Source organism: Nitrospirota bacterium, from assembly GCA_016219645.1.
Taxonomy (GTDB): domain Bacteria; phylum Nitrospirota; class Nitrospiria; order Nitrospirales; family Nitrospiraceae; genus Palsa-1315.
Genome location: JACRLR010000067.1, coordinates 1 through 57,671 on the forward strand (window position 1 = coordinate 1; position 57,671 = coordinate 57,671).

The following is a 57,671-nucleotide window of genomic DNA, read 5'->3' on the forward strand; positions in this document are numbered from 1 at the left end:
GAAGTCAAACGGCTCGTGATGGAAAACTATGAACGGGCGAAGCGGCTGCTCACGGAAAATATGACCAGTCTGAAGAGATTGGCGGAAGCCCTGTTGGAGAAAGAAGTGCTCGATGGCTCCGATATTGATCAGATAATCACGGAGTCCTCGTACTGCATCTCTCGTTCAACCGCGCCTGGGTGTATATGAACCCTTTTGTTTATTCCGCAAGTATAGGCCATGACTCCACAGCATGCCTATCTGGGGGTGTACCGACTGAGGCAGGTGTGAATACGGTGTTAGCGGACGCGACAAAACGGGTTGAAGTGAGATGAATAGGGACAAGGTGAGACACACCCCTCAAGCTCAAGGTACGGGTTTTGGGGTGATCGAGGCGGTCGAACTCTGGTTGGTGCCCGTTCCGGTGAAAAGCTTGTGGTAAATTTCCGGGCGAATACGTTGGAGGATATTCGCGAGCTGCAGAATGTCATCGAGCGAGCCGTCGTGCTGTGCGAGAGCGAAACCATTTCCGTCGACGAGACCTGGTTGAAACAGGAAGAGCAGAAGGTGTCGGGGTCGGTGGTTCCTTTAGGCGCCACGCTTGCCGAGCATGAACGGGACATCATCGAAGCCGCATTGGCGGATTGCGGGGGCCAGGTCAGTGGTCCGACTGGCGCTGCTGCCAAACTCGGGCTACCGAGGCAGACGCTGGAGTCAAAAATCACGGCCCTGGGAATTAACAAACATCGTTTCAAGACTCGACAAACCGAATACACACGATAACGAGGCCGATAGCCGTTTGCACGCCAACCGTAAGATCCCGTCTCTTGCGAATCGTTCCTTCTGATTTCGACTGTTTTTCTGAGCGCTTCTCGCCATCACCCGCATAATCGGATCGACGAAGTGAATCCCCATCGGATACTCCTGCTGTTCTTGCCGATTATTCAGCAAATGCTGAAACTTCAGCGAAGTTCCACACGTTAAGCACAAGTCTATCAACGACTTACAACTGGTCTCCTCATTGCATTATTTGTGGCCATCCAGGTCGCAGAGATCGCACATGACAATACGGATTGAAAAAGAAACCCAGAAACTCAAGACGAAGATTCGCCTGAGCGGTCGGCTGCAATCGAAGCATCTGGATCAATTGAAGACACAACTAGAAGGGGCTCAGTCGCGAATTGTGCTGGACCTCAATGGGGTGACGCTCGTGGACGTCGAGACCGTTCGATTTTTGAACGATTGTGAGCAAGAAGGAGTCGAGTTCCTTCATTGCTGGCCCTACATACGGGAGTGGATGGTACGTGAAAAAGGCAAAGAGGGCTAAGGCCATGCTGTGGTCATAACCAACAACGGTACACAAGAAAGGAGAATTCCAATGGCAGCTACGACTCTTCCAAAAAAAGATCACTCGGTGAAGGGTCTCATTTTCATTATCCTTGGTGCCGTAACTGTGATGTGCCTGGTACTGGCTACTGGTTACTTCAAAGGCTAAGGCTGAAGGGAACAGGCCAGGCAGGGGGGGTAAGCGCAAGAGCCCCTAGGAAAGGGTCATGGAGGATCAGGCACAAGGTCCCGTCGAAGAAGGAGGCATCCGATGATGTGCCTACGCTGTGATGGATTAATGGTATTCGAGCTGTTTGAAGACTTTGAAGGTCTCTCGAGTGACTATGAGTTTACTGGATGGCGTTGCATCAACTGTGGAGCAATTGTCGATCCAGTGATTGCTGCTCACAGGCGTATCACGTCGTCAGTCGTCGCACCGACCCAGACATTGATGACCCTGCACGGAGCTCTGTCCTCATGGGCGGGTCGAATAGCGGATCATCTGACGGCCCCAAAGAGGAGGGTTTGCCATGATTAGACATATGATAGGCGCAGGATCGACGGTGCTCCTGCTCGTGGCAGCCCTGTCACACCCAGGCATCGCCATGGCACATGGCGGCGCCGATATGGAACAGGATCCCTGCATGCGCCTGGCCGGTGAGAACATGGTGCACTTCAGTGCCTATCAGCCCCAATACGAAATAAAAATTCAATACTGCACGGAAATTCCTCAGGAAGGTGAGACATTCCTGGTCGTGGACCTGGTAGACCTAGCGCTACGCAACGAGCCGATTGGGATGCGGGTCATACGGGGTAACGGCAAGAATGAGGCAGAGGGTGAGATAGTGGCGGACGTACGTCCGATCTTCCACCCGGATGGAGTCCTTCGGAGCGAAGTCCGGCTGACCGAGGGCCTGTACACGGTCACCATTGAGTCGGAGAAGCGGGATCTTCTACGACGACCGCAGTATCTCCTGCGGGTACACATGATCGATTATCAGAAGCTGGTGCTGTCCATAGCGGGACCGCTGGTGGGCCTGCTGGTATTTGGCTGGCTCGCCTACAAGCTCCTACGATCGAAGTGGGTGCGGAGCTGGTGGACTGCGGCTCCCAGTTCGTAGAAAGCCAGCCATCCAGTCATTCTGGGTGACCAGGTGCTTAGGAGGGACTCACATGACATCACACAGTGATATGGCGATAAACAACAAGGGGAAGATTCCTTGGTACCTCTACTTCATCGGAAGCATGGTCTACACCGTACTAGGCGGGTGGCTGTTCGCGGAATCGTCGCCTTTGGCATGGATCTGTCTCCTCAGTGCGCCGGTGGGGTTTTTCTATGCCTGGAGAGGATGGCAACGCGAGACACAGCACAGAGGTGAGCCCTAAGGGTGCGCGGCCATGCACTCGGCCATCGGCACAGACTTTGGCCGTACGGGGGGGCAGAAACCAGACTGAGAAAAACAGGCGGTCGATGTGACGCTGCAACTACGTACGGCGTCTCACGCTGAGGTAGGCAGGTCCCTCTCTTCACCCCGGAGGGACCTGCCTTCTCGGTGAGACAGGGAGGCGGGCGGCAAGCAAGAATCAACGGGATGGTCACAAGACGGCCAAACGACCAATGGGTGCGTGAGTGCAGTCGCGAATGACGAGGAGGAGGTCTGATGGAATCATTGATGGAAACTCTTGTCGGCGGACAGACAAATAAGGATAAAGGACTCATACCGTTCTCCGCTCCGACCTATGCACAAGTTCGCCAGACATTCTGTCACTGGGTGCGCGCCGTCTATCGACTCGAAGTGGTCGGCGCCGATCGCCTTCCCGTCGCCGGCCCTGCGGTCGTCGCGCCGAATCACGACTCAGTACTTGACGGGATCGTCTTAGGCACGGCAATTTCACGGGAACTGCGTTTCCTCGCGAAAGCAGAGCTCTGGCGATCCCGGTTGCTCGCGTGGATGCTCGACGGACTCGGTGCAATTCGAATTGAGAGGGGGCGTAGCGACCATCGCGCGCTCGTGCAGGTACGGCAGGCGCTCGATGCGGAACAGGCGGTGGTGATTTTCCCGCAGGGCGCGGTCCGTGGCGATCGAGTCTGGCACAGGGGTGCCGCACGCATGGCGCTCGTGACGGGCGCGCCACTTGTGCCGGTCCGCCTCATCGACACGGCGCGGGCCCTCGCATACGGTAGAATCGGCTTCCCAAAGTTGCGCGTGATCGTTGGGGAACCGATCAAAGTCGCGCGCGCCCCGGAAGATCCAGTTGCAGCGGCGGAACTGACGGAGCGGTTACGCGTTGCCGTTGAATCGCTGGCCTAGTTGGCTTCTATACCCTAGGACCGAGGAGAAGTACCAAGGGAGGGGATGCGATGTTTGCAAAAACTTTAGCTCAGACCAAAATGTGGGGGTTTTGGCAATATATGTTTGATCTCTGCAACGAGGATTTTTCCTGCGTGCTTGGCTCATTAACGGCTATCCTCCTGGTTTTTTTGGCTATCGTATTGGGCTTGGGTGCCATGATGACGCGCCTCAATAATAGAAGAGGGTAGCCGGATGCGTCACACTGGGTGCCAAGAGCGTTGACAAGGTCTGGGGATGGTGAGGGGAGCGGAAGAGGCTGCCCTTTACTGCGCGCATCGAACGATATTAATAATCCCTCCAAGCTTGCTCGTTCACTCTTGAGGGATGGGGGCTGATTGATCTTCCACTGCGCGCGTCCAACGAGGGCCTTCGGAGGCCGCGCGTTGCGCGAGCACAGAAGATCATCAGGCTCCATCCCCTCCTCTGCGAGCAAGAAGGACATCTGGCCACCCCCTAGCCTAACCTCACGATCGTCACTCCATCCCCGCCTTCTCCCCGATCTCCCGCTCGAAACTCCGCCACATAGGGCGAGTCTTTTAAGTGGTCTCGCAAAGACGCTTTGAGTTTTCCCGTTCCGTGGCCATGAATGATGCGAAGGAACGGCACGCCTGCCAGCGTCGCACGATCCAGCGCTGCCACCACCTCATCCAACGCCTCGTCCGACGCCTTCCCTCGAACATCTACAACCGTCTGTTCATCGAGTCCCAGCCCACCGCCTGAGGAGAACCGGCTGAGGTTCGATGACGATGGCACTGGCTTCGGCGGTGCAACAGGTGTTCGTGAGAGACCAACGAGATTCGCCACTGTGGCGAGCACTTCTCCATCCCCCACTTTCACCCTCACACGTTTCTTTCCCTGTGGCGTTTCGAGGAGCGTGCCGGTGATGCCAAGCCCGCTGATTTCGACCTGATCTCCCACTCCCAACTGTGCGAGCGGGATCGGCGTAACGGCCGGAGCCATTTCGGCTCTCGTCCGCGCCTCAAGCTCGAACAATCGTTGCTTTGCCGCTTTGGCCTTCATCAATTTCTGCTCGCCCTTGACCGCGTCGACCGTGGCTTGCACTTCTGCCCTTGCGCGGCTGAACTGTTCGCTGAGTTTTCGTTTGAGACCCCTCTGCGCTTCTCGTTCGGTCTCTTCCAGATGGGTCAGTTGTGCCTTCACTCGCTGTTCCGCCTGTTCCGCTTCACGCCTGGCCTCGACAGCCTTGGCCAAGTCGTCGGCCAACTTCCGCTGCGTCGCTTGCAAATCGTGCAGCATCGTTTCCATGGCACGTTCGTCTTTATGGAGCCTTTGCCTCGCCTGATCAAGCAAGGCACGATCCATCCCTAACCGGCCGGCAATCTCAAGGGCAGAGGACCCGCCTGGTATCCCCATGAAGAGGCGATAGGTGGGCGAGAGGGTCACAACGTCGAATTCGACGCTGGCGTTGGCGAAGCCCGGCATCGTGTGGGCCATGGTCTTCAGCGATCCATAGTGAGTCGTTGCAATGACCTTCATTTCCAGCGTGGCGAGCCGGCAGAGTAGTGCTTCGGCAAGGGCAGCTCCTTCTGTCGGATCGGTCGAGGTCACCGGTTCGTCGAGGAGGAGCAGCGGTTGCTGCGGAACAGTATGCACGTTGTCTCTGCGCCTCCGGTCCGTTTCCTCCAGCAACTGAACCATCTGGGTCATGTGCGCGGAGAAGCTGGAGAGGTCACGGGCCAGGTCTTGGGTGTCGCCGATATCGGCATAGATGTCAGAGAAGAACGCCATTTCGGACTCCATGTCACAAGGCAGATGCAATCCGGCCCGGACCATCAAGGCAAAGAGCCCGACGATTTTGAGGGTGACGGTCTTCCCGCCTGTATTGGGACCGGAGATGACGAGCACGCGGATCGACTCATCCAGGAGAATATCGTTGGCCACCACCTGTTCTTTCGACAACACCAGCAAAGGATGCCTGGCCTGCAGCAGGCGGATGCGCCCTTTGTCGTTGAGCCTGACCGGATGAGCCTCTAGCAGGCGGCCGAACGATGCCCGTGCCGAGATGCAGTCGAGCAGGGTCAGCGCATCGAGCCCAGCCAGCAGGACATCGGATTGTGTTGCGACGAGGGAGGACAACTCACGGAGAATGCGTCGCACTTCCCGCTCGATCTCAAGATCCGTCACTTTAATGGAATTATTCAGGTCGACCAGCTCGCGCGGCTCGAGAAACACTGTGGCTCCGCTTGCCGAGATGTCATGGACGATCCCCGACACCCGCCCCTTCATGTCGGCCTTCACCGGAATGACATAGCGTCCTTCTCGCTGGGCGAAATACTTCTCTTGTAAGATTTCTTCATAGCGACTTGAATGCAGAATGTGATCGACCTGATGCCGCATCTCCTGTTTGAGCGATTGGGTCTGGTGGGTCGAGCGTCGTAATTCCGGAGTCGCAGACTCCTTGATCGAGCCGTCGAGGTGGATCGCCGCATCTAGCGCTGTTTTGACGGGTCGCAATTCTCGGATCGATTGCAGCTCTTGCGCAGCGGCTACGAGCGTTGGAGCGTCATCTTGATGCCGCTCCACAAAACGGCCGCATTCCTCCAGTAACTCCAGCACCACCGCGCAATCTCGGAGTTCGTGGGCTTCCAACGAGGCTCCTTTTCTTGCCCGAGAGAGTGGGTCACGGATGTCCGGAAAGGCTAAGGTTGGTAGAGTCTCGCCGGATGCTTGTAGCTGTCCCATCTCCGTCGTTTCCCATTGGAGTCGCTGTGCATCGTGGAGGCTGGTTGCCAATTCGAGGGCACGACAGCGGGCCGCCCCCATGGTCGAACGGGCATGTCCGGCAAGGGCCTCGAGCAGCCTGGGCCACTCCAATACCATCGTTGTTTGATCGAAGAGATTCACCGCGACCCCAGAGGAGAACGTCTTAGGATGGGCTCAGGGAACTCTAACGAACTCAGCGACAAAGGCGCAAGATCGGAGTCGCGGCCCTTGCACTTACTCTGTTAACAGAGGGCTAGGTGGCAGTCAAACTTCTCTGATACGCCGCAGGGTTACCATCTTGGTATCGCTTGACAAGGCCCGGGAGCGTGGATACTATCGGCGTGATTCTGCCGGTATCTGTAGCCGGCTTTTCTCGTGAGGGATCACATGGCTATTCGGATTGGTATTAACGGATTCGGGCGGATCGGACGGAACGTCCTGCGGGCATCACTCGGCGATCCTGATCTGCACTTTGTCGCAATTAACGACCTGACAGACGCGAAGACCCTTGCATACCTCTTGAAATACGACTCGGTACACGGGACCTTGCAGGGAAGCGTCGAGGCCAAGGGAGACCAAATCCTCGTCGACGGCAAGCCCATCAAGGTACTTGCGGTGAAGGATCCCAAAGAACTTCCCTGGAAGGAATTAGGGGTGGACATCGTTATCGAATCGACCGGCCGCTTTACCGACCGCGAAGGGGCGGGAAAGCACCTCTCTGCCGGAGCCAAACATGTCATTATCTCTGCGCCAGCGAAGGACCCTGATGTCACGATCGTGTTGGGCGTCAATGATGAGGCCTACGATCCGAAGATGCACCACATCATCTCCAATGCGTCCTGCACGACCAATTGTTTGGCGCCGGTGGCAAAAGTTCTGTTGGATAATTTCGGTATCAAGCACGGCCTTATGACGACGATCCATTCCTACACCAACGACCAGCAGTTACTGGATCTGCCCCACAAAGACATGCGGCGCGGGCGTGCGGCTGGCATGTCGATGATCCCGACCAGCACCGGCGCGGCAAAGGCGTTGCATTTGGTCCTGCCACAGCTGAAGGGTAGGATCGACGGCCTGGCCATTCGCGTGCCGACGCCGAATGTGTCGCTGGTGGATCTGACCGTTGAAACCGAAAAGGACTGTGATCTCGCCTCGGTCAACGCCGCCTTCAAGAAAGCTGCAAATGGCTCGATGAAAGACATCCTGCTCTATTCCGAAGACCCGATTGTCTCGATTGACCAGAAGGGCGATCCCCATTCGGCCACGTTCGATTCTCCTCTCACGATGGTCATCGACAAGCGGCTTGTCAAGGTCACGGCCTGGTACGACAACGAGTGGGGCTATTCATGTCGGGTTCGAGACCTGATCAAGGTAGTTGCAGCCAGAGCGCCAGGGCACTGAGTATCGTGAGGCCATCCCGCTCTCTGCCTGACTTCCTTTCACGTTGACCCCTATCCCTGGAAGGACGGACCTGACAGAACTGCCATGAAATTGCGCAAACAAACGATCGACGATGTCGTGCTGCGGGACAAGCGCGTCATTATCCGCGCCGACTTCAATGTCCCATTGGACGATGAGCACCAAATCACCGACGACACCCGTATTCGCTCGACTCTGCCGACCATCAATCGAGCCGTCGATGACGGCGCCAAGGTAATCCTCTGTTCCCACCTGGGCCGACCGGACGGAAAGGTCAACCCCAAGTACAGTCTGGCCCCTGTGGCAAAACGTCTGGGACGGCTTATGGGCAAAAACATTCTGTTTGCACCGGATTGCATCGGCCCGGCAGCGGAAGGGCTTGTCGCCAGAATGCAGCCGGGCGACGTCCTGCTCCTTGAAAACCTCCGATTCCATCAGGGTGAAGAGGGCAACGACGACACCTTCTCGAAAGCGTTGGCGTCCCTTGGCGATGTCTACATCAATGACGCCTTCGGCACCGCACACCGGGCCCATGCCTCTACCGTCGGCATCACCAAATTCATTCCCGTCTCTGCCGCTGGCTTCCTCCTCAAGAAAGAAATCGAATACCTTGAGGGAGCAGTCGAAAACCCTGTTAGGCCTTTTGTTGCCGTTCTCGGCGGGGCGAAAGTGTCAGGAAAGATCGGCGTCATCGAAAATCTTGGCAAGCGCGTCGACAAAGTCATTATCGGCGGTGGCATGGCTTTTACCTTCTTAAAGGCTAAGGGAATGGAGATCGGCAACTCCCTGGTCGAAAACGACATGTTGGACTTCGCCAAAGGCATCGAAGACCATGCCCTTTCCCGCGGCGTGAAGTTTTATCTGCCGGTCGATTGTGTTGTCGCTGCTAGCCGAGAGCCTGGGGCGGAATCGAAGATCGTCCCGGTCCAGGAAATTCCCAACGGGTGGTATGCCCTCGATATCGGTCCGGCCTCCGTCAAACTCTTCAAAGAGGCAGTCCAGAACGCGAAGACGATTTTGTGGAATGGACCGATGGGTGTCTTCGAAATCGATGCCTATGCCCGCGGTACCCTTGCAATGGCCCACGCGATTGCCGATGCCTATGCGTTAACGATCGTCGGAGGAGGCGAAACTGCTCTGGCCGTGCATCGATCCGGCGAGTCTGAGAACATGTCGTTCATCTCGACCGGCGGCGGCGCCGCGCTGGAATTACTCGAAGGCAAACAACTTCCCGGCTTGACCGCCCTCCCGAATCGAATCACGTAATCGTCGCTTTGCTGAATAGTCCGGTGAGCTCACACCTTCCATTCCCTTATTATTGAGACCCCCATGCGTAGGCCACTCATCGTCGGCAACTGGAAGATGAATAAGACGGCCTCGGAGGCTGTAAGCTTTATTCGCGACTTCCTCGAACGAATGCCTGCCTCGCCCCACGCCGACGTGGTCATTGCGCCGCCTTTTACGGCCCTCGAATCGGCCCGCAATACCTTGGGTCCCTCCTCCTGGATCAGCCTCGGCGCGCAAGATGTACATTGGGAAACGCTAGGGGCCTTCACCGGAGAGGTGTCCGCTCCTATGCTGCGCGAATTGGACTGCCGTTATGTGATTGTCGGCCATTCTGAGCGTCGGACGTTCTTCGGCGAACGAGATGAGGATGTTCGAAAGAAACTCCTGGCGGCGCTGCGGCACGGGCTCTCTCCAATTCTGTGCGTGGGAGAATCGCTGGCAGAACGTGAGGCAGGCCGGACGGAATCGGTTGTGACAGCGCAACTGAGCGGCGGGTTGGCAGGCTTGACCATACGAGATCTGGCGACCGTCACAATCGCCTACGAACCGATCTGGGCTATCGGTACAGAACGGCCTGCTACAACGGAGCAGGCCGTGTCCGTGCATCGCTCGCTCCGTTTGTGCATGGAAACCGGCTGGGACAGCAAAACGGCGTCGGCCATGAGAATCCTGTATGGCGGAAGCGTGACGCCCAAGAACATCGAATCGCTTCTCGCCTCGGATGCGATCGATGGGGCATTGGTAGGTGGGGCTTGTCTCCTTCCCGATTCGTTTGCTAGAATTGTGGGTGCTGCTCAGACACAGCGGGTCTAACTGATCGGAGTGCCATGTATACGCTTCTCGTCGTGATTCATGTATTGATCTGTATTCTCATGGTCGGCGCCATTCTCTTGCAATCGGGAAAGGGTGCCGAGATCGGGGCGTCTTTCGGGGGCTCTAGCCAGACGGTCTTTGGTAGTCGAGGACCCGCCAATTTTTTGAGTAAATTCACGGTCGTCGTCGCTGCTGTGTTTATGATGACCTCGCTGGGATTGGCCATCCTGGCAAAAGAGCAGGCGTTTTCTTCCACGGTCATCGACCTCAAGAAGAAAGAGACTTCCCAGAGCGCTCCAGAAACCACGCCCGCTACGCCGGCAGCCCCGGCTGCTGAGAGCCACACTCCAGGCGATTCCTCTTCAGGCAAACACTAAATAGAACGCCACCAAGTTCGCCGGAACACGAAGACCGTTATTGGGTATGTGTCGTCCGTTTGGTTGAGCAAGACCAACCAAATGAATGAAAACCCAGATGAACCCATTCCGCTTTCCGAGCGAATAGGGATGCCACGAGCGGCGCGTAATTAGGGCAGGAAAGTAAGGACGAAAACAGCTCAGTGTTTGCCTAGATGCGTGTGAGCCATGCCTCGTGTGAAGGGTCTTCTCCACGCACGATGGAGAAGAATGTTTTCTGCAGGGATTGCGTAATCGGACCTGGCGTGCCGCTTCCAATGCGCCGGTTGTCGATCTCTCGCACCGGTGTCAGTTCAGCCGCAGTCCCGGTCAGGAACACTTCATCTGCGATATACATGTCATCGCGCGTGAAGCGCTCCTCCACCACGGGGACGCGTTGCTCCCGAGCCAACTCGATCACAGAACTTCTGGTGATGCCATCGAGGATCGAAGTCAGCGGCGTGGTCCTGATCTGTCCTTTACGAACAATGAAGATGTTCTCGCCGGTTCCCTCAGACACATATCCCTCGGTGTCGAGCAAAATAGCTTCATCGTACCCATCTGCTTTTGCCTCCCGTTTCGCGAGGATCGAGTTCACGTAGTAGCCGGAAATCTTCCCCCTCGTCATCGAGGCGTTGACGTGATGGCGAGTGTACGATGACACACGCGCTCGCATGCCATTCGCGAGCGCATCGTCTCCGAGGTACGCGCCCCAGGTCCAGGCTGCGATAGCCAGTTTGATGGGGTTGTCGCCGGGATAAACCCCCATCGCTCCATGCCCGATATAGAGAAGCGGGCGAATATAGCAGGCCTCCAGTTTGTTGACCTTCACGGTCTCCACGATCGCTTCCGCGACCTGCTTCTTGTCGAAGGGCATCTGCATCATGCCGATATGGGCAGAATCGAACAGCCGGTCGACATGCTCCTGCAGTCTAAAAATTGCCGAACCGGATTTTCCCTTGTAACAGCGAATCCCCTCGAACGCAGCCAATCCATAATGAAGCGAATGGGTCATCACATGGACATGCGCGTCCGCCCAATTGACGAACGACCCATCCATCCAAATTTTTCCTTGAGGCTCAAGCATTGGTGACGAAGACGAGCGGTAAACCATTGAGCGCTGAAGTCGGAATATAGCAGCGGGCTGGAAGAAGCGTCAAGCAATGGGGGTGGAGCGTCTCTCAGTTCGACAACGGAGAGCTGCGAATCTGCTGGTTCAAGAGAGAGGCAATGTGTTTCGCGGCTGCTGGATTGATGTGGACAAAGTCCAGGCCGAAGTCATACCCATCTACCCAGCGGACCGTTGCCCGTTCGATTTCCACGGTTGGGCCATCATCAGCAAGCGTGAGGCGCAAAGCAATATTGAGGCCAGGCTCAACCGCGTGTTCGCCTTGAACGCGCATACCGAATTGAGACAAATTGGTCACGACACCCTTTCCTACAAATTCACCGCTGAGATAATACAGGATACGCCATGTTGGTATACGACGATAGGGGCGAAACACGAATCGAGCATGTTTTGGTTTAGAGAGGGGAGATTTTGGTGCGATGGCCATCAGTCTCTCCAATCGATAAAATGGCTCTCCGAGAAAAAATAGCATACGCCAAAGACCTGGAGCGGGATAGCCAACGAAGAGGCTAACCCGAAGGAGGGGGAGCGAGGTGGCTTCCGTCGGGAGGAACGTTTCGTGGAAGGGTATGCCGAAACTGGGTGAACGGCGGCTTTTCGCAATATTGACAGATTTCTTATCCGTCTGTTAGCCTGACCGGTCTATTTTACGACCACTTACGTGTACCTTTCTCACTGATTCCAGGTGGGGAAAAAAGGAGCTGCGACTCCCGTGGGCCGAGGCCTGATCTCTGAAGACGTGATCAATCAAGTCAAAGATCGAGTCGATATTGCCGAGGTGGTAGGCCAGCATGTGAGCCTGGCCCGGGCCGGCCAGAACTTAAAAGGCCTCTGTCCTTTCCATCAGGAAAAATCGCCCTCCTTTACAGTCAGTCCGTCACGCCAGATCTTTCATTGTTTCGGATGTGGCGCGGGCGGCAACGTATTTACATTTCTCATGCGGATCACTGGGGCGAGTTTTCCTGATACGGTACGTGAGCTTGGACAGAAATTCGGGGTTGACGTGCCGGATAGTGGGTCAAGCGTGGGGCCTCAAGCGGCACAGGCGATTCGCTTTGAACAGCTCAATCGCGCGGTCGCAGCATGGTTTCGACAGAATTTGCGGGATGGGGTGACGGGAGCGACGGCGCGCGACTACTTGGCCAGCCGGGGCATTTACACTGAGACAATTGAGAGATTTGAAATCGGTTGTGCACCGGCTGAATGGGATGGGCTCATCAAGGCGCTGAGCAAGCAGGGCTTTCCACAGAGTGATTTGTCAGCTGTAGGGTTGACGGTCGCACGCGAACATGCGTCTGGGGCCTATGATCGTTTTCGCACCCGTGTGATGTTTCCTATCATGGACTTGCGTAAGCGGGTGATCGGTTTTGGAGGACGTATCCTTGGTGAGGGGACTCCAAAATACCTGAATTCTCCGGATACTCCCTTGTTTAAAAAGGGGCAGACTCTCTACGCATTGGATCTTGCACGGGAAGCGGTTGCCCGACTCAAGACCGTAATTGTCGTGGAAGGGTATTTTGACGCTGTCGCGCTTCACCAAGCCGGACTGACCCATACGGTGGCGACGTTAGGGACCGCGCTGACAGCGGAGCATATTCAGGTGTTGAGACGGTTTGCCTCGAAGGTCGTGTTGTTGTTCGATCCGGATCCGGCAGGGGTTCGCGCAGCATTGCGCGGGCTCGATCTGTTCGTAAACAGTGGAATTGGTGTGAAGGTCGTCACATTGCCGGCGGGAGAAGATCCCGATACCTATGTGCGGAAGGAAGGACCAGATGCTTTTGCTCGATTGGAAGAGCAGTCACCGAGCCTCTTGGATTTTTCCCTCGAACATTGTTTGAGTACGGCGGAGTCCGGTACGATTGAAGGGCGAATCCGCAGCGTGGACGATGTGCTGCGGATTTTACAAAAGAGCGAGCATCCGATCGAACGGGAGGAACGGATGCGGGTGGTGGCCGAACGACTGGGGATTAGTCAACATCGATTGATCGAACGGTATCCGTTGTTAGTCCAGTCGGAGGGACGTCGCCCGGTGACAGTTCAATCGCCTGGCGTTCCACCGGCGATGTTCAAGGGTGCGAGCGAAGAACGGGATCTGGTGTATTTTCTGTTGCAGGGGCAGTTGACAGCTGCCGATATGCAACAGCTGCGGCCCGAGGCCTTCTCCGTTCCGGCCTGTCGGATCCTGGTCGAGGCGGCGTTGAAACACTGTGATCGAAGCGGTCGGGTTCGGCTCAGGGCGTTGTTGGATGAAGTGGCCGATCATCCGGACTGCGGGACGCTGGCGACGGAATTGTCCGTTCGGGAAGACCATTTCGATGACGTGCCGGCCCACATTGCCGGCTGTTTAGAGACGCTGGATCGGAAGCGGGACGAGGCTGCACTTCGAGAGAAGATTGCGCAGCTCAAAGCGGCCGAACGGGACGGTCGTGCGGAAGATGCGCGAATGCTGAATGTACAAGTAAATGAATTGCGAATGCACAAAGCCGGTCGGCCTCCCGCCGGGATGTTGTCCTTCGTGAAGGAGTAGTCATGGCCAAACCAGAATTGCTCGGGGAAGTGAAGAGGCTGATCTCGATTGGAAAAGAGAAAGGCTTTTTGACGTACGACGAGCTGAACAGCACGTTGCCAGCTGAAGTGGTGTCCTCCGAGCAGTTCGGCAGCATCATGACGATGTTCGGTGAAATGGATATCGAGATTGTCGATGCACCGGAAGGGGAGCGGATCAGAAAAGCCCGGGATACTGAAGAGGCAACTGAAGATGCCGAGGAAGCCGAGGTTGAAGCCGGCACCGGCGCAGGGGAGGAGAGTGAAAAGGAAGAGAAAGAGATCGATCTCACTCCCGGTGCGCTCAGCCGGACCGATGATCCGGTCCGGCTCTACCTCAAAGAGATGGGCAGCGTGGCATTGTTGAGTCGCGAGGGCGAAATCGAGATCGCGAAACGCATCGAAGAGGGAAAGAAGGACATCGCTTCGGTAATTTATGGGATGCCGATGACGATTGAGTTTGTCCTTGCCCTGTACGATCAGCTCAAGAATGGGACCATCGATGTGCGTGAGATCGTTCCCATTGTCGAGACCGAAGAAGAGTTCGAGGAAGAGCAAATCCAGCGAGACTATGAAGAACTGCGGGTCAAGACCCTCGAAGGGCTGAACTCCGTCCGGAAAATCTCGACCTCACTCAAAAGCCTTTATGAAGTTGTTCGGCATGCCAACAGTGACCCCGTCAAGCAGAAGAAGATCAAAAAGCAGATCGATACGATTCGCGATCAGGTCGTGGAGAAGATGGAGTCCGTCAACCTGCACGGCGTATTGAAGGACCGGATGGTGCAGCGTGTGAGGGAGTTGGCCATTCAGATACGAACTGCGGAGCGAGAGATCGTCAGTTGTCAGAGGCGGCTTGGGATCAGCGGTGAAGCCGGCGCTGAGGCTCTTAAGAAGCTCGGCCTCGCGCGGAAAGATTTCCTCGCGGTCAAACGTAAGACGAGCTGTTCGGAGGAGGCACTCAACGAAATTAAGAAACTATACCAAGCGGCAAAGGGGAGGATCCTCAGACTGGAAACCGAAGAGGCCCTCGTGTCCGCTGCAGAGATTAAAGATGCGGTCAAACATCTAGATGTGGCGGAAGACAAGGTCAAGCGCGGGAAGGCCGAGCTGGTTGAGGCGAATCTTCGTCTCGTCGTGAGTATCGCCAAGAAATATACGAACCGGGGCCTTCAATTCCTTGACCTGATCCAGGAAGGCAATATTGGCCTGATGAAGGCCGTGGATAAGTTCGAGTACAAGCGCGGCTACAAGTTCAGTACCTATGCCACCTGGTGGATTCGCCAAGCGATTACCCGCGCGATTGCCGATCAAGCACGGACCATCCGTATCCCAGTCCATATGATAGAGACGATCAACAAACTGATTCGAACCTCCCGTCATCTGGTCCAGAAACTCGGGCGGGAACCGACGCCGGAGGAAATTGCCGAACGCATGGACCTGCCGCTCGATAAAGTGCGGAAGATTTTGAAAATCGCACGCGAGCCAATTTCTCTGGAGACTCCGATCGGTGAGGAGGAAGACAGCCATTTAGGCGATTTTATCGAGGACAAGAAGGCAGTTTCTCCTCTGGAGGCCGCAATCCGGTACGACCTCCAACGCCAGATCAACAGTGCGCTGGAAACATTGACGCCACGGGAAGAGAAGGTTCTACGGAAACGGTTCGGCATCGGCGAAGCCACCGACCATACCCTCGAAGAGGTTGGCCAGGATTTCGAAGTGACCCGCGAGCGTATCCGGCAGATCGAGGCCAAGGCCTTGCGCAAGCTGCGTCATCCAAGTCGGAGCAAGAAGCTACGCAGCTTCGTGGAAAGTCTGTGACGGGAATAGTGATGTTCCTTGGGATTTGACTCCGTTCCATGGGCGGCCTAAAATCGGACGTTCGTGTCTGGGGGCAGGCGCGAGAGAGTCATCCGCCTGATCGGGCCCATAGCTCAGGTGGTTAGAGCGGCTGACTCATAATCAGCTGGTCCTAGGTTCAAGTCCTAGTGGGCCCACCAGTGAGGCAGCGCAACTCATGGCCGAGAGCGTTGTGCAGACCAATAGGTAGAGGAATGTGTTGAACCAGAATCTTTCCCCCCTCATTGAGCTGCAGAAATTGGATTTCCGCATCATGGAAATCAAGGACCAGCGCCGAAAAATCCCAGAACGGCTCCAAGCGATTGAAGCTCCGCGTCGAGAAGCCCAGCAACTTCATCAACAAACCAGCGCTTCTGTGGATGTGCTGATCAAAGAGAGGCGATCGCACGAACAAGATCTTGAAGCCCATGAATCGCACACAGAAAAGATGAAGTCTCGATTGTCCGAGTTGAAGTCTAACAAGGAATACCAAGCGCATCTGTTCGAGATCGAGGTTGCCAACAAGAAGAAAGGGGATATTGAGGAGAAGATCTTGCTGTGTATGGAGAAGATCGAGCAAGTGCAATATAGGGCGAAAGAAGCGCAGGAGAAGCTCAGTGTAATCGACAAGACCTTTGCGCAGGAAAAACAGGCACTCGACGAACTGGAGCGCGCGCTGTCACGAGAGTTGGCCGATCTCGAATCGCAGTACCAAGCTCGCTCGTCTCATGTCGAGAAAGGGCTGCTCAACCGTTATAACACGATTAAGGCGGCACGGAAGGATCAGCCGCTCGCTGAGATCAAAGAGGGGATTTGTTCCGGATGCCGGCTTCAGCTTCCCCCCCAACTGATCACAGAGGTAAAGCGCTCCCAAGATCTCCATACCTGTCCCTATTGCAGGCGGATGTTGTACTGGGATGGAGAAGTTCCTGTCGAAGCAGTGCCAGGTCCCGATCTCGATAAAACGTCGGCCCTTGAGATTGGCGAGTCTGTCTAATCTCTTTCTCTCAAAACAGCCTGCGTCGTTTTGAAGTGGAGTTTGGCAACTGACCCCAGTCGCTCCTCTCCATGCTTCTTCACGATCATGCGTCCGGCCAGCTCAACGGCTGGTGATGCGCCTTTGGGCAACGTTGTGCCGATCTCATCCGAGAGACGTTTCAATCGCTGAAGGAATTCTGCACGGGCCAGGATCGACGCAGCGGCCACGGCCAGGTCGGACTCGGCCTTATGCCGTTGTTCCAGAGTGATGGTGCGCCCCTTTTCCTGTAGTGCGTTGAGAATCAACCGTTCGTCGCCGAACTGATCGGCAATTGCGCGCTCACATGAAACCCTGTCTAGGAGAGTCTCGAGGGCTTTGGCATGTCCCCAGGCCAGCAGGCGATTCAAGTTGTGGATCTTCGCGTACAGTTCGTTGTATCGCTGCGGGCCGATCGCGATAATGCTATGCGGGCAAATCATCCGGATGTCAGGCGCCATGTCGAGAATGCGGCCGTCGGAAATTTTCTTGCTGTCCCGCACCTGCATGAGAGTCAGTTCATCCTGTGTCGTCGCATCGACAAAGACGGCGGCGATGACCAGGGGACCAAAATAGTCCCCTTTGCCGGACTCATCAATACCGATTCGCTCAATGCGGGTTTTTTCAGTGGTTTTGGTCACAGGTCTGTGGCTTAGTAGAGATTCTCCGGGCGGCCCGGTAATCTAACAGAGCCTCAAGGGACGGTCAATTTCTCAAGTCGAAGACAGCGAGTCTTTATTGAGGAGGATGGGTGATGCAGGCATGGAGGTTGTTCTCGCCTGGAGCGGTGGTAATTGTCGTGGGAATCGGGATGATGGTGGTCAGTGGGTGCGAAACGAATCCCTACACAGGGCGATCACAGTTGTTGATGACTTCAGTATCAGAGGAGATGCAATTAGGCGCACAGGCCTATAGTCAAGTGAAGAACGATCCCAAGCTCCGGCAGTCGCAAGATCCGCGAGAGATCGAACCGGTCAAGCGGATCGCTGCCAGGATTATAGAGGCGGCGAAACGATCGAAATATGCTGAGATGGCACAGCAGTTTCAATGGGAAGTGACGGTGATCAAGGATGACAAGACGGCAAATGCCTTTGCGCTGCCCGGCGGCAAGATGGCGGTCTATACCGGTATTTTTCCCATGGCCAAGACTGAAGCAGGGTTAGCCGCCGTCATGGGACATGAAGTCGTCCATGCGCTGGCTCGGCATGGTGCGGAACGGATGAGCCAGGGCCAGCTGACGAATGTGGGACTTCAGGTCGTTGGCGCGGCAGCCGGCGCCACAGGCGGAGGGGGGACGTTGGGGCAAGCGGCGATGGCGGCGTTAGGTGTCGGGGCACAAGTCGGTGTACTATTGCCCTTCAGTCGAAAGCACGAATCGGAGGCGGATTATGTGGGGATACTGCTCGCAGCAGACGCGGGGTACGACCCGCGCGAGGCTGTAGCCCTGTGGGAAAGGATGGGGCAGATGTCCGGCGGTGCGCCGTCTGAATTTCTGTCTACGCATCCAAGCCACGAGACCCGCATCACTCAGCTGAAAAGATGGATGCCGGAAGCCATGGCTATTTACCAGACCAGGCCCCCAGCGCCCGCAGCGCTGTTGCCGTCTGTGCAGTAGGTCGAGGCATGCTGGATGAGCCCTTGAAAGGGCGGGCAGTCAGTCCTATAGTACTGTGGCGCGAGGGAGAAGACCGGGTGATCGCTTGGAGCGGTAACGCTGTAAGAGGAAAGTCCGGACTTCATGGGCAGGGCGCTGGGCAATTCCCAGGCGGAGTGATCCGACACCAGCACCACAGAGAATAGACCGCCGATGGGCGAAGCGATGGGATTCCAATCCCGTCAGCTTGGCTCAGGTAAGGGTGAAACGGTGGAGTAAGAGCCCACCGCGGTGGTGGCGACATCACCGGCAGGGTAAGCGTCGCCCGATGCAAGGCCAAATAGGAAGACATCTGTCGGCTTTCTTCGGAGGGTCGGCGACCGGCTGGCCCGGCCGAGGTCTTCGGGTAGGCCGCTTGAGGTTCGAGGTAACTCGAATCCCAGAGAAATGATCATCACCGTTTGGGAGCAAATCCTAGGCGGGACAGAATCCGGCTTATAGGTCTTCTCCACCGCGCTTTTTTTATCGCTCGACGCAGCTCCCCTTCTGTTACTGCCCCTGCAAAGTGTTCAACCTCGTCGAGCAAGACAACGGGAACCCTCGCCCCGTAACGTTCCATCAAGACGCTGTCACCTTCGATAGACACCTTCCGTATTTCGATAGACAGTTCTGACTGGAGATGCAACGCTATCCCATAGACGACTGTACAGAGATGGCAGTTATCACGAAAGAGGATGGTTACACGCACGGGTATGCTCATGGAGGCGTATCTCAGGACCGACGCAAGGGAGCGTGGAGGTTACCATGCGGGGGTCAAACTGTCAGAGAGGGAAGATCCATGACCTGCCTGAGTATTGACGTACTTAAACGCGTGGTGATAGGATGACGTCTCTTTCTCCCTGATTTTTCAGAATGTTCTGAATGCATGCGGACGCTGTTTCTGGCCCATGAAGGCCCCAAACAGTATGTTGCAGCACCGTAATTACCCTGCCTCGTTGCTACTGGATGGTATGGATGGAGGTTCTGTCATGAAGCTCACGGGTGCTGAGATCCTCATAGAATGCCTCAAACGGGAAGGCGTGAAGACGATTTTTGCGCTTCCTGGGGGTGTCGTTCTGAAGATTTTTGACATGCTTCATCAGCAGAAGGATATTGAGGTGGTTCTCACCCGTCATGAACAGGGTGCAGGCCATATGGCGGAAGGCTATGCCAAGGCGACCGGTAAGGCCGGGGTGTGTCTTGTGACTTCCGGACCCGGTATGACGAATGTCATCACCGCGTTGGCCGATGCCTACATGGATTCCGTGCCGCTGGTTTGTTTCAGCGGACAAGTGCCTACCAGTCTTATCGGAAACGATGCATTCCAAGAGGCGGACAATGTCGGTTTGAGCCGTCCCTGCACCAAGTACAACTTTCTTGTGAAAAATGTGGCCGAGTTGGCGACGACGATCAAAGAAGCTTTTTACATTGCGACGACCGGCCGTCCTGGCCCTGTGCTCGTGGATATTCCGAAAGACGTCTCTATGGATAAGGCTGAATTCATCTATCCGAGTTCCGTCTCCATCCGCAGCTACAATCCGGTGTATGAGGGGAATAAGTGGCAGATCAAGCAGGCGGCCGAGGCCATGACGAAGGCGAAGAAGCCGATACTCTACGTTGGCGGGGGCGTCGTCTTCTCGGGCGCGTCGCAGGAGTTATTGGAGTTGGCTGAACTGACTCATATGCCGGTCGACATGACCTTAATGGGTCTTGGGGCTTTCCCTGGCGAACATCCGCAGTCTTTGGGCATGTTGGGGATGCACGGGACCTATTGGGCGAATATGGCAATGCACTACTCCGACCTCGTCGTTGCCATCGGTGCGAGATTTGATGATCGTGTTACCGGAAAAGTCTCTGAGTTCTGCCCGCATGCCAAGGTCATCCACATCGATATCGATCCGACCTCGATCCGGAAGAATGTCAATGTCGATATCCCGATCGTCGGGGACTGTAAGTCCGTGCTCCGTGAGTTGATTCAGATTCTTCGTGCCACGGTGAATGGTGATCAGAAAGAGCTGCGTCGGGCCTGGTGGAATCAGATTCACGAATGGCAACTGGCAAATCCTCTGACCTACCAACAAGACACTGATGGGCCGATCAAGCCACAATATATCATCAGGCGGCTCTACGACCTGACAAAGGATCGGGACCCGATCGTGTCAACGGATGTCGGACAACACCAGATGTGGGCCGCCCAGTACTTTAAATTGGCGAAGCCGAATCGTTGGCTGACCTCGGGGGGACTTGGGACCATGGGCTTTGGGTTTCCCGCCGCTATGGGAGCTCAGGCTGCCTTTCCAGGTCGTCTGGTTCTCTGCATCGCTGGCGACGGCAGCATCCAGATGAATATGCAAGAAATGGCGACGGCAGTCGTGCATAAGCTGCCGGTCAAGATCATTATCCTCAATAACCGATTCCACGGGATGGTCCGGCAATGGCAGGACCTCTTCTATGAAAGCCGGTATGCGTCGAGTTATCTGGAGACGACGCCGGATTTTGTGAAGCTGGCAGAGGCATACGGAGCAGTCGGGCTCAGGGCCAACAAGCCGTCGGAGATCGATGCGGTCCTCAAAGAAGCGATTGCGGTGAACAAACCGGTCATTGTCGATGTGCCGACCTATCAGTATGAAAACGTCTATCCGATGATTCCTGCTGGCGGCTGCAACCATGAGATGATTTTGGAGGATCCGCCGGCCTTAAAAAATAAGCCGACAAGCGGGAGCCAAGCGGCCCCGAAAGACTCGGACACGATCCTCACGGCCTAACCGCTGGAGCCAGGAGTCCGTATTGGGTATGGAACACATTATTTCAGTGACGGTGGAAAATAAGTTCGGGTCGTTGTCTCGCGTCGCCGGCCTGTTCAGCGGTCGAGGATTCAACATCGAAAGCCTCTCAGTGGCGCCGACGCTTGACCCGTCTATGTCGCAGATGACCATTGTCACGTCTGGGGATGAACGGATCATCGAGCAGATCGTGAAGCAGCTCAATAAACTCATTGATGTCATTAAGGTCGTGGATCTGAACGAGAGCGATTTCGTCTCGCGGGAGACCGCCCTCATCAAAGTGCATACCCGGCCAGAAGATCGTGCTGAAGCCTTGCGGATTGCCGATATTTTTCGAGCCAACGTCATCGATTCCACGCCGGCGACATACACCATTGAGGTGACTGGAGATCCACGAAAGATCGAAGCGATCATCAATCTGTTGCAGCCTCTGGGAATCAAAGAGCTCACACGTACCGGGCGGGTTGCGGTTGCTCGCGAGTTGATTCGATCGACAGGTATGCAAGCGAAAAAGATTGCCCGCGAATAGTCTCTGCCGGGCTCGTCTTCCACATCAGGGCTCAATCGAACGAACAGAGTTGTTACCCAGGAGCAATCGATGAAGATTTACTACGACAAGGATGCCGATATTCAACAGATTCGGAGCAGAAAAGTGGCGGTGATCGGCTACGGCAGTCAGGGTCACGCCCATGCGCTCAATATGAAAGAGAGCGGTGTAAGCGTTGTCATTGGGTTGCGCGAAGGCGCTTCATGGAAGAAGGCGGAACAAAGCGGTTTGAAAGTCATGCCGGTAGCCGATGCCGTCAAGGCGTCCGACGTCGTCATGATCCTTGCGCCTGACGAAGCGCAAGCGGCCATCTATCGGCAAGATATCGCCCCGAATCTGAAGCCAGGATCCTATCTTGCCTTTGGCCACGGCTTTAATATTCACTTCGGACAGATCGTGCCGCCGCCGACGATCAATGTGTTCATGGTCGCTCCTAAAGGGCCCGGCCATCTCGTTCGATCGGAATATACGAAGGGCAGCGGGGTACCCTGCTTGCTCGCGATCCATCAGGACCCAAACGGAACAACCAAGCAGGTGGGCCTTGCCTATGCCAGTGCGATTGGGGGCGGGCGGGCCGGTGTGATCGAAACAAACTTTCGTGAAGAAACCGAAACTGATCTCTTCGGGGAACAGGTTGTGCTCTGTGGAGGACTCACGTCCCTTATTCAGGCCGGCTACGAGACGCTCGTGGAAGCCGGCTACTCTCCTGAGATGGCCTATTTCGAGTGCCTGCATGAGGTAAAATTGATCGTAGATTTGATTTACCAGGGTGGTATTGCCAACATGCGGTATTCTATCAGTACGACGGCCAAATATGGTGATATTACCCGTGGTCCTCGGATAGTGACGGAGCAGACGAAGCAGGAGATGAAGAAGATCTTGGGTGAAATCCAGCAGGGCCAGTTTGCCAAAGAGTGGGTGTTGGAGAACCAGGCGAATCGCCCAGTCTACAATGCGCTGCTGGCGAAAGGGGAAGCCCATCCTATCGAAGAAGTCGGGGGGCGGCTGCGGGCGATGATGCCCTGGCTGAAAAAGGACCAACTGGTCGACAAAAACAAGAACTGAGGGTTCTGTGGCAGACCGTGCCGTTGGGATCCCGTTTGCTAAAGAAGGAATTCCCTTCATAGGGGCCGCTGCCGGCGTTACACTGCTGGCAGGGTGGCTGGGCTGGATTATCGTGGCGATCGGGGCGGCGATCCTGACCCTCTTCGTCTCCTGGTTCTTTCGCAATCCGTCCCGGGTCATCCCTCAGGGGCCTCGCCTTGTCCTGGCGTCCGGTGACGGGAAAGTGATCGCCATCGAAGAAGAGTTCGAGCCGCGATTCATTAAGGATCGCAGTATCAGGATCAGTATATTTTTGAATGTGTTCGATGTGCATATTAACCGCGTACCCTGTGAAGGGATCATTGAAGATGTGCAGTATCAACCAGGTATGTTTCTGGTTGCCAGCAAGCCGGACGCGACGTTGAGAAATGAGCAAAATGCCCTGATGATTCGGACCGCGCAGGGTGCGAAGGTGTTGTGTGTGCAGGTAGCCGGATTGATTGCCAGACGGATTGTCTGTTGGGCTTCGCCAAGAGATCGGGCGGTGCTTGGTGAACGATTCGGTTTGATTCGATTTGGATCGCGGATGGATACGTTTCTTCCTATTGGGACGGCTGTTAAGGTTGCCGTTGGCGATCGAGTCAAAGGAGGGGAAACCATCCTGGGGGAATTGCCATGAAAACCACAGGGCTTCGTCAATCGTTCGGGAAAGGTGGGAAACAGCGCAAAGCCGCCATGCACCTGATTCCGAATCTTTTTACGACAGGGAATCTATTGTGCGGTGTATTTTCGATGTTGTCCGTGTTCAATGCGGACTACATGGTCGCAGCGGTCGCAATTCTGGTGGCGATGGTTTTCGACGTGCTCGATGGAAAGTCGGCACGGTTGACGAACAGCACCAGCCATTTCGGCTTTGAATATGACTCCTTATCCGACGTGGTGTCTTTCGGGGTTGCTCCAGGTCTTTTGATCTATTCCTGGGCATTGAGCGGACAGGGTATGTTCGGTATGGCGGTGATGTTCGCCTACGTGGCGATGGGTGCAGTTCGGTTGGCCCGATTTAATTCGTCTGCGGCCGTCGCAGATGGCAAGTATTTTACCGGGTTGGCAATTCCTGCAGCGGCAGGGGTTGTAGCGTCGTTGGTGATCTTCGACCACTATAGTGTCAGAATTGGTACGGAAGTGAAGCCCATCCTCGTCCTGATTATTACACTGACCCTTTCGTTCTTGATGGTAAGCACGATCAAGTATCGGAGCTTCAAAGATATGAAATTCCGCGGCGGCCAGCAGATCACCTATCTCGTGTGGGGGATTTTGGCCCTCATGCTCATAGCCGCCTGGCCCCAAGTTATGCTCTTTGTCGTTTTTGCCGGGTATGCCTTGCTCGGTCCGGCAGAACGGCTCGTCGCACTTCTGTCTAAGGTTGCGGGAAAACGTCCGGTGTCTAAGACCGAGCAATCTGTCAGTGAATCGAAGTTCTAGCGGCTTCGACGAGGAGTAGTAAGCGATTCGCACGGTACTGAGAGAGCTGGTGGATGGTGCAAACCAGCCTGTGCGGCGCTGAACTCGCCTCTGAGCCAGAGTCCGTGAAACCCGAGTAATGGATTCCGCCTCGCCCCCGTGACCGGGCGCAATCGAGGGCTACGGACAGCACACGTTGTTCATAGCTAAATCAGGGTGGTACCACGGAGCTTTTCAAGCCTCCGTCCCTGGGCTGAGGGATGGAGGCTTTTGTGTTTTTGCAGACTGCTGAAAACGACCGCGAGCTTCGTTCTCGGCTTGAAGACATCCTCAACGTACCCCAGAGGGTACGCCTGCGGTGTCTTCTGCACCTGCGGCCTTGCTGGACGATCGTTTTGAGCAGTCTGAATTGAAGAGAGGGTAAAAATATGACACGCATGATCAGAATTTTCGATACGACGTTGCGGGATGGGGAACAGTCGCCTGGGGCCAGTATGAATGTGGAAGAAAAGGTCATGGTGGCGAAGCAGTTGGCACGTTTGGGAGTTGATATCATTGAGGCCGGATTTGCGTATAGTTCGCCCGGTGATTTTGCCGCGGTGCAGCGGATCGCACAGGAGGTCGAAGGCCCAACGATTTGCAGCTTAGCGCGGGCGCGACCGGAGGATATCACTCGAGCCTGGGAGGCATTGAAAGGCGCTCCGAAGGTCCGCATTCATACGTTTCTCTCGACGTCGGATATCCACTTAAAGCACCAATTCCGGATGACGCGCGACGAGGCAAAGAAACGCGCGGTCGACATGGTGCAACTGGCGAGGGGATATGTGGACAATGTGGAGTTTTCACCTATGGATGCCAGTCGCTCCGATCCGGCCTATCTCTATGAAGTGATTGAGGCGGTGATTGCAGCAGGCGCCGGCACGATCAATATTCCCGACACGGTCGGCTACGCAGTGCCGCAAGAATTCGGGAGGCTCATTCGTGACATTCGTGAGCAAGTGCCGAACAGTGCGAAAGCGGTGATTTCCGTCCATTGCCACAACGATCTTGGGCTTGCCGTAGGTAATAGCTTGGCGGCGGTGTTCGAAGGCGCCGGCCAGGTCGAATGCACGATCAATGGAATCGGTGAACGGGCTGGGAACACGGCACTGGAAGAAATTGTCATGGGCCTTCGGACCAGGAAAGATTTCTATCGAGCCGACACGCAGATTCGCACCGAAGAGATCTCGAAGACCAGCCGATTGGTCAGCAAGATCACCGGCATGGTGGTGCAGCCGAACAAGGCGATTGTGGGGGCGAATGCCTTTGCCCATACGTCTGGGATTCACCAGGACGGGCTCCTGAAGGATAAAACCACATATGAAATCATACGGCCTGAGGCAATCGGATTGCTTGAGAGCAAGATGGTCATGGGGAAGCTTTCAGGCCGGCACGCATTTCGACAGAGGCTGATAGAGCTCGGATATACACTCTCGGACGAGGAGGTGAATCATGCGTTCGAACGGTTTAAGAAGCTGGCCGATCAAAAGAAGGAGATCTATGAAGAAGATCTCGAAGTCATCGTTTCTGAAGAGTTAGCCAAAATGGCTGATCGGATCGCGCTGAAATCATTTCATGTGGCCAGCGGGACAGATCAGGTGCCGACCGCTACGGTCGAACTTGAGATCGACGGCCGAACGGTCGCGCAGACTGGGACAGGAGATGGGCCGGTCGATGCGGTCTATCGGACGATTGCTGCCCTGACGGAGACAAAGAGCACGCTCCTCATGTATGCCGTGAAGGCCATCACTGGTGGCACTGACGCCCAGGGCGAAGTCTCAGTTCGGGTTCAGGAAGACGGCCGCACTGTCTCAGGGCATGGGGCAGATACGGACATCATCATGGCGTCGGCGCGTGCCTATCTCAACGCATTGAACAGGCTGTCGTTTCTGGCTGGAAAACAGGCGCAGGGCGAGCAGAGGGTGAACTTGATTTAGGGAAAGTGACCACGGTAAGTTCACAGCTCAGGCCCTCAATAGTGCCGTTGGTTGTGAGGTATGCCGTGGTTCATGTTACCTTGGCAGATCGAAGGGAGTTTCTGGCGGGAGACCATACAGTTCTGCGAGAGCTTCTGCATCCGGCGAAACAACCGCTTGCGCTTCGATATAGTCTGGCTCATGGGACACTAGCCCCCGGCGGCCGGTCGAAATGGCACAGGCTGAGGTCTTCAGAGGTCTACTACATTATTGCCGGCCGGGGACGAATGACCGTAGAAGACTCGGTCGTGTTGGTTGAACCAGGCTCCGTTATCTATGTGCCGCCTGGCGGTAAGCAGTCTCTGGAGAATAGTGGTCCCGCCGCTATCGAGTTTCTCTGCCTGGTCGATCCCGCTTGGAAGCCGGAGGATGAGGAAGTACTTGAGTAGAGACTGGGATGGCCATGTCTGACAAGGATGGAGGGTGATCTGTGAAGGCGAAGATTGCCGTATTAGCCGGTGATGGAGTGGGTCGAGAGATCGTCCCTGAAGCTGTGAAAGTGTTGAAGGCTGTGGCCGAAAAATTCCAGCACGGGTTCGAGTTTCTGTTCGGTCCTGTCGGCGGACAGGCTATCGACACAGTCGGTGTCCCGCTCCCACAGGAGACGCTGACCTTGGCTAAACAGAGCGATGCCGTTTTGCTTGGTGCAGTCGGCGGCCCTAAATGGGAAGGGCTGGACTATAACTTGCGTCCAGAACGCGCGCTGTTGGGATTGCGCGAGCATCTGGGCCTCTACGCGAACTTACGTCCGGCGAAGTTGTATCCGATGTTGGCTGATGCCTCCACGTTGAAACGCGAGGTGATTGAGGGGATCGACATCCTCGTCATTCGTGAACTGACCGGCGGCATCTATTTCGGGAAGCCCAAAGGAATTGAGAAGCTGGCGAACGGGAGCGAGCGGGGTATCAATACCGAGGTCTATACCACCGAAGAAATTCAGCGCATTGCGAAAGTCGCGTTTGATGCGGCGAGAAAGCGCCGGAAAAAGGTGATGTCTGTTGACAAAGCGAACGTGCTGGAGTCCTCAGAACTCTGGCGCCGCGTGGTCATCGAGACGCACAAAAGCTATCCGGATGTGGAGCTGAGCCATATCTATGTCGACAATGCGGCAATGCAACTGGTCCGCAATCCTCGGCAGTTCGACGTGATGCTGTGCAATAATATTTTCGGAGATATCCTGAGCGATGAAGCTGCGATGCTGACGGGGTCCATCGGCATGTTGCCGTCTGCCAGTATTGGCGCACAGGTTGGGCTCTTCGAGCCGATCCACGGAAGCGCGCCGGACATTGCCGGGAAGAACATGGCGAATCCCATTGCAACGATTGCTTCGGCGGCCATGATGTTGTCGTACGCGTTTAAGTTGGATAAAGAAGCAGCAGCTGTTGAGCAGGCCATCGTGAAAACTCTCGATCTCGGCTATCGCACAAAAGATATTCATAGCCCCGGTACTCGTCTTGTCACGACGACAGAAATGAGTGAGGCTATTTTGCGAAACCTGAACTAGCCAGGATTGTTGAGACGAATGGGCACGGATCTCAAAACAGGATTCATCCAGACCGTTGTCGGTACCGGAGAGCCTGGGTGGTCCGGTGATGGGGCCTTGGCTCTCGTCGCTTGTCTGAATGAGCCGAAGGGGCTCACCCTCGATGCAGAGGGGAACTTCTTCATCGCTGACTCCGAGAACCACGTTGTTCGGAGGATCGACAGGAAGACTCGATGTATCAAGACGGTCGCGGGACGCGCACAGGGGGTTGAATCGGGAGCGAAGCACGGCTCGCTTGTTCTGGTGGCTGAGGGGGAGGATGACGATCCTTTTGCTGACAATGGCAAAGGTCATGATCATGCCTTTACCCAACAGGCCGACTTGAGCGGGACCGTTCGTTATGTTGTGACCGGTACGGCGCTGGCCAAACGTTTCAGCGGAGATGGCGGGCCTGCTGATCAAGCCCTCTTGAATTTTCCAACCGCGCTCGCGATCGATCGGGCAGGACATCTCTACATTGCTGATACGCTGAACCATCGGGTGCGACGTGTGGATGCGGTGACAGGGGTGATCACGACAGTCGCAGGCCTGGGGCAACCCCGATGCTCAGGTGATGGAGGGTTGGCCGTGGAAGCGGGGTTGAATGAACCGGCTGCCTTGGCAGTGAGCGAGGAGGGCGTCCTCTATATTGCCGACCAAAATAACAACCGGGTGAGGGAGCTGGATTTAACCACCGGAGTGATCAAAACGGTCGCAGGCACCGGGATAGCTGAGTATAATGGAGATGGTATGGCAGCGACAGAAACCGGTCTAGCCGGTCCTAGTGGCCTAGACCTTGCGCCAGATGGCACGTTGTATATTGCCGATAGTTTTAACGGAAGGATTCGAGTTATTGATCCCGAGACCGGTCTCATACGAACTGTGGCTGGTGACGGCGGTGAGTATCGATACCAGGGGTCGGACGAATCACCCAGTACTAGCCTCTCCCGGCCATCGGGGATTACGTTGGATGAGGAGGGGAATCTGTACGTCACAGATTCGGACAACCATCTGGTGAGACGATGGGATCGAATCACTGGGCGTATTGAGCGCGTTGCAGGGATTGGTGTGGCGCGCTACGGAGGCGATGGAGGCGCGGCCCTCGAGGCCGGCTTGAGTTATCCGTTTGGCATCGTGATGGATCGCGCTGGGCATGTGCTCGTGGCCGATACTTTTAATCATCGCATTCGTGAAATCGTACTCTAGGTAGGGTCGAAGCTCATGTTGAAAAAGAAACCAGGATATGCCGTCGCGATCGTCGGTGCGACTGGGGCGGTCGGAAAAGAAACGCTCGAGATTCTTGAAGAGAGGAAGTTTCCATTGACCGTCCTTCGACTATTCGCTTCGAAACGTTCGGCCGGCGAAGTGTTGACTTGTCAGGACAGGGAATGGAAAGTGGAGGAGCTGACGCCTGAAGTCTCGTTTGCCGGTGTCGACATTGCATTTATTTCTGCGACCGACGACATCAGCCGCGAATATGGCCGTCGGCTTGGAGCGGCCGGTGTCGTGGTGATTGACGATAGCGGGGTCTTTCGCATGGAGGCCGATGTTCCACTAGTGGTGCCGGAGGTGAATGCTCATGCGCTGAGAGCAATGCCTCGCGGAATCGTCTCGATTCCCAACTGTACGACAACCCCGCTCGTCATGGCGCTTAAGCCGTTGCAGGATGTTGTGGGGGTGAAACGTGTTGTCGTCACGACGTTTCAGTCCGTGTCTGGAACCGGTGCCGCAGCGATGGATGAACTCATGACCCAAACGAAAGATCTGTTGGCATTTCGTGATGCGAAGGCCGAAGTATATCCTTACCAGATCGCTTTCAATCTCTTGCCGCACATCGGCTCCTTCAACAATGATGGGGATTGTTCTGAGGAAGTGAAAATCGCCAAGGAGACAAGGAAGATCCTTGAAGCCCCGACGCTGCGTGTGACGGCGACGACGGTACGGGTTCCGGTGCTGCGTTGCCACTCTGAGGCGATCAATGTTGAATTAGAACGGCCGCTCAAGCCGAATGAAGCCCGCGCGGCGTTGGCAGCGATGCCTGGCGTGATCGTGTACGATGATCCAAGCAAGAAACTCTATCCGATGCCGCTGGATGCGACCGGGAAGGATGATGTTTACATCGGTCGCATTAGAGAAGACGAATCGATTACCAATGGTCTGAACCTCTGGGTGGTATCAGACAATCTTCGCAAAGGGGCCGCGCTGAATGCGGTGCAGATCGCAGAACACCTGGCCAAAGGCTGATGACTGAGTGGGGAATTCTAGGGAAAATATTCATCGGAGTCGGGGCTTGTGTGGTACTCGCCGGCCTGTTGATGTTGGTGGCAGACCGTATACCAGGAGTTGGGAGTATGCTGGGATGGTTCGGCAAGCTCCCCGGCGACATCTCGATCCGACGAGATAATTTCAGCTTTTCGTTTCCCATCGTCACGAGCCTACTCCTCAGCGTCATCCTGAGTCTGGTACTCTGTCTCATAACATGGATCTTTCGACGGTGAAACAACTGAAGGGTGTACTGTATCGAACCGTCGTGACGGGGGTGTGTCTTCTCAGCCTGTCCTGCGGGGCCGAGGCGGCTGAATCGATCCGTGTTCTGTTAGCGGCCGATGTGCCCAGGCTAGATATTCAAGCCAATGGTTCCTTGTGGGTGACGGATGCAAAGGGTCGTGATCAGGTTCTGCGAGCCCCAGTCCAGGTTGTGGCCGACGGAGCGGGGTTTCTGCTAAAGGGCCTCCGGATACAGACGGAACAACTGACATTACATGGCGGAGAGCAAGGCCTCGTGCTGACCTTCCCACGACTTGCCCGTAAGACCAATGGAGTGGGGATGTCAACAGGCGACTCCAGCACGGAGATTTCGCTGAGCGGTCTTGTCCAGCTCGTGCGAAGAGGCAAGGGGTTTTTAGTCATCAATCGGGTGGATCTTGAAGAGTACGTCAAGGGGGTGGTTCCCGCAGAGGTGAGTTCAACCTGGCACCAGGAAATGTTGAAAGCGCAGGCGGTCGCCGCACGGACCTATGCGCTCTACCAGAAAATGTTGAGTGCTACGCGGGAGTACGATGTGGCGGCGACGGTGCAGGATCAAGTCTATCGTGGAAAGCAGGGGATTGATGGGGGGATCCTGCGCGCGGTCGAAGAGACCCGTGGGCTGGTCGTCACCTATCAGAATGCGCCGATCTACGCAGCCTTCTCATCGACAGCCGCAGGCCTGACGGAAGATGCTATGAATGTGTGGTCGAAAGAGTACCCCTATCTCAAGGGTGTTGAATGTCCCTTCGATCTTGCCTCTCCCTATTATCGATGGAAGTCCTCGTTCAAAATCGATACGCTCGAGGAAAGTTTGCGACAGCAGGGATTTTCGGTGGGGACGATAGCAACGATCGCACCTCTGTCCTTCAGCCGCGGGGGACGTGTGGCGACGCTGCGTGTCGTCCACTCTGGTGGAGAGTTGGTTCTCCGCGGAGAAGAGTTGCGGAAAGCAGTTGGTTACACCATCATTCCCAGCACACAGTTTGCCATCGAATTTATCGGCCAAGATCTGGTGCTTTCCGGCTTTGGCGCAGGTCACGCCGTCGGGATGTGCCAGTGGGGAGCGAAGGAGCTGGCTGAATTAGGGTATTCATTTTCCACGATTCTGCAGTACTATTATCCCGGCACCGAACTGCAATCCCTGACACTGGTCCGACCTCCTACCCCGCCGTCCTCGTAATGCAGCTGTCCGAATTCGATTTTCCATTCGACCCTTCGCTGATTGCCGCTTACCCCTGTCTCCCGCGCGATCAGGCCAGGCTGCTCGTTCTGCGACCGCGCGAGAGCTCGTTCGCCCATCGCCACATCGGCGAGTTGGGTGAGCTTCTTCAGCCCGGCGATCTCCTCGTGGTCAATGATACGAAGGTGTTGGCCGCGCGTGTGGCCGGGAGGAAGCGCCCTTCTGGTACGGAGGTCGAAATCCTCTTTGTGAAGAATCTTGGCGATGAGATATGGGAAGTGCTGATAAAGGGGACGTTGCATCCAGGGCAAATTATTGAAATGGGTGCGAAGGCTGTTGCCGTGGTAGTCGAACGTGGTGTATCACGAACGACGGTTCGGGTTGAGAGTCCGACTCCGTTGAGTGAATGGATGCGACAACATGGTCAAATGCCGCTTCCTCCCTACTTGAAACGTGCACCGACCGACCAGGATCGAGAATGGTACCAAACCCTGTTCGCGCAACATGAGGGCGCCATTGCTGCCCCGACCGCAGGGCTCCATTTTACACCCTCACTATTGGCACGACTGCAACAACGAGGGGTACGTCTCACAACCGTCACGCTCCATGTTGGTACGGGGACGTTCAGGCCGGTGACGGTCAATCAGATCGAAGACCATCGGATGGGCGCAGAGTGGGTCGAGATTGGATCAGAGGCGGTTCGTGCTATCGAGCAGGCACAAGCAGGGGGGAGACGGATCATTGCTGTCGGGACCACGGTTGTGCGCGCACTCGAAACCGCAGCTCAAGCTGACGGCCAGATACGGCCTTATCGGGGAGAGACGGAGTTGTTCGTGACACCAGGGTTCCAGTTTAGGGCGGTTGATGCCCTCCTCACGAATTTTCACTTGCCACGGACGACATTGCTCATGCTGGTTTCCGTATTGGCGGGGACTGAATTTCTTCGGCAGGCCTATGCAGAGGCGGTTCGTGAGCGGTATCGATTCTACAGCTATGGTGATGCGATGTTGATTCTCTGACACAGTCAGTAAGTCCTCAAGCCGGACTCCCGTCGAAGATCATCCGAGAAGTTATGACTTGATGACGTGACGACTGTTGACGAGGGTATTACAACAATTCTCGGTTGATCTTGATAGGGATGGTGGTTTTGAGCGATGCAGCGTACGCCGTCAGAGCACGTTGCTGCTTTTGAAAGAGGACGTCTTGCACGGCAAGGTCTCTTGCTGCGGCAGCCTTTGCAGGATCTGACTCAGTTTGCCGTAGCGTGAGGGCTTGTGCTTCGGCAAGCTCGGCAGGGGTAAGGACCACGGCGTCGCGAATGATCATCCGGGCCTTGTTGCTCAGCACTTCTTTCGCCTCCATTGCCTCGAATGTCGCGGGCGTGAGATGATTTGCTGCCAGGAGCCGTTTATAGATCTCAGGATCGAACGTGCCATTTTTTTGAAAATCCGGTATTTGCATGATGACTTCACGCAGATCGTCGCTGTCGACGGTGAGGCCCATGTTCTTTGCCGCAATGAGCCAAGTCCGATTATCAACGAGCTGATCCACGACTAATTGTTTGATCGTTTCGTCCTTGAACTCTCCAGGGACTTTATCTTTATAGAAGCGATAGGTATTCTCATAGGCGCGTCGGAATTCCTCGTGGGAGACGGTGAGATCTCCAACTGAGGCAACGACGGTGCCGCGCTGTTCACCAAACCCCCACCATCCCATGGTGATAACGAAGGCCAGGGCGATGATTCCCATGACGGATTTGAGGAGCCACGGATAGCTATGGGACCCCTCACGGATAAGTTTGAGCATAACCACTCCTCGGAAAGTTCCTAGCCGGATTCTACTCATGGATTTGGGCAAAGGCAAGAGATGCCAGTTCTTCCGCGAGGTGATCGTATGGTCAAGTGAGATCGTCTGTTCGTAAAGCAGAGATCGACCACTCGCAATGATTGATCTGCAGAAGAATGGTCTTTGTTTGTGCTAGATGATCCGATTTGGTATACTTTGCTACCAATTGTAAGGAGATCCCTTGGCGGAGGAGGTCAGCGGGACTCACTCAGTAGGTGCGGGGATTTATCCCAAGGCACAGGTCCTGAACCGTGGTATTGCCAAACTCATCGATCTATTCATCGTCGTGGCAGCCAGCCAATTGATCATGCCCGTAGGTTTCCTCGGAGGATTGGCGTATATACTGGTTGCTGATGGGTTTGCCGGTGGGCGTAGTATTGGTAAGCGATTGATTGGTCTCGAGACGGTGCTTCCGGATCGGCGTGTAGCAGCAGGATTTCGGGAATCCATTATTCGCAATCTGCCCTTTGCGGTCGCTCACGTAGCCTTCGCGATTCCCTATGTGGGGTGGCTTGTGTCGGTGGCGATCATTGCGTTTGAAGCGGTGTTGATTCTTGGAAACGAACAGGGGCGACGTCTTGGTGATGAAGTAGCCGGCACTCAGGTGTTGGACGCGGGTCGGCTGGCATTATCTGACTAATTGTGCTGTCCGTGTCTTGAGGGGAGGGAGAGCATTCGTGGGCATTGGGAGTGACATCTTCGGATGGTTCTCAAACGACCTAGCCATTGACCTTGGGACGGCGTCAACCCTTGTATATGTGCACGGGAAGGGGATCGTGCTTAACGAACCTTCGGTCGTGGCGGTCGAGAAAAAGACGGAACGAGTGCTCGCAGTCGGCACAGAAGCAAAGCGAATGTTGGGGCGTACACCGGGTAATATCATTGCGGTACGGCCGATGAAAGAAGGGGTGATTGCTGACTTTGAAATGGCAGAGCAGATGTTGAAGCGGTTCATTCAAAAAGCGCACAACCGTAGCGCGTTTGTGCGTCCCCGCATCATCATCGGCGTGCCGTCACGCATCACGCAGGTGGAGCAGCGGGCAGTCCGAGACTCGGCTGAGTTAGCCGGCGCACGCGAAGTGTATTTGATCGAAGAACCAGTGGCCGCAGCCATTGGTGCCGGTCTTCCGATCACCGAGCCATCCGGTAACATGGTGGTCGATATCGGCGGTGGCACGACCGACATCGCTGTTATTTCGCTCGGCGGAATTGTCTATAGCGAGTCCGTCAAGGTGGCGGGTGATCGCATGGACGATGCGATCATGAATTACATCAAGAAGAAGTATAACCTCCTCATCGGGGAACATATGGCGGAGCGTATCAAATTCGAAATCGGCTCTGCCTATCCGTTTGAGGAGCGCAAGACCATGATGATCAAGGGGCGCGACTTGATTTCCGGTATTCCCCGCACGTTGGTGGTGGATGACGCGGAAGTTCGGGAGGCGCTGCAGGAACCGATCGGGACAATCGTCAATGCGATTAAAGTGGCATTGGAGAATACCCCGCCAGAGTTGGCGGGCGACATTATCGATCGTGGCGTCGTACTCACGGGCGGGGGATCTTTGCTGAAGGGCATGGATACGCGTTTTCGGGAGGAGACGAATCTGCCGATCATCACCGTGGATGATCCCCTGACTTCCGTAGTCTTGGGGGTCGGGAAAATCCTCGATGAGTTGGATCTGCTCGCCAAGGTGTCGGTCATGTCTCAAGCCAATACCTACCGATAAAGTTCCTCCTTAACTCCCTTTATGTGGATGGCTCATTCTCGCTCTCCCTACGGTGCCAGACGCCTGGCGATTGTCTGCTTCGCTCTCCTGTTGGTGGCTCTTTTTCTGCTTCCCAGTCAAGTCCAAGGACTCCTTCAGTACCTGGATGGGCCAGTTGGATACGTCGTGCGCATTCCACTCGAAGCCATCGCCTTCATTGATGCTGGGATTGCTGATCGCTGGGAGCAGTATGTGGCGTTGCAAGGGGTTCGGGAGGAGAACCAGCAGCTGCGGAAAGAAATTGAATGGTTACGCGGGCAACAGAGCCAATTGCGTGAGTCGGTTGCCGCAACAGAGCGATTGACAGCCTTGCTGCAATTTAAGGAGCAGGCGCTCCCCACGATGGTCGCAGCTCAAGTCATCGGGCGTGACGCGACGAACCGCTATCGAGCCATCATTCTCAATAAGGGAGAGGGTGACGGGATCAAGCCGGACATGGGAGTGGTCACGCCTGCCGGTGTTGTCGGACGGGTCGTAAAAACGACAGGGGCATCATCGGTGGTGCTCTTGGTGACCGATCCGAGCAACGCTATTGCGGGTCTTATTCAGCGGACAAGAGACGAAGGCGTAGTGGAAGGGACGCAACAAGGGTTAGCCCAGATGAAGTATATTCCGTTGTTGTCGACGGTCCGAGACGGCGATCGCGTTGTGACCTCGGGCCTTGTTGGAGATTTCCCTCGCGGGCTCGTAATCGGCACGATCACGCGCATCGATAAGCAGGAAGGCGCCCTCTTCCAGTCTGCTGAACTCATGCCGGAGGTTGATATCGGTCGTGTGGAGGAAGTGTTGGTGATTCAGACTTCATATGGGCAGTCCACGAAGGCTGGAGCGGGTGCGGATCTGCCCGGAAAACCATCACCGTGAAATCTGTTATCTACCTGATCCTCGTGCTGCTGCTCGTTCCACTGCAGACAACGTTGCTGCCACATCTCAGTGTGTGGAACGTCAAGCCGGATATGGGGCTTGTGGCTGCCGTGCTTGTCGGGCTTTTTGCCGGAGAGCTGGAAGGGCTTCTCGTAGGGCTTGCGATCGGATGGGTCTTGAGTCTGTTCTCCGCCGGGGAGCTCTGGTTAAGCCTTCTCACGAACGGAGGCGCCGGCCTCCTGGCAGGATTTCTGGGGCGGCAGGTCTCTCAGATGACATCTCTCTCCTTGGGGCTGGGGCTGTTGCTGGTGTCGTTGGTGAGCGGGGCGTTTGCCGCCTTGAATTTCCAGCATTTCGACGGGTCACAGATGTGGTGGATGATCGAGTCGATCGTCTTCCCACAAGCCTGTTTTGACGGAGTAGTGGGAGGGGCGCTCTATTGGATTCTCTCTCAGCGGTTTGATGTCATCCGCCTGAGGACCGAATAACAGGTCTGTGATGGGCGTGGTGGAACGTTGATTGTGACACATGGCAACAGCTGGTCTGCATGATTCTGAACTTGGGGAGCTCCAGCGCCGGTTAGTCATTCTCCGTATCGGCTTGTTGCTCGTCGTGGCGTTACTGGGGCTGCGGCTGTGGCACTTGCAGATTCGAGAGGGGCCTTACTACCGCGATCTCTCCGAGAATAATCGCACACGTTCTGTCATCATCGAGCCGGCTCGAGGGCTCATCTACGATCGCAATGGGGTCTTGTTGGCGAATAACGTCCCAAGCTTCACACTCTATGTCTCGCTTGAGGATGTCAAAGATCGCGACCTGCTCATAGAGCAGCTCAGTAATCTCTTGGGGTTAGATCCGGCGCTCATCAGGACCAAGCTCACGGCTCGCGGCAGTAAGCAACTGCCGCGCAAGGTGAAAGGTCGTTTAACCCTTCGAGAGGCGACGTTGATCGAGTCTCACCGCCTGGACTTGCCCGGAGTCATGGTGCAAGTCGAATCGCAACGGAATTATCCTGGCGGAGTGACGGCTTCGCATCTCTTGGGTTATGTCGGAGAAGTGTCGTCCGAGCAGTTGGAAAAACCTGAATTTGCCGACCTGCACCAGGGGAGCATTGTCGGGCAATACGGCGTGGAGAAGTTTTTCGATCGGCTCTTACGTGGGCAGGCCGGGCAGAAAAGCGTGGAAGTTGATGCGGTAGGCCATGAGAAACAAACCGTGGTTGTCGAACAGCCCCATGCCGGGGACAACCTGTATCTCACGATCGATGTGCGTCTGCAAAAAGCGGCTGAAAGTTTATTAGGGGAGGAATCTGGCGCGATTGTCGCCCTCGATCCGAGGACTGGTGACGTGCTTGCCATGGCCAGCCGCCCAGGCTTCGATTCGAATATTCTCTCTCGGGAGCTTACACCGAAACAATGGACCGAGATCGTGCAAGACGAGGGGCGCCCCTTGAACAACCGAGCGTCACAAGGGCAGTACCCGCCTGGTTCGGTCTTCAAGGTCATGATGGCCGCTGCTGCGTTGGAAACCAAGACCGTGACACCATCGACATCTATTTTCTGCAATGGAGGGTATCAATTTGGTCGCCGCTTGTATCATGACTGGAAAGCAGGGGGGCATGGCTCTGTGGACCTCAGACACGCGCTTGTGCACTCGTGCGATGTCTACTTCTACACAGTAGGCCAGCGGATGGGGATCGAGACGATGGCCTCTTTTGCGCATCAGTTTGGGCTGGGAGAAGAGACGGGTATTGAGCTACCGTCTGAACGGGTTGGGATCGTGCCCTCCGAGGCCTGGAAACGGAAAGCCAAGAACGAACCCTGGCTGCCAGGCGAAACGATTTCAGCATCAATCGGACAGGGTTATGTGAATGTGACCCCGCTGCAGATGGCGAGTTTGATCGGCACCATTGCCAACGATGGCGTTACATTCCGTCCTCGATTAGTTCGGGCAGTGTTGGATCGAGCGACCGGAGAGCTACAACAAAGGGTCGCGGCTCCCAAACGTACGGTACAGTTGAGGCCTGGAATCATACCGTTGATTAAAGAGGCACTGGCCGGAGTGGTCACAGAGGGAACGGCCACACGGGCAAAGTCGTCGCTGGTGACGATCGCGGGAAAGACCGGTACGGCTCAGGTGGCAGCCTTGCGTACAGGCCCAGAGAAGGATATTCCAAAGAAGTTCCGAGATCATGCCTGGTTTGTCGCATTCGCTCCGGTTGAAGCACCCACCATCGCCGTGGCAGTGCTTGGCGAGCATATGGGCCACGGAGGGTCGGCATCAGCGCCGCTCGCCAAAGAGCTGATCGAGACATATGTGAGATTGGATCACCCTGCTCCTTCCGGCGTGACGGATGGCGCGGTTACACGGAAAGCGGATACCGGAGGAAGGGAACGAGATGATCGATCGGGCGATTAATAGCCGTGGCTTCGACAATTTCGATTTTCGTTTTATCGGACTGATCTTTGCCATCCTGGGGGTCGGCGTCCTGTCGATTTATAGCGTGACGCATGACCAAGGAGTCGCGTTCCCGTTTTACGCTAAACAGCTCGTATGGATTGTGCTCGGTACGGTCGCATTTCTCGTCATGTGGCTTTCGGACTATCATCGCATCGCACGGTTAGCGTATCCTGCCTATGCTATCATCCTCATCTTACTAGCCGTCGTGCTGTTTGAAGGCAGAAGCAGCCGGGGCGCGCAGCGGTGGATCCCGATGGGACCATTTGCCTTCCAGCCATCGGAATTCGCAAAGCTGGTCCTCATTCTGACCCTGGCGCACTACTATTCAGAGGCGCCGCGGGTTGGATGGCTCCAACGAGTGGTACTTCCGGGGTTGTTGGTGTTGCCAGGGCTGTTGCTGATCCTCAAGCAGCCGGATCTTGGAAGCGGCTTGAGCTTTATGGCGGTGTATGCGGCGATGTTGCTGATGGTGGGTATGCGGTCAAAGGCGATAGGTGTCATTCTTCTGTTTTCGCTGATGCTGTTCCCCTTCGCCTGGGAGCTGATGTGGGGGTCATTGCATGATTATCAGCGGCAGCGCATTATGACCTTTGTCGATCCGGTATACGATCCAGGGGGTAAGGGATACCATGCTCTCCAATCGAAGATTGCGATTGGGGCGGGAGAGTTAATGGGGAAGGGGCTGTACGGCGGGACGCAAAGCCAATTGAAATTTTTGCCAGAAGGGCATACCGACTTTGTGTTTTCGGTATTTGCAGAAGAGTGGGGATTTCTCGGTGTGCTGGTCCTCTTGACATTGTTTGTCGCATTGATCTGGCTCTCATTGGAAATTGTAGCGCGAGCGAAGGATCAGCTCGGGGCATTGTTGGCGGTCGGAATCATTTGCATGTTGTGCTTTTGCATAGTAATCAATATTGGCATGACAGTCGGTATGTTCCCGATCGTGGGGATCCCTCTGCCGCTCATGAGTTACGGAGGGAGTGCGACGATTATGACCATGGCGTCGCTCGGCCTGCTCTTGAATATCAAGCGCCGTCGATTGAGTTTCTTCTAATGAAAAGTTGATCGCACGGTCTCGAAAGAGTCGGGGTCGTGGCAAGAGGTTGATATTTATTGTGCGGATCGTCGGGCTGACGAACAGCCGAGTGGAGGTAGGAACCTGGGGATTCCCCGCGTTCGCTCCACGCATCAGTACGACGGTTCTACTGAACGGAAGGAGTCGGTATGGGAATAGAAATAGCGATTACAGTCGCACCAGAGGAAACTCGCGTTGCGGTGTTGGATGGCGGAGTCGTGACGGATCTCTTTGGGGACCGTGCAAAGCATAAGGACTTCGTCGGCAACATATATAAGGGAAAAGTGGCGAAAGTGTTGCCTGGCATGCAGGCCGCATTCGTGGATATCGGTCTTCCGAAGGCGGCTTTCATGCATGTGTCGGATTTATCATTGGATGCCGAGCCGGGAGACACGCTCGTCGATGCGGACGAAGAAGACAAGGATGCAGATAAAGACGGGGATATGCTGGGCCCTCGGCGCCAAAGCTCCAAGCCGATCGAACAGTTGTTGAGCGAAGGACAAGAGCTGATGGTGCAGATTTCCAAAGGGCCTATCGGCACGAAAGGCTCGCGGGTCACCACCTATGTATCGCTCCCAGGTCGGTATCTTGTGTTCATGCCCAACGTAGAACATATTGGTGTGTCACGCCGCATCGCCCGTGACGAGGAGCGGGCGCGACTCAAGGACATTATGAAACGAGTGCGGCACCCAGGTTGCGGATATATCGTTCGGACAGTGAGTGAAGGGGTCAAGGAAGATGAGCTAAAGTCCGATGTCGATTTCTTGCACGTCCTTTGGCAGGACATTCTGGCGAAACGTGAACAGAAGGGGTCGCCAGCGTTACTCCATGCGGATTTGAGTTTGAGTTTTCGTGTCGTGCGCGATCTCTTTGGGAAAAAAGTTGATCGGTTATGGATTGACTCGCGTGAGGAATACCAAGCGGTCCGAGATTTCGTGGAGCGATTCTCGCCGGAGCAAACGTCACGCATTCACTTGTACGACAAGGATGAAAGTCTCTTCGATCATTTGGGGGTCGAGCAGGAAATGGCGCGAGCCCTCAGTCGCAAGGTCTGGCTCAAGTCCGGCGGGCATCTCGTGATTGATCATACGGAGGCGATGACTGTCATCGATGTCAACACCGGACGGTTTGTAGGGAAGCGAGATCAGGAAGAGACCATTCTCCGGAACAATCTGGAGGCGGCGAAAGAAGTCGCGTATCAGATGAAACTGCGCGGGATCGGCGGAATCATCATTGTGGATTTCATTGACATGGAGCGTGAGAAGAATCGTGACAAAGTGTATCACGCGTTGCTCGATGCGATGTCAAGCGATAAGGCGCGTACCAGAGTGTCCAGAATCTCTGACCTTGGGTTGATCGAGATTTCTCGTGAACGGGTGAGAGAAGATCTTCTGCGTTCGCTCTCCGAGCCCTGTCACTATTGTGAAGGGCGAGGCTATACGAAGTCTCCGACCACGGTAGCCTATGAGATATTCCGCGATGTCCGCCGGATCGGAAGCAGCCCTGAACCGCAGCGGATCGTCATCGGCGCCCATCCCACGGTGGCTGGGCTGTTGCAAGATGAAGAGCGCCAAGGTCTTGAGGCCGTAGAGCGAGAGTGTGCCGCGAAGATCATTGTCATGCCGGACGAGCATCTGCATCTGGAACAGTACGATCTGGCTGTTCTCTAGAGGTTTGGTTTCGTGCGATTAGTCCTATGCAGCCTTTTATCAAGTCTGTACGTGCGGATTCTTCCTGCGAGGCCGTAGGTTCTCCTCCGGACCATCGTATGACCCAGGCGGCGTTAGAGTCTTGGCTTCGTCTGCGGGCGATCGATGGAGTGGGGGATGTGATGGTCCTTCGGTTGGTTCGCGTCTGGCGCTCTCCGGAGATTGTTTTGAATGCCTCCCGTGATGAGTTGGTTCAGGCTGGGTGTAGCCCGCAGCTGGCAGATGCCATACGACGTGGGCCGGATAGTTCCGCCCAGCGGAACATCGAGTCGCAACTTAACGCGATTGAGCGTAGGCGTGTTGAAGTCCGGAACCTGTTGGCCGCCAACTATCCCATGCGACTGAAGATGGTTGCGGACCCTCCACCGCTCCTGTATATCACAGGCACGTTGACTGAGGAGGATGAGCTGGCGATGGCTATCGTAGGTGCACGGCGCGCGACGGCATCCGGACGTGCCATGACTGAAGAGTTGAGCCACGACCTGGCGGAAGCTGGCATGACGGTGGTCAGTGGGCTTGCGCGTGGGATTGATGCAGCAGCTCATCGAGGTGCTCTCGCTGCGCAAGGGCGCACGATCGCAGTGCTGGGCTGTGGGATCGATCAGACGTATCCGCCGGAACATGAACGGTTACGCAAACAGATCGAAGAGCGGGGGGCGATTGTGTCTGAGACACCGATGGGTGAGCCGCCTCGCAGCCATCACTTTCCTCGTCGGAATCGCATTATCAGCGGATTGTCCCTGGGTGTGATCGTGACAGAAGCGGCCATCAACAGCGGATCGTTGATTACCGCAAGATTCGCCGCTGAGCAAGGGCGAGAGGTTTTTGCGGTCCCGGGGTTTGTGAAGGAAGATACGAGTCGTGGAACGAACGCACTGCTCAAAGAAGGTGCGGCCTTGATCGAACGGGCGCAGGATGTCATCGACACGATCCTTCCGCAACTGGAACAGTCATTGCGCCTACGGCTGCAGCCTTCTCGAGAGAAGAAGGTATTCGGCGATCAGCTGGGCGGAGAGGAACAGCGGGTGTATGATGTCTTATCGTATAACCCGCTCACAGTAGACGACGTATGCGTCACCACGAAATTGCCGGCCTCCAACGTGATGGCTTCGCTCTTATCTCTGGAGCTTCGACAGCGGGTCAAACAGCTCCCAGGTCAACGTTATCTTCGGGCGTAATCATTGAACAGTTGCACAGATGATTTTTATTTGATACGGATGAGAGGCAAACTTTCGTAGCGAACCGGAGTCTTCATGGCCAAAGCACTCATTATTGTCGAATCCCCGACTAAAGCACGGACCATTAGCAAGTATCTTGGGCGGGGTTATTCCGTCATGGCCTCAGTCGGCCATATCAAGGATCTACCAACGAGCAAGCTTGGAGTTGACTTGGAACACGATTTTGAGCCGCAGTATGTGACGATCAAGGGGAAATCGAAGGTATTGGCGGAGATTAAAAAGAAGGCGGAACAGGTTGACAAGGTGTTTCTCGCGCCGGACCCTGACCGAGAAGGCGAAGCTATTGCCTGGCATCTCGAGCAGGAGTTGGTCGGCAAACCCAAATCCAAGTCCAGAAAACGAACAGAGGGCAAGGTCTTTCGGGTACTCTTCAACGAAATCACGGAATCGGCCATCAAACGTGCACTGCAATCGCCTGGGCAGGTTGACATGAAGCTGGTGAACGCGCAGCAGGCTCGCCGGGTGCTTGATCGGATTGTGGGATACCAAGGGAGCCAGCTTCTTTGGGCCAAGGTGCGTCGCGGACTCAGCATGGGCCGGGTCCAATCTGTGGCGATGCGATTGATTTGTGAGCGCGAACAAGAACGAGAGGCGTTTCGTGCAGAAGAGTATTGGTCGATTGCGGTGGTCCTGTCAGGAACCAATCCTCCTCCGTTCGAAGCTAAATTGTACAGTATCAACGGACAGGATGCCTCGATTGCAACGGAAACCGATGCGCGGCGCATTGTCGAGTCCATTCAAGGAAAAGACTTCGTTGTCGGTTCGATTGAGCGAAAAGAAAAGAAACGGAATCCTGTCGCGCCCTTCATCACCAGTCGACTCCAACAAGAGGCTGCGCGGAAATTACATTTTTCCTCGAAGAAAACGATGACGCTTGCGCAGAAACTGTACGAAGGGATTGAGATTGGGGCGGAAGGTCCAACTGGTCTCATTACATACATGAGAACGGATTCTCCGCGTATTTCGAGCGAGGCGATGGCCGAAGCGCGCCAGGTGATCCAGGATCGGTTTGGGTCGGAGTACTTGCCTGCCACGCCGAACGTGTATAAGACTCAGAAGGCAGCGCAAGAAGCGCACGAAGCGATCCGCCCCACATCGGCGGCGCGCGACCCGGAGTCGATCAGGCAGTACCTAGAGCCGGACGTCCATAGGTTGTACCAGTTGATCTGGAATCGGTTTATTGCGTCGCAAATGGTTCCCGCGATTCTCGATGTGACTCGCGTGGAGTCGAGCCCGGTGATGACGACTGGGGAATTTCTGTTCCGATCGACCGGCACCGTGGTGAAGTTCCCTGGCCATACGATTGTCTATATGGAGGGGATCGACAAGGAGCTCTTCTCGCAGAGGCAAAAGAATCAGCAGGAGGTCGAAGACGAGTCCGAACGCCAGTTGCCTCTGCTGAGCGAGGGAGAACACCTTCGGCTCGTATCCCAGGAGGGGCAGACCGTTCCCGGTGTGCTGTCGAAACAACACTTTACTCAGCCTCCGCCCCGGTATAACGAAGCGTTGTTGATCAAGGAATTGGAAGAAAAGGGCATCGGTCGGCCATCCACCTATGCGAGTATTATTTCGACGATTCAAGATCGAAAATATGCCGAAAAGGTCGACGGACGGTTCGGCCCCACCGAAACAGGGCGAACCGTGAACGATTTTCTCATGAAGGGATTCCCAGACCTGATCAACGTCGACTTCACCTCGCACATGGAGGAGGAGTTGGACGAAGTCGAAGAAGGCGGCAAGCCGTGGGTCACGGCGGTGCGTGGGTTTTACGGAACCTTCTCTACGGATCTTCAAAAGGCGAAGATGATCCCTGGCCCCAAGGACACGGTGGAGCCGCCGACGGATATTCCCTGCGAGAAGTGCGGCAGGATGATGGAGATCAAATGGGGGCGAAACGGTAAGTTTCTCGCCTGCCCCGCGTACAAGGACAAACCCCCCTGCAAGAATACGCAGAATTTTGAAAAGCTCGAGGATGGCACCATTAAAATCGTCCCCAAAGTCGAGTTAACGACAGATGAGAAGTGCGAGAAATGCAGCAGTCCGATGGTGGTCAAGACCGGGAGGTTTGGCAAGTTTATCGCCTGCTCCGCCTATCCGGAGTGCAAGACCACCAAGCCGCTCGCATTGGGTGTGAAGTGTCCTCAACCAGGCTGTGGCGGAGACCTCGTTCAGAAACGTACGAGAAAGGGGCGCTCGTTCTTTGCGTGCAGTAAATATCCTGCCTGTGAGTATGCCCTGTGGGATCGCCCGATCAACAAGGCCTGCCCGACCTGCAGCGCCCCGTTCCTCATTGAAAAAGTCAGCAAACAAGTCGGCCGCAGCGTTCAATGCCGCAGTGAGGAGTGTGGCTACCGCGAAGCAGGATAGTCCCATTGCCTCAAGCAATGAGTATTTCCCGGCTCATGCCCCCTTCCCTTTCTTTCCCTCCGCCACCGAAACTGAGAACCAGTGTCATCAGCGCTGCAAACTGGCAGTTCTCCCTCTTGTGCTGCCCGGTTGACGGGCGAAGCGGCGGTGATGATAATGGAAGAGACTGCTGAAAAGTCAATGACCCGTATGGACCACCAACACATGCGCCCCTACTGGTGAGGGCCTACCCATCTTGAGAAAGGGGAGAATCCATGAAAGCTAAAGAGGGCGTCATCAACATTCTCAATAAGATTTTGACAGCGGACTTGACGGCAATCAATCAGTACTTTGTCCATGCCAAGATGTGTGAGAATTGGGGCTACGAACGCCTCCATCATAAAGTGCGAGAGCGCAGCATGGCTGAGATGAAGGATGCCGATGAACTCATCGGCCACATTCTTTATCTGGATGGTGTGCCGAACGTGCAGCGTATGAATACGGTGCAGGTGGGCGAAACAGTTCCTGAGCAGCTCAAGCTCGATCTCAAGGCGGAGCAGGAAATGTTGACGTTGCTCAGCGAAGGCGTGGTGCACTGTACGAAGGTAGGCGACTTTACAACCCGCCATATGTTGGAAGATATGGCGAAAGACGTCGATGGGCATATCGATTGGATTGAGATGCAGATGGAAACGATCAAGCAGGTCGGTCTTGAAAATTATCTCGCCGAGCAGATTAAGAAGGACAGCTGACTCACGAATCTCGTCGAATCGGACAGAGTTAGGCCGTCGAAGGAAGAGCAACGAAGGCAAAGAAAGGGTAGTAGGCTCGCACGATCAACAGGATCTCATTCACAACGAAGCGTTGGTTTTCCAGCTGCACCGAGGAATCGTTTGGACAACAACTTGGCCTTTCGAGTACTGGCAGAGACGGCCCGCCCTTGCGTCCCCCACGTGCGTACGGTTGCCCTGAAGGTCTTAGTCCACCGCATATTTCCTCCATACCGGTCAGCTCACTCCTTGACCGGAAACTTCAGCCATCTGCTATGGCACTGGTGATTGAGGAGACTGCGGCGGAAGCTCCCGCAACGGCTGTCTCTCTTTGCCCGCCAGCCTTCTCATCAGGTTTCCCCCTTATCCCTCGAAGTCCTTTGGTCTGGCCTGCGGATCAGTGAACGGATTTTCGGCACACCGCCAATATGGTAGCGGGGAGCTCGGTAAAATGAGTGAGCCCTTTCGCTGGTGAAGTGGTAGGCAGACTCCCACTTCGATGCCGATGTGCCGGTGTCCGGATGGTCATTGGCTATTGTCACGCAGGGCTTCGTCCGCTGCATGACTCGCCAAGGCCTGCGCAAGCGCTTCTACAACGGAGGGGTCGAAATGGGTTCCTGATGAGATGAAAAGCATCCTCAGAGCAATGGCATTGCGCAAGACGTAATCGTAGACACGAGGAACCTTGATGGCGTCAAAGGCGTCAGCGACGGATAGGATTCTCGCTCCGAGCGGGATGAACTTCCCCCTGATGCCGTAAGGATACCCAGATCCATCCCACCGTTCGTGGTGGTGTGCGATGAGGATGGAGGCCTCTTTTATGAAGATAAATGGGTCAAGCAATGTCGCGCCAAGCCGCGAATGATTCTGAAGGGCGACGTAGTCTTCAGATTCAAGCAGATATTTGCCCGCTGAGAGGTGGGCGGGAAGCATCAAGATCCCAATATCGTGGAGAAAGGCGGCAAGTTTCAGATCGTGCAACTCGCATGAAGTCAGATCGAGTACTTGTCCAATCAGTAACGAGATCGTAGCAGTTCTCCGGCCATGGCCTCTCTGCCAGGGGAGTGCGCGATCGATTTCTTTGCTGACTTGCCGGACGAGGATGCTTTCGACGTCACGGCGTGATGCCAGAGGGAGTCGAAGACGATCGATCTTTCGGAGCATCGCCTGCGTCGTGATGATCGCCGGGTGAATCTGCTCAGAGATGTAAGGTTGCATCGTTACTCCTCCAAGAAAACCCAGAGCCCAAGACCACATCGTGATCTTGGGCTCTGGGTGAAAGACCTCTGGCCGTAATCTATGCCGAGCGTCATGGCACGTCAGGTCATTCTTCTGCCCCGTGTTTTCCTGCCATCAGAGGTTGTTTCAGGATCCACATCTCGTAGAGAGGGATCGTCATCATGATGAGGAAACCCACCGTCATGAGGGTATCGCCTGTCAACATCGTGAGTACAAAAATGGGTGAGATATAGCTGATGAGCCAAGGAGACAGGAGGTCCAGCATGACGCCACCGAACGAGATCCAGGTCGTGATAAATTTCAACCGGTTGCCGGCATTGGTGAGATAAAGCACATGCACCAGAATCATAAATACAACCGGCATCGTAAAGAGATGGAAATGAGTGATTTCTGCCAGTTCCCTGAACGACATCGGCTCGCCAAATGTGGCATCCGATCCCCGGTAATGATTGGCAATCCCTTGCGGCGAGAGCCCTGTCATGCTGTGGGCCCAGAAAAATGAAAAGGCAAAACCGGCCAACATCAAGAGGAGAAAGAAGGTGTAAACCAGCCGGATGTGTCGATCTGAATCACGGAGGCGGAAGCGGGTGTTGAAGTTGCGCATGATTGAGAAGGTCGTCGCTCCTGATTAGTTTCCAAAGATGGAGCCAAAAATCCCCTTCTCCGATTTCCTCGCTGCTACTGTGTCGCTGCCGAGTCCTGCCGGCTTGAGATAGAATTCATCGACTAGGACGAGGGCGCGCTTGACACCGGCGCTGATTGAGCGAACGGACATGGTGGCGCCAGTAATGTTGATGATGTCTTTGTTGATGCGAACAGGATCCTGAACGGTCTTGCCTTCGTATTGCACATTGAATCGTTTGGTTCGAACTTCGCTGCCTTTGGCCTCACGAAACACCAATAATTCCACATTTGTACAAGCTCCTGCGGTATCGACTCCGACCAGATACGTCATATGTTTATGTTTGCCGATGGTATTTTGAATCAAGGCGTACCCGTCAATCTGAGCGCCGGTCTCGCCGATGTAGAACTCGAACACTTCCTCGGGAAACTTCCAACCGATCCGTTCTTCTATCTGAGTCTTTCTCTCGGCCGTCAGCCGGATGAGGTCTTTCCGAATTCGGCCGGACTTCGGGAACGTAAGTTTTAAAGCATCATCCTCCGTCATATAGACATCGGCGTGGTTTATTTCCTCCTCGCTGAGATATCGGTGCAGATCGTTGTCCCAGATCCGTTCCGCCGAAAATGCATCGGTGGCGGAGAACATGAGGACCGCGCAGATGGTTGTGATGTGGATCGGCCTTATGTGAGTGAACATCCGTGTTCTTTCATTTTGGCATTCAGACGATTCTGTACATCATGCCGAACCTCCTCGGAAGGATCTGTCTCAGCCCAACCAAAAAGACGCGAGCCTCCTCGAAAGACCCAGCTCTGTCGCTCCTCGGCATAGGTGACCCGAATGACCTCTTCAGTTGCAGGTTCGACATCTACACGTTTGACGGTGAGAAACAGTCGGGACCGATCTTTGCTGTCAGGCACGTCCCGTCGAAGGACGCCGAAACTCCGTCCGGGCATCGGGATTTCCACCCAGGCAGTCTCAATGAGTCCTCGATGCTTGTCCTTGACGGTGACAGAGCGATCCTTCACTGCGTCTAAGGCCGCGTCCCAGACATGGTCGTATGTGCATACGGCGTAACGCTCTTGAACGCCACTGAGGGAGGCGCAACTACTCAGGATGGCGCATGAGACGAGTAGGATGACACTATGAGAACCGTGGTACCACATACAGGCTCCAGAGGCTTGCGTCGCGTTGAAGCGACGCAAGCCTGAAACAGGAACAGACCTAGAAGTATGTTGCTGCCATAAATAAGAAACCGTTGCCGTCTATACGCGTCGTTTGATTGTTGCTCGGATTGTTCACAAAGTTGGTAACGCTCGTGTTTTCCTGGGTGTTGAACATGTAGCTGAATTTGAATACCGTGTCCTCAATCGGTCGGAAGTTGAGGCCAATCGTCAACCGTTCAAGTTCCCGTTGGTTGCTGGGCTGGCCGTTAGCAAGTCTTGAGTTATCACTTGTGTCTGTATCCACCGTCTCCCATCGGACAGTGGCGGTGAATGTCGAAGCTTCCGTAAAATGCGTCGGCGCAAGCCTCCTCAGAAACTCCGGCATGAAATGATAGTTGCCTTGGACGTAGTAGCCGAACATTCCGGAAGGTCCTTGAGTGGTTAAGGTTGTTCCCTGGTTCCCTTCGATGCGGGACCAGGCTGCTTCACCGATGACTTCCCATGGGCCGCGTTGGAGTGTCCAGTCGAGGGCATAGATTCCAATGTAGTCGCTTTGATTGTTGACGCCCGCGGCATTTTTGTTGTTGTACTGGCCGTAGAACGACGATCCGGCGACCTCAATGCCGAGGAAAGGGCTAAATGCCAGACGTCCGACGACAGCTTTATTGTCGTTCAGATCACGCGAGACGCTGCCGCGACAGTTGCGCATTCCGTTCGTGTCCGTGATGGCGCCTCCTCGTGCGTTACAACCCATTCCGTTGACCACGTAGACTTCGTAGTCCAATTTTGAAAGCGAACTCGGATACAGGGAGCCGTAGATACCGGCTCCCGTCTCGAACCAGGTGCTGGGAATGATCAGGCGACTGACCATAGGCCTATCTGGCAGGTCGTTCAGCGGCGAATCGTGCAAGAGGTTGAACTTGCCGACCGGCATCAAGACCATCCCGCCACGGATGTTGATAGCTTCATTGATGAGATAGTCGAGTTGGGCGAATTCAAGGTTCGACGAGCCTGCATTGGTCCCATTCGCCCCGGGAGAATTGTTCCCCCCGCGCTCAAACTCAATTTCTGTTGCGAACTTCACACGATCGGTAATGTCGGCATAGAGAAAGGGAACCATCCGTTCTTGGTTGAAGGAATTCCTGCTGAGGTTGTCAAGCGTGGGTCCTGTCAGGGAACCGAACTTAAAGTCTGCATACCCACCAATTATGGCTCTGGGGGCACTTATGAACGGTTTGGCGTACACTAACTTACCTGACCCTGTCGAACTGAAGCTCAGGGGGACCTTTTCCTCGCCCTTTCGTTCGACACGAATGTCGGGTATGGGACCTGTCGAAATTGGATACTGGGCTCCAGCAGGAGGAGGCTCACCCTCCTTCCTCTCCATAGCGCCTTGCCGCCGCTCATGCTCCTGCATCCGCTTGTTGACGGCTTCGTCGACTAATTTTTGAATGTCCTCTGGGGTCATGTTCTCAGCCCAAACCGGAGTAAACGGCAAAGCTGTAATCACGAGAGCCCCGAGGATTGACCTGATCCTCATTGCAAACCTCCATGGATACCATATTGTGATAGGTCTGACTCGGGACTCGATGGTCTCTGGTCGTTATTGTTGACAACGATAGATCGTATTTTGGTGGATTGGTGCGAAGCCTCCTTTCGTTGAAGAGCGCATCATGATGCGACCCTGCTCCATCCTTTGATAGAAGAGAAAGGGATGACAACGATACGTTTGCAGCGTTTGCACTTAAGTTCCAGCCCCTGTCCATGCACCTTAGCGATCAGTTGACCGCACTCGCAGCGAGTCTCACTGCAGTCTGCAGAGTGGTCGACCGGAGATATCGCACTAGCCATTATTGGGGCCGCCTCATCCAAGTGAAATTGAGAACGATTATTAATATCCTATTTTTGGATTCGAAGTCAAGCGGTGAACGTGTTCGCCAGGATGCAGGATGTATTGGCATCGCAGGAGGCCTATACTATCTGTGCATGCTTCAGAAGCTGTTGAGACAGCAGTGGTGGTGGCAATCTCTCTGTGCATTGAGCTTGAATCTCTCAGGCTGTGCCACAGAACTTCCTGTAACAGTGGCAGAGGCTGATGTATCGGGGGCTTTGGTAGTGGGGCGGGTCGCCACGACCATCACCGGGCACTCGCAACGAGTGTATCCACCTGAACTCCGTTCCTTTGAGCTGATCAATACAGAGAACCAGGAACGATTTAAGATATATGTGAAATCTGCAGACGGGTATTTTTCGCTTTCCCTCCCTCCCGGACGCTATGCAATTAATCGTGTACAAGTCAGTGAAGGTCCATTCTTGACCATGGCGCAGCTCACGGGAAGCTTTGTGCTCGAGCCTGACGTAGTGACCTTCCTCGGTACGTGGCATTTTGGAGTGGACTCTCCGAAATACGGACGCCAAGTGATGATCTCCATCATCCATGACGAACAAGATCATCTGCGAGCCCAACAGTTCGTTAAGGATTCATATCCCACCTTTGACGCCAAGCCTGTGGTGGTGCTGATACCGGAGCCATCGCACGAGCAGGCCCGCTTATTCGAAGTGATGCCCTATCCAAACTATCCAAGATATTTCCGTCGCCACTGGTGGTAAGCGCTATTCATGTCACGCATACGCTCACACATAGCAGTCAACATTCTCGCAGGGCTAGTGGCGCTACTCGTCGGGTGTGGAAGCCTTGTCACGCGATCCGAGCCTGTTGTCGTGAAACGGGCGCAGATGCACATGGGTACGCTGGTCACGATCACTGCGGTTGCAAAGAATGAAACGGTTGCCCAAGCTGCGACCACCGCCGGATTTGCCGAAATCCATCGTCTGGAAGGGCTTCTGAGTACATGGATCCCTACGAGCGAACTATCTCGCGTGAATGCCTCGGCGGGAGTCATGCCAGTCTCTGTGAGTTCAGAAACACTGGCGGTTGTCCAAAACGCGCTTCAAGTTGCGGAGATGACCAACGGCGGATTCAATATCGCTATCGGTCCGGCGGTGGACGCGTGGAACGTGATTGAAAGCCAACGAATACCGACAGAGTCGGAATTGGATGAACTCCGTCCATTGGTAAATCTGCAAGCGGTTCATGCTGACGTGCGCGCCAAGACGATCTTTCTAGAAAAAACAAGGATGCGGATCGATGTGGGGGGAATTGGTAAGGGCTACGCAGCAGATCAAGCCGCCGAGGCGTTACGGAAGGCGGGTGCTGTTGCCGGTGTTGTGGCCCTGTCAGGAGACATTAAAACGTTCGGTCGATTACCTGATGGGAAGCAGTTCCCCATCGGCATTCAACATCCACGACAAGATGGATCGGTGCTAGTCTGGATTGATTTGCAGGACGAAGCGATATCCACCGCGGGGGATTATGAGCGGTTCTTTGAACGGGATGGGGTCCGGTATCATCATATTCTCGACCCCCGCACGCTTCAACCGGCGCGCGGCTGCCAGAGTGTCACAGTGATTGCCCGTGAAGGGGTCTGGGCAGATGGCTTGGACACTGGGATATTTGTCATGGGGGCTGAATTGGGAATGAGGCTGGTCGAAACTTTGCCGGATGTGGAGGCTATTATCGTCGATGCCGATGGTCGTTTGTTGGTATCCTCCGGATTGCAGCAGCGGATTCGCATGCCATAGCAGGATGTGACTAGTCGGCACCTCAGTCTACCGGTCCAGTCGATAACTCATCGGGATTTTGATCGTCATGTCTGGCTTCCCCAATGGGCGAGATAACTGGAATGGAGCTGCTTGCCGTAGGGTTTCCAGTGCAGCCTTGTCGAGACCGAGGTGTCCAGAGCTTTGGAAGACTTCCACCTCTCCAAGACTTCCATCTTCGTTGATCACGGCTTTCACCACGACCTTTCCCTCTGCTCGATCCATCCTGGCTGAGGCGGGGTAGCGTTTCAGCTCTTCCACACGACGTAGAATCATTTCAGAGAGCCACCCGTAGTCGCGCTTGGCCTGAGCATTCGAGGGTAGAGGGGAGACTGCCGCCATCTGCACTGGTGCCGGGACCTGGACAGATGGTTCGATTGGCTCGAGGATTGCTGATGGCGTGCTTAACGATGTTGCCTGGGCAGAAGATTCCTCAGAGACTCTCGTCGATTCTTTGGCTGGATTCACAATTGATGAGGCACCGGTGACCATCGGTTCCCGAATTTCCTGTCTGACTGGCTCAGCTGGCTGTGTCGTGTGAGCAGTCGATTGTAAAGGAATCATTGGTTGCGGTGGATTCGACTCGGTCATCACCGGTGAGGCTGGTCGCTCAATGATCGAGGGAGTCGTCTGTTGGGTAAGCGGCTGGGGCGACGGAAGGGTCTGGGCTGACGCAGACTGCTGTGCGTGGAGAGAGGAAACCGAGGTTGTCGATTGAGCCGATCGGGCTGGCGTTTGGTCTCGGGATGATGCCGTCGGTTGAACAGACTGTGTCGGTGACGTCATGGCAACGTCCCATTTGAAGGCTTCGTTCTGCGGTGCGAGTTGGACTTGCTTCACAAACAAGAGTGCTGTGAACGCCACGGTGCCGTGCAAGAGGACTGAGATAATCCATCCCTGGGCATGCGCTTCCTTCTGGTCTCCGGAGCGATGTGACCCGGCAGCAATCACAGTCGAATGACCTCCAGGCTGACTTGTTGAAATCCCAACCCCCGCACTTCGTCGACCACCGACACGAATCGTTCGAGCAAGGTGACTTTATCCGCCCGCACGATGACCGCCGATTCTCGAGGTTCCACTGTCAGCACACTCTTGAGGCCCCCTTCGGGAACTGTACGGTCGTTGAGAAAAAGCGTGCCGTCGGCAGTCAGGGTGATGATGATGGGCGCATCGGTGCGAGTCCCGACTTCTTTTGCTTTCGCCAGATTGACCGGGATCTGTCCGCTGCTGATGAAAGTCGCGGTGGTCAGGACGATGACCAACAATACCAGCATAACGTCCACGAGCGGGATGACGTTGATCTGATCAATGTCGCGTTGCAAGGTGTTCCTTGTGTAGGGCCAGAATCTCGGTCACTTTCCGTCTGAGCACATTGTTCATGACGACGCAGGGAATTGCGACGAGCAGTCCGACCGCCGTGGCTTTCAGCGCGAGGCTGAGCCCAATCATGATGGCATTGACAGCCATGGTGCCGGAGGTGCCCATCGTGTGGAATGTTAGCATAATACCAAGCACGGTGCCCAATAAGCCAATATAGGGAGCATTCGCGGCCACTGTGCCAATGATAACCAGGCGTCTGGTCAGAACCATTTCCAATCCCAGGCTGTCGGGGTATTGGGCGAGATCGACACGGCGGTAAAAAAGCCACCGCTCCACCGCAATGGCCATTGTCCAGATACTGAGTGCCAGCAGAAGCCCGATGATTCCGTAATCGACCACGTCTTGTAACGCGTTCATGGGGGAGGCCTCGAGTCCTCTTCGTGATTCACGGATCAGTGTGGCAGGAGACCGTGATGAGGGTCTATCAATGCCAGATCGTGAAAAAGCCTGTCAATGCTTGTCAAACCTGCGAGAACGCCTATCCGGTGGAATCCTCTCGACGAAAGAGCACGGTATGGGTTGCCAGGACACGAACTTCTACCGGCGTGCCGGCCTGATAGATGCTCGTGGAGCCTTGGCTGCTATGGACGATTTGGCCGGAGGGGAGACTGACTGTGTACAGATTCTCCGAGCCACGGAATTGGCGAGAGAGGACTCGTGCCCGGGCACCTTTCGTGGGGACGAGGTGAATATCGTCAGGCCGAATCATGACGACCACGGCAGTGCCGTCTTTGCACTCGATCGTGTCGGGAAACTCTCCCAGTTCGGTGCGGACCATACCCTGGGAGACGGTTCCAGGAACGAAGTCTGCCTGACCGACAAAGTCGGCTACGAATGGTGTGGCCGGCATGTGATAGGTCATCTCCGGTGTGTCGAACTGCTCTAAACGGCCTTGGTTGAGGACTGCAATTCGATCGGCCATGGCAAACGCTTCGTCGTGGTCGTGAGTCACGAGCACCGTCGTTGTTTTCGTTCGGCGTAACAGATCGTGCAGTTCTTGGCGCATGCGACCAGCCATGTCAGGGTCCAAATTACTGAATGGCTCATCGAGCAACAGCACGACGGGATGCTGGACAAGGGCGCGAGCCAGCGCGACTCGCTGTTGCTGGCCGCCTGATAATTCGTGCGGATACCGCCGCTCGAATCCTTCCAATCCTGTAAGGCGCAACATTTCCTGGACCCGGGCGGCGCGTTCACTTCGAACAAGGTGGCGGAGTCCAAAGGCGATGTTGTCCTGCACGCGCAGGTGAGGAAACAGCGCATATTCCTGAAAGACCATCCCGACGCGCCGGTTCTCCGTGGGCACTGTCACGTCCGGAGACGACACAAGTTGGCCCGATAAGAACAGTTGGCCTGAGCGAACTGGTTCGAACCCGGCGATCGCCCGCAGAATCGTCGTCTTCCCACATCCCGAAGGACCAAGCAGGCAGAGAATCTCCCCTTCTCGTGCCGAGAAGGAAATTCCCTGGACCGCGGGGTGTCCCGGCTCGTAAGCGCAGGATACAGCACGCAGCTCTAAAACTGAGGAGGCGGGTGTAAAGAGGTTCCCCTCAAATGTGGTCTCCATCGAATGCGCTGGTGCGGTTGAACGGTCCTGGGTCACTGGATCAACATTCCTTCTATTAAGCGGCGCGCCAATCTTTCGAGACCAGCAAGGCCAGCGCCGGGAGGCTCAGCAAGACAATGAGAAGTGCCGAAGGAGCAGCGAGTTGAAAATACTCCTCGCTCGCTTCCATCCAGACACGAATGGCCAGGGTGTCGAATCCCACCGGCCGCAACAGGAGGGTCGCTGGTAATTCCTTCATGGTCTGGAGAAACATCAGGACCCAGGCCACGACAAATCCATTCCGAACGAGTGGTAGCGTCACCCGTCGCCAGGTGTCACGCATTCCGAGGCCAAGGGTGCGCGATACCTCTTCCAGATTCGGCGACAGTTGCTGGAGTGCCGGCTCCAGTGACTGGAGTCCGGCGGGGAGAAAGTGGATCACGTAGGCCACGATGAGGATCAGCGCCGAGCCATAGAACACCGGAGCTATTGTGGTGAAGAGAATGAGAACAGCCAGTGCCGCCACAGGTCCGGGAAGCACATAGCCGGCATAGGCTGCTTGTAGGCAGCTCAGGTTCAGGAGGGTCGGCCTCCGACAGGCGAGATAGGCAAGCGGCAAACCGATCAAGACACCGCCAGTGGAAGCACCGGCGGCCAGGATGGCGCTGTTCCAGACGAATCCAAAAAACCGGTTGTCGATGGTCGCTAACGCCTCGGGCGACAGGCTCCATTGAATCAAGAGTGTGGTTGGGAGTGCGAAGGCCGCGCCAACGATCAACCCTAGATAGCTGATGACTGCAAAGGTACCGAGCCGGCCATAGCGATGCCGTTCCGGAGCTCGATAGCGGCCGGTGGTCTGATAGAACCGGCTCCGTTGGCGGAACCACCGTTCAGTGATCAGGAAAATCAGCGCGATCACGACCAGCAGAAGGCTCAAGATGCTCGCCGCGGTATTGTCGGACCGTCCGGTCATCTGTTGAAACACGGCATAGGTGAGCGTCTGGTAGCGAAGCAATGACACAGCACCGAAGTCCGAGACGACGTACAAGATGACCAGCGCAAGGCCGGCGGCGATCGAGGGGCGCATCAGCGGCAATGTCACGCGCCAGAGGGTCGCGAGACGTGAGACGCCGCTGGCTCGTGCCACTTCCTCGAACGATACGTTCATACTGAGGAGGGCACTACGGCTGAGGAGATAGACGAAGGGAAACGTATCCAACGCCATGACGAGCGTGGCGCCCCAAAAACTGTGGGGAGAAAAGATTCTCGCTTGTGGACCGGCTGCCAGCTGCCAGAGATGCTCGACAGGCCCACCGAATCCCAAGAGGTAAGAGTAGACATAGGCCAATACGTATGTCGGCATCGCCAATGGAAGCACCAAGGCGCCTTCCCATAGCCGACGACCGGGAATCTCTACACGCGTGATCAACCAGGCGGTTGAGACGCCCAGGATCAGCGTGACGACTGCCACGCTGGCAGCCAGCGAGACGGTATTGAATAAGAGCTCTGGAATGCGGGTCGTCCACAAGCGCTGCCAGACGACCGGGTCGGCTGAGAGGGCTTGTGCGGTAACATAGCCGAGCGGGAGCAGGATGATTCCCGCGCTGGCGAGCGCGAGGAGTTGTAGCGGCGACGCAAATTGGTGGCGAGTCGTGACCACGGTGAGTCCCTTCGAGTTACCGGAGACCCACTTGTTCGATCAGGGTGAGAGTCGGCTCGCGCAGTTCGGCCAGTTTGGTGAGAGGGACCAGTGCCGCGCGGAAACTCTTCCGATCCATGAGAGCCGGGTCCGCTTTCACGTCCTGGTGGAGAGGATATTCCTTGTCGAGTTCCGCAAATAGCTTCTGCCCTGCTTGAGCGACTAAGAACTCCACGAGCAGTTTGGCGCTGTCGAGATGCTTGGTCGACTTGACGATACCGACGCCTGCGATGTTCATGATCGCCCCCATGCCACCCTCTTGCTGGTCCGGCATCAATGCCGCGATCGGTGCGTCAGGCTGGGTGGCCAGGTGCCGATAGATGTAGTAGTGATTCACAATACCCAGCGCAACCTGCCCCTTGGCGACTGCATCCACAATTTGAGAGCTTTTCTGGTAGACCTGGTTGTCCGCATTGGCCTTGATGCCTTGGAGGAATTGCCTTGTTTTTTCATCGCCATAGGTTGCACGGATGACCGACACGCCGGCTTGTAAATACTCACTGCCAGAGTTCGGAATCGCAATCTTATCCTTCCATTTTGGATCGGCAAGGTCCAGGAGAGAACTCACTTGGTCCGGCTGCACCATCGTGCGGTTGTAGACCACAATCCAGAATCGTCCGGAGAGCCCTACCCAGGCATTATCCGGCGCGCGAAATTGCGACGGAATGGCTCGGTCGATTTCCCGCATATTCAAGGGGCGGAGGAGACCGGCTGTTCGGGCCAGTTCCAAGCTGCCGGCGTCATTGGTAATGAA

General features: G+C 55.4%; 56 protein-coding genes, 1 tRNA gene, 1 other RNA gene and 1 pseudogene (1 of these 59 running past the window's edge). 42 read left to right on the forward strand and 17 right to left on the reverse strand.

Features of this window, described 5'->3' with window-relative positions:
• The 7 genes from HZB34_16955 to HZB34_16985 form a co-directional block, all read left to right on the forward strand.
• Positions 1 to 189: hypothetical protein (locus HZB34_16955; GenBank protein MBI5317653.1), on the forward strand; the 189-nt coding region annotated here is incomplete at its 5' end.
• Between the two features lie 225 nt (positions 190 to 414).
• Positions 415 to 762, forward strand: coding sequence for a hypothetical protein (locus tag HZB34_16960; protein MBI5317654.1), 348 nt, complete (start codon positions 415 to 417; stop codon positions 760 to 762).
• Positions 763 to 1,039: 277 nt separating this feature from the next.
• The gene (locus HZB34_16965; GenBank protein MBI5317655.1) at positions 1,040 to 1,306 is read left to right on the forward strand and encodes an STAS domain-containing protein; all 267 of its coding nucleotides are present in this window, start codon (positions 1,040 to 1,042) and stop codon (positions 1,304 to 1,306) included.
• Positions 1,307 to 1,835: 529 nt separating this feature from the next.
• On the forward strand, positions 1,836 to 2,426 hold the full coding sequence (locus HZB34_16970) for a hypothetical protein (GenBank protein MBI5317656.1): 591 nt from the start codon (positions 1,836 to 1,838) through the stop codon (positions 2,424 to 2,426).
• 52 nt (positions 2,427 to 2,478) lie between these two features.
• On the forward strand, positions 2,479 to 2,691 hold the full coding sequence (locus HZB34_16975; GenBank protein ID MBI5317657.1) for a hypothetical protein: 213 nt from the start codon (positions 2,479 to 2,481) through the stop codon (positions 2,689 to 2,691).
• A 275-nt stretch (positions 2,692 to 2,966) separates the two neighbouring features.
• Positions 2,967 to 3,617, forward strand: coding sequence for a 1-acyl-sn-glycerol-3-phosphate acyltransferase (locus HZB34_16980; protein ID MBI5317658.1), 651 nt, complete (start codon positions 2,967 to 2,969; stop codon positions 3,615 to 3,617).
• Positions 3,618 to 3,667: 50 nt separating this feature from the next.
• A complete protein-coding gene (locus HZB34_16985; protein MBI5317659.1) occupies positions 3,668 to 3,847 on the forward strand; it encodes a hypothetical protein in 180 nt (59 codons plus the stop codon).
• A 265-nt stretch (positions 3,848 to 4,112) separates the two neighbouring features.
• Here the strand turns inward: HZB34_16985 and HZB34_16990 are convergent, their stop codons facing one another.
• Positions 4,113 to 6,524 (reverse strand): endonuclease MutS2, encoded by a 2,412-nt coding sequence (locus tag HZB34_16990; GenBank protein MBI5317660.1) that lies wholly within the window; start codon positions 6,522 to 6,524, stop codon positions 4,113 to 4,115.
• Between the two features lie 246 nt (positions 6,525 to 6,770).
• On the opposite strand from HZB34_16990, the gene gap reads away from it, so the two are divergent.
• From gap to secG, 4 genes are all read left to right on the forward strand, one after another.
• On the forward strand, positions 6,771 to 7,784 hold the full coding sequence (gene gap, locus HZB34_16995) for a type I glyceraldehyde-3-phosphate dehydrogenase (GenBank protein ID MBI5317661.1): 1,014 nt from the start codon (positions 6,771 to 6,773) through the stop codon (positions 7,782 to 7,784).
• Between the two features lie 90 nt (positions 7,785 to 7,874).
• Positions 7,875 to 9,068: a phosphoglycerate kinase gene (locus HZB34_17000; protein MBI5317662.1), complete on the forward strand. Its 1,194-nt coding sequence runs from the start codon at positions 7,875 to 7,877 to the stop codon at positions 9,066 to 9,068.
• Between the two features lie 63 nt (positions 9,069 to 9,131).
• Positions 9,132 to 9,902, forward strand: a complete 771-nt coding sequence (locus HZB34_17005; GenBank protein MBI5317663.1) for a triose-phosphate isomerase — start codon at positions 9,132 to 9,134, stop codon at positions 9,900 to 9,902.
• A 14-nt stretch (positions 9,903 to 9,916) separates the two neighbouring features.
• Positions 9,917 to 10,279 (forward strand): preprotein translocase subunit SecG, encoded by a 363-nt coding sequence (gene secG / locus HZB34_17010; GenBank protein ID MBI5317664.1) that lies wholly within the window; start codon positions 9,917 to 9,919, stop codon positions 10,277 to 10,279.
• A gap of 190 nt (positions 10,280 to 10,469) precedes the next feature.
• Here secG and HZB34_17015 read toward each other — a convergent pair whose 3' ends face one another.
• A complete protein-coding gene (locus HZB34_17015; GenBank protein ID MBI5317665.1) occupies positions 10,470 to 11,384 on the reverse strand; it encodes a branched-chain amino acid transaminase in 915 nt (304 codons plus the stop codon).
• Positions 11,385 to 11,478: 94 nt separating this feature from the next.
• Complete coding sequence (locus HZB34_17020; GenBank protein MBI5317666.1) at positions 11,479 to 11,853, reverse strand: PilZ domain-containing protein; 375 nt, start codon at positions 11,851 to 11,853, stop codon at positions 11,479 to 11,481.
• 285 nt (positions 11,854 to 12,138) lie between these two features.
• Here HZB34_17020 and HZB34_17025 point away from each other — a divergent pair, with 285 nt between their 5' ends.
• The 4 genes from HZB34_17025 (at position 12,139) to HZB34_17040 (ending at position 16,803) form a co-directional block, all read left to right on the forward strand.
• Positions 12,139 to 13,953 (forward strand): DNA primase, encoded by a 1,815-nt coding sequence (locus tag HZB34_17025; protein ID MBI5317667.1) that lies wholly within the window; start codon positions 12,139 to 12,141, stop codon positions 13,951 to 13,953.
• Positions 13,954 to 13,955: 2 nt separating this feature from the next.
• Positions 13,956 to 15,788, forward strand: a complete 1,833-nt coding sequence (gene rpoD, locus HZB34_17030) for an RNA polymerase sigma factor RpoD (GenBank protein ID MBI5317668.1) — start codon at positions 13,956 to 13,958, stop codon at positions 15,786 to 15,788.
• A 102-nt stretch (positions 15,789 to 15,890) separates the two neighbouring features.
• Positions 15,891 to 15,967, forward strand: a tRNA-Ile gene (locus HZB34_17035).
• A gap of 59 nt (positions 15,968 to 16,026) precedes the next feature.
• The gene (locus tag HZB34_17040) at positions 16,027 to 16,803 is read left to right on the forward strand and encodes a hypothetical protein (protein MBI5317669.1); all 777 of its coding nucleotides are present in this window, start codon (positions 16,027 to 16,029) and stop codon (positions 16,801 to 16,803) included.
• On the opposite strand, the gene rnhC is transcribed toward HZB34_17040, so the two are convergent.
• Positions 16,800 to 17,462, reverse strand: coding sequence for a ribonuclease HIII (gene rnhC, locus HZB34_17045; GenBank protein ID MBI5317670.1), 663 nt, complete (start codon positions 17,460 to 17,462; stop codon positions 16,800 to 16,802). The two genes, HZB34_17040 and rnhC, sit on opposite strands and share 4 nt — an antisense overlap.
• Before the next feature lie 113 nt (positions 17,463 to 17,575).
• Here rnhC and HZB34_17050 point away from each other — a divergent pair, with 113 nt between their 5' ends.
• Entirely contained in the window at positions 17,576 to 18,436 is an 861-nt protein-coding gene (locus tag HZB34_17050; protein ID MBI5317671.1) for a M48 family metallopeptidase, read from the forward strand.
• A 65-nt stretch (positions 18,437 to 18,501) separates the two neighbouring features.
• Positions 18,502 to 18,929, forward strand: an RNA gene (gene rnpB, locus HZB34_17055) — RNase P RNA component class A.
• 30 nt (positions 18,930 to 18,959) lie between these two features.
• Here the strand turns inward: rnpB and HZB34_17060 are convergent.
• Positions 18,960 to 19,175, reverse strand: a pseudogene (locus HZB34_17060) (glutaredoxin family protein).
• A 268-nt stretch (positions 19,176 to 19,443) separates the two neighbouring features.
• Between HZB34_17060 and ilvB the strand changes: the two are divergent.
• From ilvB to queA, 13 genes are all read left to right on the forward strand, one after another.
• Positions 19,444 to 21,219 carry a biosynthetic-type acetolactate synthase large subunit gene (ilvB, locus tag HZB34_17065; GenBank protein ID MBI5317672.1) on the forward strand — a complete coding sequence of 592 codons (1,776 nt, stop codon included), beginning with the start codon at positions 19,444 to 19,446 and terminating at the stop codon, positions 21,217 to 21,219.
• Positions 21,220 to 21,247: 28 nt separating this feature from the next.
• The gene (gene ilvN / locus HZB34_17070; GenBank protein ID MBI5317673.1) at positions 21,248 to 21,766 is read left to right on the forward strand and encodes an acetolactate synthase small subunit; all 519 of its coding nucleotides are present in this window, start codon (positions 21,248 to 21,250) and stop codon (positions 21,764 to 21,766) included.
• A gap of 69 nt (positions 21,767 to 21,835) precedes the next feature.
• Positions 21,836 to 22,849, forward strand: a complete 1,014-nt coding sequence (ilvC, locus tag HZB34_17075) for a ketol-acid reductoisomerase (GenBank protein MBI5317674.1) — start codon at positions 21,836 to 21,838, stop codon at positions 22,847 to 22,849.
• A gap of 7 nt (positions 22,850 to 22,856) precedes the next feature.
• Positions 22,857 to 23,507 carry a phosphatidylserine decarboxylase family protein gene (locus HZB34_17080; protein MBI5317675.1) on the forward strand — a complete coding sequence of 217 codons (651 nt, stop codon included), beginning with the start codon at positions 22,857 to 22,859 and terminating at the stop codon, positions 23,505 to 23,507.
• Entirely contained in the window at positions 23,504 to 24,310 is an 807-nt protein-coding gene (gene pssA, locus HZB34_17085; protein ID MBI5317676.1) for a CDP-diacylglycerol--serine O-phosphatidyltransferase, read from the forward strand. Before HZB34_17080 ends, pssA begins: the two co-directional genes overlap by 4 nt.
• 407 nt (positions 24,311 to 24,717) lie before the next feature.
• Positions 24,718 to 26,265, forward strand: coding sequence for a 2-isopropylmalate synthase (locus HZB34_17090; GenBank protein ID MBI5317677.1), 1,548 nt, complete (start codon positions 24,718 to 24,720; stop codon positions 26,263 to 26,265).
• Between the two features lie 65 nt (positions 26,266 to 26,330).
• Complete coding sequence (locus HZB34_17095) at positions 26,331 to 26,693, forward strand: cupin domain-containing protein (GenBank protein MBI5317678.1); 363 nt, start codon at positions 26,331 to 26,333, stop codon at positions 26,691 to 26,693.
• A gap of 41 nt (positions 26,694 to 26,734) precedes the next feature.
• Complete coding sequence (gene leuB / locus HZB34_17100; GenBank protein ID MBI5317679.1) at positions 26,735 to 27,808, forward strand: 3-isopropylmalate dehydrogenase; 1,074 nt, start codon at positions 26,735 to 26,737, stop codon at positions 27,806 to 27,808.
• A gap of 18 nt (positions 27,809 to 27,826) precedes the next feature.
• A complete protein-coding gene (locus tag HZB34_17105; protein MBI5317680.1) occupies positions 27,827 to 29,032 on the forward strand; it encodes an SMP-30/gluconolactonase/LRE family protein in 1,206 nt (401 codons plus the stop codon).
• Positions 29,033 to 29,047: 15 nt separating this feature from the next.
• Entirely contained in the window at positions 29,048 to 30,070 is a 1,023-nt protein-coding gene (locus tag HZB34_17110) for an aspartate-semialdehyde dehydrogenase (GenBank protein MBI5317681.1), read from the forward strand.
• Complete coding sequence (locus tag HZB34_17115; protein ID MBI5317682.1) at positions 30,070 to 30,324, forward strand: DUF2905 domain-containing protein; 255 nt, start codon at positions 30,070 to 30,072, stop codon at positions 30,322 to 30,324. The genes HZB34_17110 and HZB34_17115 overlap by 1 nt, the downstream gene beginning before the upstream one ends.
• On the forward strand, positions 30,321 to 31,535 hold the full coding sequence (locus tag HZB34_17120; protein MBI5317683.1) for a SpoIID/LytB domain-containing protein: 1,215 nt from the start codon (positions 30,321 to 30,323) through the stop codon (positions 31,533 to 31,535). The genes HZB34_17115 and HZB34_17120 overlap by 4 nt, the downstream gene beginning before the upstream one ends.
• On the forward strand, positions 31,535 to 32,554 hold the full coding sequence (gene queA / locus HZB34_17125) for a tRNA preQ1(34) S-adenosylmethionine ribosyltransferase-isomerase QueA (GenBank protein MBI5317684.1): 1,020 nt from the start codon (positions 31,535 to 31,537) through the stop codon (positions 32,552 to 32,554). The genes HZB34_17120 and queA overlap by 1 nt, the downstream gene beginning before the upstream one ends.
• Positions 32,555 to 32,642: 88 nt before the next feature.
• Here the strand turns inward: queA and HZB34_17130 are convergent, their stop codons facing one another.
• Positions 32,643 to 33,341 carry a SurA N-terminal domain-containing protein gene (locus HZB34_17130; GenBank protein ID MBI5317685.1) on the reverse strand — a complete coding sequence of 233 codons (699 nt, stop codon included), beginning with the start codon at positions 33,339 to 33,341 and terminating at the stop codon, positions 32,643 to 32,645.
• Between the two features lie 220 nt (positions 33,342 to 33,561).
• Between HZB34_17130 and HZB34_17135 the strand changes: the two genes are divergently transcribed.
• The 10 genes from HZB34_17135 (at position 33,562) to bfr (ending at position 45,590) form a co-directional block, all read left to right on the forward strand.
• The gene (locus HZB34_17135) at positions 33,562 to 34,020 is read left to right on the forward strand and encodes an RDD family protein (GenBank protein MBI5317686.1); all 459 of its coding nucleotides are present in this window, start codon (positions 33,562 to 33,564) and stop codon (positions 34,018 to 34,020) included.
• A 55-nt stretch (positions 34,021 to 34,075) separates the two neighbouring features.
• Positions 34,076 to 35,107 carry a rod shape-determining protein gene (locus HZB34_17140; GenBank protein MBI5317687.1) on the forward strand — a complete coding sequence of 344 codons (1,032 nt, stop codon included), beginning with the start codon at positions 34,076 to 34,078 and terminating at the stop codon, positions 35,105 to 35,107.
• A 27-nt stretch (positions 35,108 to 35,134) separates the two neighbouring features.
• Complete coding sequence (mreC, locus tag HZB34_17145) at positions 35,135 to 36,010, forward strand: rod shape-determining protein MreC (protein ID MBI5317688.1); 876 nt, start codon at positions 35,135 to 35,137, stop codon at positions 36,008 to 36,010.
• Positions 36,007 to 36,498: a hypothetical protein gene (locus HZB34_17150; GenBank protein ID MBI5317689.1), complete on the forward strand. Its 492-nt coding sequence runs from the start codon at positions 36,007 to 36,009 to the stop codon at positions 36,496 to 36,498. Before mreC ends, HZB34_17150 begins: the two co-directional genes overlap by 4 nt.
• Before the next feature lie 40 nt (positions 36,499 to 36,538).
• Positions 36,539 to 38,428 carry a penicillin-binding protein 2 gene (gene mrdA / locus HZB34_17155; GenBank protein MBI5317690.1) on the forward strand — a complete coding sequence of 630 codons (1,890 nt, stop codon included), beginning with the start codon at positions 36,539 to 36,541 and terminating at the stop codon, positions 38,426 to 38,428.
• Positions 38,364 to 39,524: a rod shape-determining protein RodA gene (gene rodA, locus HZB34_17160; GenBank protein MBI5317691.1), complete on the forward strand. Its 1,161-nt coding sequence runs from the start codon at positions 38,364 to 38,366 to the stop codon at positions 39,522 to 39,524. The genes mrdA and rodA overlap by 65 nt, the downstream gene beginning before the upstream one ends.
• Before the next feature lie 170 nt (positions 39,525 to 39,694).
• Positions 39,695 to 41,215, forward strand: a complete 1,521-nt coding sequence (locus HZB34_17165; GenBank protein MBI5317692.1) for an Rne/Rng family ribonuclease — start codon at positions 39,695 to 39,697, stop codon at positions 41,213 to 41,215.
• A gap of 98 nt (positions 41,216 to 41,313) precedes the next feature.
• On the forward strand, positions 41,314 to 42,432 hold the full coding sequence (gene dprA, locus HZB34_17170) for a DNA-protecting protein DprA (protein MBI5317693.1): 1,119 nt from the start codon (positions 41,314 to 41,316) through the stop codon (positions 42,430 to 42,432).
• A gap of 75 nt (positions 42,433 to 42,507) precedes the next feature.
• The gene (gene topA, locus HZB34_17175) at positions 42,508 to 44,859 is read left to right on the forward strand and encodes a type I DNA topoisomerase (protein ID MBI5317694.1); all 2,352 of its coding nucleotides are present in this window, start codon (positions 42,508 to 42,510) and stop codon (positions 44,857 to 44,859) included.
• Between the two features lie 254 nt (positions 44,860 to 45,113).
• Complete coding sequence (bfr, locus tag HZB34_17180) at positions 45,114 to 45,590, forward strand: bacterioferritin (GenBank protein MBI5317695.1); 477 nt, start codon at positions 45,114 to 45,116, stop codon at positions 45,588 to 45,590.
• Positions 45,591 to 46,133: 543 nt separating this feature from the next.
• On the opposite strand, the gene HZB34_17185 is transcribed toward bfr, so the two are convergent.
• From HZB34_17185 to HZB34_17205, 5 genes are all read right to left on the reverse strand, one after another.
• Positions 46,134 to 46,826, reverse strand: coding sequence for an HD domain-containing protein (locus HZB34_17185; GenBank protein MBI5317696.1), 693 nt, complete (start codon positions 46,824 to 46,826; stop codon positions 46,134 to 46,136).
• A 106-nt stretch (positions 46,827 to 46,932) separates the two neighbouring features.
• On the reverse strand, positions 46,933 to 47,451 hold the full coding sequence (locus HZB34_17190) for a hypothetical protein (protein MBI5317697.1): 519 nt from the start codon (positions 47,449 to 47,451) through the stop codon (positions 46,933 to 46,935).
• 24 nt (positions 47,452 to 47,475) lie between these two features.
• A complete protein-coding gene (locus tag HZB34_17195; protein ID MBI5317698.1) occupies positions 47,476 to 48,165 on the reverse strand; it encodes an FMN-binding protein in 690 nt (229 codons plus the stop codon).
• Positions 48,150 to 48,632: a hypothetical protein gene (locus HZB34_17200; protein ID MBI5317699.1), complete on the reverse strand. Its 483-nt coding sequence runs from the start codon at positions 48,630 to 48,632 to the stop codon at positions 48,150 to 48,152. Before HZB34_17200 ends, HZB34_17195 begins: the two co-directional genes overlap by 16 nt.
• Before the next feature lie 58 nt (positions 48,633 to 48,690).
• A complete protein-coding gene (locus HZB34_17205) occupies positions 48,691 to 50,172 on the reverse strand; it encodes a hypothetical protein (protein ID MBI5317700.1) in 1,482 nt (493 codons plus the stop codon).
• A gap of 446 nt (positions 50,173 to 50,618) precedes the next feature.
• Here HZB34_17205 and HZB34_17210 point away from each other — a divergent pair, with 446 nt between their 5' ends.
• Both HZB34_17210 and HZB34_17215 read left to right on the forward strand, forming a co-directional pair.
• Entirely contained in the window at positions 50,619 to 51,242 is a 624-nt protein-coding gene (locus HZB34_17210; protein ID MBI5317701.1) for a hypothetical protein, read from the forward strand.
• Positions 51,243 to 51,251: 9 nt separating this feature from the next.
• Positions 51,252 to 52,274: an FAD:protein FMN transferase gene (locus tag HZB34_17215; protein MBI5317702.1), complete on the forward strand. Its 1,023-nt coding sequence runs from the start codon at positions 51,252 to 51,254 to the stop codon at positions 52,272 to 52,274.
• Between the two features lie 27 nt (positions 52,275 to 52,301).
• Here HZB34_17215 and HZB34_17220 read toward each other — a convergent pair whose 3' ends face one another.
• The 6 genes from HZB34_17220 to HZB34_17245 form a co-directional block, all read right to left on the reverse strand.
• A complete protein-coding gene (locus tag HZB34_17220) occupies positions 52,302 to 53,243 on the reverse strand; it encodes a TonB family protein (GenBank protein ID MBI5317703.1) in 942 nt (313 codons plus the stop codon).
• Positions 53,240 to 53,614: a biopolymer transporter ExbD gene (locus HZB34_17225; protein MBI5317704.1), complete on the reverse strand. Its 375-nt coding sequence runs from the start codon at positions 53,612 to 53,614 to the stop codon at positions 53,240 to 53,242. The genes HZB34_17220 and HZB34_17225 overlap by 4 nt, the downstream gene beginning before the upstream one ends.
• Positions 53,598 to 54,029, reverse strand: a complete 432-nt coding sequence (gene exbB / locus HZB34_17230; GenBank protein MBI5317705.1) for a TonB-system energizer ExbB — start codon at positions 54,027 to 54,029, stop codon at positions 53,598 to 53,600. The genes HZB34_17225 and exbB overlap by 17 nt, the downstream gene beginning before the upstream one ends.
• Positions 54,030 to 54,150: 121 nt before the next feature.
• Positions 54,151 to 55,239: an ABC transporter ATP-binding protein gene (locus HZB34_17235; protein ID MBI5317706.1), complete on the reverse strand. Its 1,089-nt coding sequence runs from the start codon at positions 55,237 to 55,239 to the stop codon at positions 54,151 to 54,153.
• A 55-nt stretch (positions 55,240 to 55,294) separates the two neighbouring features.
• Positions 55,295 to 56,878 (reverse strand): iron ABC transporter permease, encoded by a 1,584-nt coding sequence (locus tag HZB34_17240; GenBank protein ID MBI5317707.1) that lies wholly within the window; start codon positions 56,876 to 56,878, stop codon positions 55,295 to 55,297.
• A gap of 16 nt (positions 56,879 to 56,894) precedes the next feature.
• Positions 56,895 to 57,671, reverse strand: the 3' portion of a protein-coding gene (locus tag HZB34_17245; GenBank protein ID MBI5317708.1) for an extracellular solute-binding protein. 264 nt of this gene lie beyond the right edge of the window; 777 of the gene's 1,041 nt are visible here — the last part of the coding sequence; the start codon falls outside the window, past its right edge; it ends in the stop codon at positions 56,895 to 56,897.

Bases quoted from the DNA above. Each gene is read 5' to 3' on its own strand.
- HZB34_16965 (MBI5317655.1), top strand. From the start codon at position 1,040: ATGACAATACGGATTGAAAAAGAAACCCAGAAACTCAAGACGAAGATT.
- HZB34_16970 (MBI5317656.1), top strand. From the start codon at position 1,836: ATGATTAGACATATGATAGGCGCAGGATCGACGGTGCTCCTGCTCGTG.
- HZB34_16975 (MBI5317657.1), top strand. From the start codon at position 2,479: ATGACATCACACAGTGATATGGCGATAAACAACAAGGGGAAGATTCCT.
- HZB34_16980 (MBI5317658.1), top strand. From the start codon at position 2,967: ATGGAATCATTGATGGAAACTCTTGTCGGCGGACAGACAAATAAGGAT.
- HZB34_16985 (MBI5317659.1), top strand. From the start codon at position 3,668: ATGTTTGCAAAAACTTTAGCTCAGACCAAAATGTGGGGGTTTTGGCAA.
- gap (MBI5317661.1), top strand. From the start codon at position 6,771: ATGGCTATTCGGATTGGTATTAACGGATTCGGGCGGATCGGACGGAAC.
- HZB34_17005 (MBI5317663.1), top strand. From the start codon at position 9,132: ATGCGTAGGCCACTCATCGTCGGCAACTGGAAGATGAATAAGACGGCC.
- secG (MBI5317664.1), top strand. From the start codon at position 9,917: ATGTATACGCTTCTCGTCGTGATTCATGTATTGATCTGTATTCTCATG.
- HZB34_17015 (MBI5317665.1), bottom strand. From the start codon at position 11,384: ATGCTTGAGCCTCAAGGAAAAATTTGGATGGATGGGTCGTTCGTCAAT.
- HZB34_17020 (MBI5317666.1), bottom strand. From the start codon at position 11,853: ATGGCCATCGCACCAAAATCTCCCCTCTCTAAACCAAAACATGCTCGA.
- rpoD (MBI5317668.1), top strand. From the start codon at position 13,956: ATGGCCAAACCAGAATTGCTCGGGGAAGTGAAGAGGCTGATCTCGATT.
- HZB34_17050 (MBI5317671.1), top strand. From the start codon at position 17,576: ATGCAGGCATGGAGGTTGTTCTCGCCTGGAGCGGTGGTAATTGTCGTG.
- ilvB (MBI5317672.1), top strand. From the start codon at position 19,444: ATGAAGCTCACGGGTGCTGAGATCCTCATAGAATGCCTCAAACGGGAA.
- ilvN (MBI5317673.1), top strand. From the start codon at position 21,248: ATGGAACACATTATTTCAGTGACGGTGGAAAATAAGTTCGGGTCGTTG.
- ilvC (MBI5317674.1), top strand. From the start codon at position 21,836: ATGAAGATTTACTACGACAAGGATGCCGATATTCAACAGATTCGGAGC.
- pssA (MBI5317676.1), top strand. From the start codon at position 23,504: ATGAAAACCACAGGGCTTCGTCAATCGTTCGGGAAAGGTGGGAAACAG.
- HZB34_17090 (MBI5317677.1), top strand. From the start codon at position 24,718: ATGACACGCATGATCAGAATTTTCGATACGACGTTGCGGGATGGGGAA.
- HZB34_17105 (MBI5317680.1), top strand. From the start codon at position 27,827: ATGGGCACGGATCTCAAAACAGGATTCATCCAGACCGTTGTCGGTACC.
- HZB34_17110 (MBI5317681.1), top strand. From the start codon at position 29,048: ATGTTGAAAAAGAAACCAGGATATGCCGTCGCGATCGTCGGTGCGACT.
- HZB34_17115 (MBI5317682.1), top strand. From the start codon at position 30,070: ATGACTGAGTGGGGAATTCTAGGGAAAATATTCATCGGAGTCGGGGCT.
- queA (MBI5317684.1), top strand. From the start codon at position 31,535: ATGCAGCTGTCCGAATTCGATTTTCCATTCGACCCTTCGCTGATTGCC.
- HZB34_17130 (MBI5317685.1), bottom strand. From the start codon at position 33,341: ATGCTCAAACTTATCCGTGAGGGGTCCCATAGCTATCCGTGGCTCCTC.
- mreC (MBI5317688.1), top strand. From the start codon at position 35,135: ATGGCTCATTCTCGCTCTCCCTACGGTGCCAGACGCCTGGCGATTGTC.
- mrdA (MBI5317690.1), top strand. From the start codon at position 36,539: ATGGCAACAGCTGGTCTGCATGATTCTGAACTTGGGGAGCTCCAGCGC.
- rodA (MBI5317691.1), top strand. From the start codon at position 38,364: ATGGCGCGGTTACACGGAAAGCGGATACCGGAGGAAGGGAACGAGATG.
- HZB34_17165 (MBI5317692.1), top strand. From the start codon at position 39,695: ATGGGAATAGAAATAGCGATTACAGTCGCACCAGAGGAAACTCGCGTT.
- dprA (MBI5317693.1), top strand. From the start codon at position 41,314: ATGACCCAGGCGGCGTTAGAGTCTTGGCTTCGTCTGCGGGCGATCGAT.
- topA (MBI5317694.1), top strand. From the start codon at position 42,508: ATGGCCAAAGCACTCATTATTGTCGAATCCCCGACTAAAGCACGGACC.
- bfr (MBI5317695.1), top strand. From the start codon at position 45,114: ATGAAAGCTAAAGAGGGCGTCATCAACATTCTCAATAAGATTTTGACA.
- HZB34_17185 (MBI5317696.1), bottom strand. From the start codon at position 46,826: ATGCAACCTTACATCTCTGAGCAGATTCACCCGGCGATCATCACGACG.
- HZB34_17190 (MBI5317697.1), bottom strand. From the start codon at position 47,451: ATGCGCAACTTCAACACCCGCTTCCGCCTCCGTGATTCAGATCGACAC.
- HZB34_17195 (MBI5317698.1), bottom strand. From the start codon at position 48,165: ATGTTCACTCACATAAGGCCGATCCACATCACAACCATCTGCGCGGTC.
- HZB34_17200 (MBI5317699.1), bottom strand. From the start codon at position 48,632: ATGTGGTACCACGGTTCTCATAGTGTCATCCTACTCGTCTCATGCGCC.
- HZB34_17205 (MBI5317700.1), bottom strand. From the start codon at position 50,172: ATGAGGATCAGGTCAATCCTCGGGGCTCTCGTGATTACAGCTTTGCCG.
- HZB34_17210 (MBI5317701.1), top strand. From the start codon at position 50,619: ATGCTTCAGAAGCTGTTGAGACAGCAGTGGTGGTGGCAATCTCTCTGT.
- HZB34_17215 (MBI5317702.1), top strand. From the start codon at position 51,252: ATGTCACGCATACGCTCACACATAGCAGTCAACATTCTCGCAGGGCTA.
- exbB (MBI5317705.1), bottom strand. From the start codon at position 54,029: ATGAACGCGTTACAAGACGTGGTCGATTACGGAATCATCGGGCTTCTG.
- HZB34_17235 (MBI5317706.1), bottom strand. From the start codon at position 55,239: ATGGAGACCACATTTGAGGGGAACCTCTTTACACCCGCCTCCTCAGTT.